Origin of the sequence: Grimontia sp. AD028 (assembly GCF_000973155.1) — a bacterium.
GTDB classification, from domain to species: domain Bacteria; phylum Pseudomonadota; class Gammaproteobacteria; order Enterobacterales; family Vibrionaceae; genus Enterovibrio; species Enterovibrio indicus.
On sequence record NZ_LASY01000049.1, the window covers coordinates 1 to 56,781 of the forward strand.

Annotated in this window: 55 protein-coding genes, 6 tRNA genes and 1 pseudogene (1 of these 62 only partly in view); 34 read left to right on the forward strand and 28 right to left on the reverse strand. The window is 50.7% G+C overall.

From position 1 onward, the window contains the following. Positions 1-412 (reverse strand): annotated as a pseudogene (locus tag RN22_RS11215) (transketolase); the annotation flags it as partial. 387 nt (positions 413-799) lie between these two features. Here RN22_RS11215 and metK point away from each other — a divergent pair. The 7 genes from metK (at position 800) to ruvX (ending at position 6,257) form a co-directional block, all read left to right on the forward strand. Beyond that, positions 800-1,954 (forward strand): methionine adenosyltransferase, encoded by a 1,155-nt coding sequence (metK, locus tag RN22_RS11220; RefSeq protein WP_046304348.1) that lies wholly within the window; start codon positions 800-802, stop codon positions 1,952-1,954. Between the two features lie 89 nt (positions 1,955-2,043). Continuing rightward, positions 2,044-2,535 (forward strand): SprT family zinc-dependent metalloprotease, encoded by a 492-nt coding sequence (locus RN22_RS11225; protein WP_046304389.1) that lies wholly within the window; start codon positions 2,044-2,046, stop codon positions 2,533-2,535. Positions 2,536-2,664: 129 nt separating this feature from the next. Further along, complete coding sequence (locus RN22_RS11230; RefSeq protein ID WP_082111397.1) at positions 2,665-3,357, forward strand: endonuclease; 693 nt, start codon at positions 2,665-2,667, stop codon at positions 3,355-3,357. Positions 3,358-3,433: 76 nt separating this feature from the next. Then, positions 3,434-4,165 carry a 16S rRNA (uracil(1498)-N(3))-methyltransferase gene (rsmE, locus tag RN22_RS11235; RefSeq protein WP_046304350.1) on the forward strand — a complete coding sequence of 244 codons (732 nt, stop codon included), beginning with the start codon at positions 3,434-3,436 and terminating at the stop codon, positions 4,163-4,165. A 29-nt stretch (positions 4,166-4,194) separates the two neighbouring features. Then, entirely contained in the window at positions 4,195-5,142 is a 948-nt protein-coding gene (gshB, locus tag RN22_RS11240; RefSeq protein ID WP_002537492.1) for a glutathione synthase, read from the forward strand. Positions 5,143-5,252: 110 nt separating this feature from the next. Continuing rightward, positions 5,253-5,816 (forward strand): YqgE/AlgH family protein, encoded by a 564-nt coding sequence (locus tag RN22_RS11245; RefSeq protein ID WP_039849759.1) that lies wholly within the window; start codon positions 5,253-5,255, stop codon positions 5,814-5,816. A gap of 9 nt (positions 5,817-5,825) precedes the next feature. Continuing rightward, on the forward strand, positions 5,826-6,257 hold the full coding sequence (gene ruvX / locus RN22_RS11250) for a Holliday junction resolvase RuvX (protein WP_002537490.1): 432 nt from the start codon (positions 5,826-5,828) through the stop codon (positions 6,255-6,257). A gap of 49 nt (positions 6,258-6,306) precedes the next feature. Here the strand turns inward: ruvX and RN22_RS11255 are convergent, their stop codons facing one another. Both RN22_RS11255 and RN22_RS11260 read right to left on the reverse strand, forming a co-directional pair. Continuing rightward, on the reverse strand, positions 6,307-7,416 hold the full coding sequence (locus RN22_RS11255) for a PilT/PilU family type 4a pilus ATPase (protein WP_002537489.1): 1,110 nt from the start codon (positions 7,414-7,416) through the stop codon (positions 6,307-6,309). A 2-nt stretch (positions 7,417-7,418) separates the two neighbouring features. Then, positions 7,419-8,456 carry a type IV pilus twitching motility protein PilT gene (locus tag RN22_RS11260; protein WP_039849741.1) on the reverse strand — a complete coding sequence of 346 codons (1,038 nt, stop codon included), beginning with the start codon at positions 8,454-8,456 and terminating at the stop codon, positions 7,419-7,421. A gap of 26 nt (positions 8,457-8,482) precedes the next feature. On the opposite strand from RN22_RS11260, the gene RN22_RS11265 reads away from it, so the two are divergent. The 8 genes from RN22_RS11265 (at position 8,483) to RN22_RS11300 (ending at position 15,303) form a co-directional block, all read left to right on the forward strand. After that, positions 8,483-9,187 carry a YggS family pyridoxal phosphate-dependent enzyme gene (locus RN22_RS11265; protein WP_046304351.1) on the forward strand — a complete coding sequence of 235 codons (705 nt, stop codon included), beginning with the start codon at positions 8,483-8,485 and terminating at the stop codon, positions 9,185-9,187. Positions 9,188-9,233: 46 nt separating this feature from the next. Further along, the gene (gene proC, locus RN22_RS11270) at positions 9,234-10,052 is read left to right on the forward strand and encodes a pyrroline-5-carboxylate reductase (RefSeq protein ID WP_046304352.1); all 819 of its coding nucleotides are present in this window, start codon (positions 9,234-9,236) and stop codon (positions 10,050-10,052) included. 9 nt (positions 10,053-10,061) lie between these two features. Further along, complete coding sequence (locus tag RN22_RS11275) at positions 10,062-10,628, forward strand: YggT family protein (protein WP_046304353.1); 567 nt, start codon at positions 10,062-10,064, stop codon at positions 10,626-10,628. Between the two features lie 3 nt (positions 10,629-10,631). Next, positions 10,632-10,943 (forward strand): DUF167 family protein YggU, encoded by a 312-nt coding sequence (gene yggU, locus RN22_RS11280; protein WP_039849739.1) that lies wholly within the window; start codon positions 10,632-10,634, stop codon positions 10,941-10,943. Between the two features lie 72 nt (positions 10,944-11,015). Then, positions 11,016-11,450: a DUF4426 domain-containing protein gene (locus tag RN22_RS11285; RefSeq protein ID WP_046304354.1), complete on the forward strand. Its 435-nt coding sequence runs from the start codon at positions 11,016-11,018 to the stop codon at positions 11,448-11,450. A gap of 89 nt (positions 11,451-11,539) precedes the next feature. After that, positions 11,540-12,139, forward strand: a complete 600-nt coding sequence (locus tag RN22_RS11290) for an XTP/dITP diphosphatase (protein ID WP_046304355.1) — start codon at positions 11,540-11,542, stop codon at positions 12,137-12,139. Positions 12,140-12,145: 6 nt separating this feature from the next. Continuing rightward, positions 12,146-13,297, forward strand: coding sequence for a radical SAM family heme chaperone HemW (gene hemW / locus RN22_RS11295; RefSeq protein ID WP_046304356.1), 1,152 nt, complete (start codon positions 12,146-12,148; stop codon positions 13,295-13,297). A 53-nt stretch (positions 13,298-13,350) separates the two neighbouring features. After that, positions 13,351-15,303 (forward strand): DUF3857 domain-containing transglutaminase family protein, encoded by a 1,953-nt coding sequence (locus RN22_RS11300; RefSeq protein WP_046304357.1) that lies wholly within the window; start codon positions 13,351-13,353, stop codon positions 15,301-15,303. Positions 15,304-15,366: 63 nt separating this feature from the next. On the opposite strand, the gene RN22_RS11305 is transcribed toward RN22_RS11300, so the two are convergent. From RN22_RS11305 to trmB, 3 genes are all read right to left on the reverse strand, one after another. Then, entirely contained in the window at positions 15,367-16,128 is a 762-nt protein-coding gene (locus tag RN22_RS11305; RefSeq protein WP_002537479.1) for a DUF2884 family protein, read from the reverse strand. 85 nt (positions 16,129-16,213) lie between these two features. Further along, positions 16,214-17,134, reverse strand: coding sequence for a glutaminase B (gene glsB, locus RN22_RS11310; protein WP_046304358.1), 921 nt, complete (start codon positions 17,132-17,134; stop codon positions 16,214-16,216). 96 nt (positions 17,135-17,230) lie between these two features. Then, positions 17,231-17,947, reverse strand: a complete 717-nt coding sequence (gene trmB, locus RN22_RS11315) for a tRNA (guanosine(46)-N7)-methyltransferase TrmB (protein WP_046304359.1) — start codon at positions 17,945-17,947, stop codon at positions 17,231-17,233. Between the two features lie 185 nt (positions 17,948-18,132). Between trmB and mutY the strand changes: the two genes are divergently transcribed. From mutY to RN22_RS11350, 7 genes are all read left to right on the forward strand, one after another. Then, positions 18,133-19,203 carry an A/G-specific adenine glycosylase gene (gene mutY, locus RN22_RS11320; protein WP_046304360.1) on the forward strand — a complete coding sequence of 357 codons (1,071 nt, stop codon included), beginning with the start codon at positions 18,133-18,135 and terminating at the stop codon, positions 19,201-19,203. 19 nt (positions 19,204-19,222) lie between these two features. Beyond that, the gene (locus RN22_RS11325; protein ID WP_046304361.1) at positions 19,223-19,495 is read left to right on the forward strand and encodes an oxidative damage protection protein; all 273 of its coding nucleotides are present in this window, start codon (positions 19,223-19,225) and stop codon (positions 19,493-19,495) included. A 123-nt stretch (positions 19,496-19,618) separates the two neighbouring features. After that, positions 19,619-20,728 carry a membrane-bound lytic murein transglycosylase MltC gene (gene mltC, locus RN22_RS11330; protein ID WP_156168197.1) on the forward strand — a complete coding sequence of 370 codons (1,110 nt, stop codon included), beginning with the start codon at positions 19,619-19,621 and terminating at the stop codon, positions 20,726-20,728. A gap of 136 nt (positions 20,729-20,864) precedes the next feature. Beyond that, a tRNA-Phe gene (locus RN22_RS11335) sits at positions 20,865-20,940 on the forward strand. A gap of 50 nt (positions 20,941-20,990) precedes the next feature. Further along, a tRNA-Thr gene (locus RN22_RS11340) sits at positions 20,991-21,066 on the forward strand. Positions 21,067-21,100: 34 nt separating this feature from the next. After that, positions 21,101-21,176, forward strand: a tRNA-Phe gene (locus RN22_RS11345). 47 nt (positions 21,177-21,223) lie between these two features. Further along, a tRNA-Asn gene (locus RN22_RS11350) sits at positions 21,224-21,299 on the forward strand. 411 nt (positions 21,300-21,710) lie between these two features. Here RN22_RS11350 and RN22_RS11355 read toward each other — a convergent pair. Genes RN22_RS11355 through RN22_RS11410 form a run of 12 tightly spaced genes read right to left on the reverse strand, consistent with a single transcriptional unit; the run spans position 21,711 to position 33,657 of the window. After that, a complete protein-coding gene (locus RN22_RS11355) occupies positions 21,711-23,402 on the reverse strand; it encodes a SpoIIE family protein phosphatase (RefSeq protein WP_046304363.1) in 1,692 nt (563 codons plus the stop codon). 21 nt (positions 23,403-23,423) lie between these two features. Next, the gene (locus RN22_RS11360) at positions 23,424-23,723 is read right to left on the reverse strand and encodes an STAS domain-containing protein (protein WP_002537468.1); all 300 of its coding nucleotides are present in this window, start codon (positions 23,721-23,723) and stop codon (positions 23,424-23,426) included. An 8-nt stretch (positions 23,724-23,731) separates the two neighbouring features. Further along, positions 23,732-24,904, reverse strand: coding sequence for a methyl-accepting chemotaxis protein (locus tag RN22_RS11365; RefSeq protein ID WP_046304364.1), 1,173 nt, complete (start codon positions 24,902-24,904; stop codon positions 23,732-23,734). After that, entirely contained in the window at positions 24,897-25,940 is a 1,044-nt protein-coding gene (locus RN22_RS11370; protein WP_046304365.1) for a chemotaxis response regulator protein-glutamate methylesterase, read from the reverse strand. Before RN22_RS11370 ends, RN22_RS11365 begins: the two co-directional genes overlap by 8 nt. Then, positions 25,940-26,587: a chemotaxis protein CheD gene (locus RN22_RS11375; protein WP_039849735.1), complete on the reverse strand. Its 648-nt coding sequence runs from the start codon at positions 26,585-26,587 to the stop codon at positions 25,940-25,942. Before RN22_RS11375 ends, RN22_RS11370 begins: the two co-directional genes overlap by 1 nt. 59 nt (positions 26,588-26,646) lie before the next feature. Beyond that, positions 26,647-27,498 (reverse strand): protein-glutamate O-methyltransferase CheR, encoded by an 852-nt coding sequence (locus RN22_RS11380; RefSeq protein WP_046304366.1) that lies wholly within the window; start codon positions 27,496-27,498, stop codon positions 26,647-26,649. Positions 27,499-27,500: 2 nt separating this feature from the next. Beyond that, on the reverse strand, positions 27,501-29,888 hold the full coding sequence (gene aer2, locus RN22_RS11385) for an aerotaxis transducer Aer2 (RefSeq protein ID WP_046304367.1): 2,388 nt from the start codon (positions 29,886-29,888) through the stop codon (positions 27,501-27,503). A gap of 5 nt (positions 29,889-29,893) precedes the next feature. Further along, positions 29,894-30,367 (reverse strand): chemotaxis protein CheW, encoded by a 474-nt coding sequence (locus RN22_RS11390; RefSeq protein WP_046304368.1) that lies wholly within the window; start codon positions 30,365-30,367, stop codon positions 29,894-29,896. 9 nt (positions 30,368-30,376) lie between these two features. Continuing rightward, positions 30,377-30,883: a chemotaxis protein CheW gene (locus tag RN22_RS11395; protein ID WP_046304369.1), complete on the reverse strand. Its 507-nt coding sequence runs from the start codon at positions 30,881-30,883 to the stop codon at positions 30,377-30,379. A gap of 9 nt (positions 30,884-30,892) precedes the next feature. Next, complete coding sequence (locus RN22_RS11400) at positions 30,893-32,965, reverse strand: chemotaxis protein CheA (protein ID WP_046304370.1); 2,073 nt, start codon at positions 32,963-32,965, stop codon at positions 30,893-30,895. Between the two features lie 22 nt (positions 32,966-32,987). Continuing rightward, positions 32,988-33,347, reverse strand: a complete 360-nt coding sequence (locus RN22_RS11405) for a response regulator (RefSeq protein WP_002537454.1) — start codon at positions 33,345-33,347, stop codon at positions 32,988-32,990. A 31-nt stretch (positions 33,348-33,378) separates the two neighbouring features. Continuing rightward, entirely contained in the window at positions 33,379-33,657 is a 279-nt protein-coding gene (locus RN22_RS11410) for a lipid asymmetry maintenance protein MlaB (protein WP_046304371.1), read from the reverse strand. 359 nt (positions 33,658-34,016) lie between these two features. Here RN22_RS11410 and RN22_RS11415 point away from each other — a divergent pair. Together RN22_RS11415 and RN22_RS11420 are read left to right on the forward strand one after the other, a co-directional pair. Beyond that, a tRNA-Phe gene (locus tag RN22_RS11415) sits at positions 34,017-34,092 on the forward strand. Positions 34,093-34,164: 72 nt separating this feature from the next. Further along, positions 34,165-34,240 (forward strand) — tRNA-Thr (locus RN22_RS11420). 101 nt (positions 34,241-34,341) lie between these two features. On the opposite strand, the gene mrcB is transcribed toward RN22_RS11420, so the two are convergent. Both mrcB and hrpB read right to left on the reverse strand, forming a co-directional pair. Beyond that, complete coding sequence (gene mrcB / locus RN22_RS11425) at positions 34,342-36,687, reverse strand: penicillin-binding protein 1B (protein WP_046304372.1); 2,346 nt, start codon at positions 36,685-36,687, stop codon at positions 34,342-34,344. 10 nt (positions 36,688-36,697) lie between these two features. Next, positions 36,698-39,154 carry an ATP-dependent helicase HrpB gene (gene hrpB / locus RN22_RS11430; RefSeq protein WP_046304373.1) on the reverse strand — a complete coding sequence of 819 codons (2,457 nt, stop codon included), beginning with the start codon at positions 39,152-39,154 and terminating at the stop codon, positions 36,698-36,700. Positions 39,155-39,167: 13 nt separating this feature from the next. Between hrpB and thpR the strand changes: the two genes are divergently transcribed. The 8 genes from thpR (at position 39,168) to panC (ending at position 45,712) form a co-directional block, all read left to right on the forward strand. Beyond that, on the forward strand, positions 39,168-39,755 hold the full coding sequence (gene thpR, locus RN22_RS11435; RefSeq protein ID WP_046304374.1) for an RNA 2',3'-cyclic phosphodiesterase: 588 nt from the start codon (positions 39,168-39,170) through the stop codon (positions 39,753-39,755). 30 nt (positions 39,756-39,785) lie between these two features. Continuing rightward, positions 39,786-40,496, forward strand: a complete 711-nt coding sequence (gene sfsA / locus RN22_RS11440; RefSeq protein WP_046304375.1) for a DNA/RNA nuclease SfsA — start codon at positions 39,786-39,788, stop codon at positions 40,494-40,496. Between the two features lie 131 nt (positions 40,497-40,627). Continuing rightward, entirely contained in the window at positions 40,628-41,077 is a 450-nt protein-coding gene (gene dksA / locus RN22_RS11445) for an RNA polymerase-binding protein DksA (protein ID WP_002537446.1), read from the forward strand. A 74-nt stretch (positions 41,078-41,151) separates the two neighbouring features. After that, on the forward strand, positions 41,152-42,024 hold the full coding sequence (gene gluQRS / locus RN22_RS11450; protein WP_046304376.1) for a tRNA glutamyl-Q(34) synthetase GluQRS: 873 nt from the start codon (positions 41,152-41,154) through the stop codon (positions 42,022-42,024). A 68-nt stretch (positions 42,025-42,092) separates the two neighbouring features. Continuing rightward, a complete protein-coding gene (gene pcnB, locus RN22_RS11455) occupies positions 42,093-43,496 on the forward strand; it encodes a polynucleotide adenylyltransferase PcnB (protein WP_082111398.1) in 1,404 nt (467 codons plus the stop codon). After that, positions 43,493-43,975, forward strand: a complete 483-nt coding sequence (folK, locus tag RN22_RS11460; protein ID WP_046304378.1) for a 2-amino-4-hydroxy-6-hydroxymethyldihydropteridine diphosphokinase — start codon at positions 43,493-43,495, stop codon at positions 43,973-43,975. The genes pcnB and folK overlap by 4 nt, the downstream gene beginning before the upstream one ends. A 50-nt stretch (positions 43,976-44,025) precedes the next feature. Continuing rightward, a complete protein-coding gene (gene panB / locus RN22_RS11465) occupies positions 44,026-44,820 on the forward strand; it encodes a 3-methyl-2-oxobutanoate hydroxymethyltransferase (protein WP_002537440.1) in 795 nt (264 codons plus the stop codon). A 13-nt stretch (positions 44,821-44,833) separates the two neighbouring features. Further along, positions 44,834-45,712: a pantoate--beta-alanine ligase gene (panC, locus tag RN22_RS11470; protein ID WP_046304379.1), complete on the forward strand. Its 879-nt coding sequence runs from the start codon at positions 44,834-44,836 to the stop codon at positions 45,710-45,712. Between the two features lie 225 nt (positions 45,713-45,937). On the opposite strand, the gene RN22_RS11475 is transcribed toward panC, so the two are convergent. From RN22_RS11475 to RN22_RS11485, 3 genes are read right to left on the reverse strand one after another with little or no spacing between them, the layout of a single operon-like run. After that, positions 45,938-46,708, reverse strand: a complete 771-nt coding sequence (locus RN22_RS11475) for an ABC transporter permease (protein ID WP_002537437.1) — start codon at positions 46,706-46,708, stop codon at positions 45,938-45,940. After that, positions 46,705-47,628 (reverse strand): ABC transporter ATP-binding protein, encoded by a 924-nt coding sequence (locus RN22_RS11480; RefSeq protein ID WP_002537436.1) that lies wholly within the window; start codon positions 47,626-47,628, stop codon positions 46,705-46,707. The genes RN22_RS11475 and RN22_RS11480 overlap by 4 nt, the downstream gene beginning before the upstream one ends. 17 nt (positions 47,629-47,645) lie before the next feature. Next, positions 47,646-49,298, reverse strand: a complete 1,653-nt coding sequence (locus RN22_RS11485; RefSeq protein WP_046304380.1) for a SulP family inorganic anion transporter — start codon at positions 49,296-49,298, stop codon at positions 47,646-47,648. A gap of 337 nt (positions 49,299-49,635) precedes the next feature. On the opposite strand from RN22_RS11485, the gene can reads away from it, so the two are divergent. Beyond that, the gene (gene can, locus RN22_RS11490; protein WP_046304381.1) at positions 49,636-50,283 is read left to right on the forward strand and encodes a carbonate dehydratase; all 648 of its coding nucleotides are present in this window, start codon (positions 49,636-49,638) and stop codon (positions 50,281-50,283) included. Positions 50,284-50,347: 64 nt separating this feature from the next. Here the strand turns inward: can and hpt are convergent, their stop codons facing one another. After that, positions 50,348-50,881 (reverse strand): hypoxanthine phosphoribosyltransferase, encoded by a 534-nt coding sequence (gene hpt / locus RN22_RS11495; RefSeq protein WP_002537431.1) that lies wholly within the window; start codon positions 50,879-50,881, stop codon positions 50,348-50,350. 246 nt (positions 50,882-51,127) lie between these two features. Between hpt and RN22_RS11500 the strand changes: the two genes are divergently transcribed. Further along, positions 51,128-51,733, forward strand: coding sequence for a TetR/AcrR family transcriptional regulator (locus tag RN22_RS11500; protein ID WP_046304382.1), 606 nt, complete (start codon positions 51,128-51,130; stop codon positions 51,731-51,733). A 68-nt stretch (positions 51,734-51,801) separates the two neighbouring features. On the opposite strand, the gene RN22_RS11505 is transcribed toward RN22_RS11500, so the two are convergent. The 4 genes from RN22_RS11505 to RN22_RS11520 form a co-directional block, all read right to left on the reverse strand. Then, positions 51,802-52,830 carry an ABC transporter ATP-binding protein gene (locus RN22_RS11505; RefSeq protein WP_002537427.1) on the reverse strand — a complete coding sequence of 343 codons (1,029 nt, stop codon included), beginning with the start codon at positions 52,828-52,830 and terminating at the stop codon, positions 51,802-51,804. Further along, positions 52,827-54,458 (reverse strand): iron ABC transporter permease, encoded by a 1,632-nt coding sequence (locus tag RN22_RS11510; RefSeq protein ID WP_046304383.1) that lies wholly within the window; start codon positions 54,456-54,458, stop codon positions 52,827-52,829. The genes RN22_RS11505 and RN22_RS11510 overlap by 4 nt, the downstream gene beginning before the upstream one ends. A gap of 59 nt (positions 54,459-54,517) precedes the next feature. Next, positions 54,518-55,534, reverse strand: a complete 1,017-nt coding sequence (locus RN22_RS11515) for a Fe(3+) ABC transporter substrate-binding protein (protein WP_002537424.1) — start codon at positions 55,532-55,534, stop codon at positions 54,518-54,520. A gap of 162 nt (positions 55,535-55,696) precedes the next feature. Then, positions 55,697-56,781: the 3' portion of an ammonium transporter gene (locus tag RN22_RS11520; RefSeq protein ID WP_002537422.1), read on the reverse strand. Its footprint extends 145 nt past the window's final position; 1,085 of the gene's 1,230 nt are visible here — the last part of the coding sequence; its start codon lies beyond the right edge, outside the window — the gene reads right to left on this strand; the stop codon is at positions 55,697-55,699.

Sequence of the window (56,781 nt, forward strand, 5' to 3'; positions counted from 1 at the left end):
TGAACTGAGCAGCCAGTGCTTTTTCTGCAATCGCCATACCGACAGCGTTGGTGATCCCCTGACCCAGTGGGCCCGTAGTGGTCTCGACCCCTGGCGCGTAGCCATACTCAGGGTGGCCTGGGGTTTTCGAGTGCAGTTGACGGAAGTTTTTCAGATCGTCGATAGACAGATCGTAACCGGCCAGGTGCAGTAGAGAGTAGATCAGCATAGAACCGTGGCCGTTCGACAGCACGAAGCGGTCGCGGTCTGCCCACTCAGGGTTTTGTGGGTTATGGTTCATGTGGTCGCGCCACAGGACTTCGGCGATGTCCGCCATGCCCATTGGGGCACCTGGGTGACCAGAGTTAGCTTGTTGTACACCGTCCATGCTGAGGGCACGGATCGCGTTTGCTAAAACCTTGCGAGAAGACATGTCTGCTCCTGAGATCATTAGAGGTTTTGAGTTATAGGCAATCCGGCACAATACTTGTAAACAAAAGCGGCCAGATTGCTGAATTCGGCGGGCAGATATTGTCGCAAGAGTCCGTCGGCTCTGCAAACGTTTTACATCGCTGATTTTGTGGGGTTCTGTCTGTTCAGAACGTGAAATCTCTGCATCTATTTGTAACTACAAGATTACAGGCGCAAACGTTTACTTATTTACGCGGACTATTTGTGAGGTTGATTTATACGGTTCTCTGCGTAGAATAGACGTCCAGATGGAAAAGCATCTATACTTTTATACGGTCAGACGACCAAAGGTGCTTTTGCAAACAAAGATTCGGTATCAACCAACATTTATTATTGCTAGGGAAAAGACATGGCTAAACACCTGTTTACTTCTGAGTCAGTATCAGAAGGCCATCCAGACAAAATCGCAGACCAGATTTCAGACGCCGTTCTTGACGCGATACTGGAACAGGATCCAAAAGCACGCGTAGCCTGTGAGACTTACGTGAAAACCGGCATGGTGATGGTTGGTGGTGAAATCACAACCTCAGCATGGGTTGATATCGAAGAGCTGACCCGCGAAACCGTTCGCGAAATCGGCTACGTTCACTCTGACATGGGTTTCGACGCAGATTCATGTGCGGTTCTGAACACCATCGGTAAACAGTCGCCAGACATTAACCAAGGCGTTGATAAAACTGACCCTAAAGAGCAGGGCGCAGGCGACCAAGGCATCATGTTCGGTTACGCATGTAACGAAACTGACGTATTGATGCCAGCACCTATCACTTACTCTCACCGTTTGGTTCAACGTCAGGCAGAAGTTCGCAAGAACGGCACGCTGCCTTGGCTGCGCCCGGATGCAAAATCTCAGGTCACCTTCCAATACGACCAAGGTAAGATTGTTGGCATCGATGCGGTTGTTCTGTCTACCCAGCACTGTGACAGCATCTCGACGCCAGACCTTCGTGAAGCAGTGATGGAAGAAATCATCAAGCCAGTACTTCCAGCAGAGTGGCTGAACAAAGACACCAACTTCTTCATCAACCCAACTGGCCGTTTCGTTATCGGTGGCCCAATGGGTGACTGTGGTCTGACTGGTCGTAAGATCATCGTTGATACCTATGGCGGCGCTGCTCGTCACGGTGGCGGTGCATTCTCGGGTAAAGATCCATCAAAAGTTGACCGTTCAGCGGCATACGCAGCGCGCTACGTAGCAAAGAACATCGTTGCTGCAGGCATGGCAGACCGCTGTGAAATCCAGCTTTCTTACGCTATCGGTGTTGCTGACCCAACGTCTATCATGGTGGAAACCTTCGGGACCGAGAAAGTGTCTCACGACATCATCATCGAAGCGGTTCGCCAACACTTCGACCTGCGCCCTTATGGCCTGCAGGAAATGCTGGACCTGCTGCAACCTATCTACAAAAAGACAGCAGCTTATGGTCACTTTGGTCGCGAAGAGTTCCCTTGGGAAAAGACCGACAAAGTGGCAGCACTTCGCGATTTCGCTCAAATCAAGTAATCGCAATCTGCATGTAAAAGGGAAGCTCAGGCTTCCCTTTTTTGTTTCTGTTCCCTACCCTGTCGGCTCTTGAATCTAAACTGCCGAACATGAACGAACTCCACTACCGTCTTACCCAACGCGTCAGCGAATGTATCACTCTGGCTAACAAACAGCTTGGGAGTGAATTTGCTGTGCCTGCCATTCGGTTTGATATTCGTGGGAAAACGGCAGGAATGGCGTTGCTTCAACGCTGGCAACTCAGGTTTAACCCCGTATTGCTGGAAGAAAACATTCAGGCGTTTTTTGACGAAGTGGTGCCGCACGAAATCAGTCACTTGGTTGTCTATGCCCGTTTTGGAAAAGTGCGGCCGCATGGCAAAGAGTGGCAGGCGGTGATGTCACAGGTGTTTGGTGTAATACCCAAAACCACCCACAGCTTTGATGTCAGTTCTGTTCAGGGAAAAACTTTTACCTATCAGTGCGGCTGTGACCATATCGAGCTCTCTATTCGTCGTCACAATAAAGTTCAACGCGAACAGGTTCAATATGTTTGCCGCCGCTGCAAACGGCCTCTTGTCTTCGTCCCATCTGTCGCATAAGCAACGCTTTACTTATCAATAAACTCTTCAATTAACACTAATTTAGTGCGATTTTGCTCGCAATAGTCTGTAATAATCAAGACACACAATTCCAACATCGAGCGCTAAATACACATGAGAACATTTCTGATGCTGCTTTCGGCACTGCTGATCCCCTCAATGGCAGCAGCGGCTGAGCATCCGCAATCCTTCAGTAAAGCCAAACGCATCGCGCAAAAAATCTATCAGGACTACCCCACTTCGTTTTACTGCGGCTGTGACATTGAGTGGCAGGGCAAGAAAGGCGTACCTGATTTTTCTGAGTGTGGTTATCAAGTCCGCAAACAGGAAAAGCGTGCCAGCCGCATTGAATGGGAGCATGTAGTTCCTGCATGGCAATTTGGCCACCAGCGTCAATGCTGGCAAGACGGAGGGCGCAAGAACTGCACCCGCAATGACGTGGCTTTCAAACTGATGGAAGCTGACCTGCACAATCTGGTTCCAGCCATTGGCGAGGTCAACGGCGACCGCTCAAACTTCCGCTTCTCGCAATGGAATGGCAACGACGGAGCTTTCTACGGTCAGTGCGCGGCGAAGGTGAACTTCAAGCAACGTGTATTTGAGCCGCCAGCACAAAGCCGCGGTGCCATTGCGCGAACCTACAAGTACATGAACCAGCAATATGATTTTCGTCTGGCATCCGCACAGAAAAAGCTGATGGATGCCTGGGATAAAACCTACCCGGTTAACGAGTGGGAGTGTGAACGCGACCGCCGCATCGCCCGCGAGCAAGGTAATCATAATCCGTTCGTGCAAGCTTCCTGCGAAAAGGCCGGTCTATAACCTTAGCGCCAGACTACTGACTACAGGCAGCAGCGTGATACACTGCTGCCTATTGTTATCCAGTCATGAAAACACCATGCGTATCCCAAGAATTTTCCATCCTGAGCCCCTGCCTGAAACTGGCCGCGTTGCCCTGAGCGATGACGCTGCCAATCACGTTGGCCGTGTGCTTCGTATGCAGGCAGGTCAGGAAGTGTTGTTATTTGATGGTCACGGCGCAGAGTTCCCTGCCGTCATTGCTGAGTCAGGTAAAAAATCTGTCAGTGTTGATATTGTTGAGCGTGTTGAACGCAGCATCGAATCTCCGCTGGATTTGCACTTGGGGCAGGTCATCAGCCGCGGCGACAAAATGGAGTTCACTATTCAAAAATCGGTGGAGCTGGGCGTCAACGTCATCACCCCACTGATCTCTGAACGTTGTGGTGTCAAACTCAATGCAGATCGCTTCGACAAGAAACTGCATCAATGGCAGAAAATCGCGGTTGCAGCTTGTGAGCAATGCGGGCGCAACGTGGTGCCAGAGATTCGCCCTGTGATGTCGCTGGATGAGTGGATGCAGGAGACATTCGACGGGCTGAAATTGAACCTTCATCCACGTGCAAAATACTCAATCAATACCCTGCCCGAGCCAGTTAGCCGTGTGCGTTTGCTGATTGGCCCTGAAGGCGGTCTGTCATCAGAAGAAATTGAACGAACCCGTGAATTCGGGTTTGAGGAAACATTATTGGGGCCACGTGTTCTGCGCACTGAAACCGCAGCACTGACGGCAATCACTGCCCTGCAGGTTCGCTTTGGCGATCTGGGTTAAAGGCGACCTCGGTTAATAAGGATAAATTAATGATCAAACTGGGCGTAGTGATGGATCCAATCGAGTCCATCAACATCAAAAAAGACTCCTCCTTTGCCATGATGCTGGAAGCGCAAAAGCGCGGCTGGGAAATTCATTACATGCAAATGAATGACCTGTCTTTAGAGCAAGGCAAAGCACTGGCACGCACCAAGATTGTCACGCTGGAAGAAAACCCGGAGAAATGGTTCGAGGTGGTCAGCGAGCAGGAAATTGCGCTGGCCGATCTCGACGCTGTGTTGATGCGTAAAGACCCGCCGTTTGATACCGAATACATCTACGCGACTTACATTCTTGAACGTGCGGAAGTAGAAGGCTGTCTTATCGTCAACAAGCCGCAGAGCCTTCGTGACTGTAACGAAAAACTCTTCACTGCTTGGTTCCCAGAACACACGCCAATCACGCTGGTGACCCGTCGTGCAGACCAAATCAAAGCGTTCCAGGAAAAACACGGCGACGTGATCCTGAAACCTTTGGATGGCATGGGTGGCTCGTCTATCTTCCGCGTGAAGCAAGGCGACCCGAACCTGTCAGTGATCATCGAAACCCTGACTGGCCTTGGCAATAACTACTGTATGGCGCAGACGTTCGTGCCAGACATCAGCAATGGCGACAAACGCATTCTGGTGGTAGATGGTGAGCCGATGCCTTACTGTTTGGCTCGTATTCCTGCCAAAGGCGAAACCCGTGGCAATCTGGCAGCAGGCGGCCGTGGTGAAGCGCGCCCACTCAGCGACACTGACTGGGCAATTGCCCGTGCAGTGGCACCAACGCTGAAAGAGAAAGGCCTGATCTTCGTGGGTCTGGACATCATTGGTGACAAGCTGACCGAAATTAACGTGACCAGCCCGACTTGTATCCGCGAAATTGAAGCCGCATTTGATATCAATATCAGTGGCAAATTAATGGATGCCATCGAAGCTCGCCTGCAAAAATAACCGCACGGCAAACCGGGCGAAACTGCTCGCCCGGATCTGACATTCTTCAGCTTACTGCTCATAATGAAAGTAGGCTCATACGCAATGAAGGGCGCAATGTGGAAGACACAGTGAATTTAAAAAATCATTTCTTGGTCGCAATGCCCAGCATGGCCGATGAACGCTTCCAGCACAGTGTCGTTTACATGTGCGAACACAATGAAGACGGGGCCATGGGGCTGGTGATCAACCAGCCTATCAATATCTCCATTGCCAAGATGCTGGATCAAATCGAAGTGGAGCGCGAGCAGGATGTTACCCATCCGGTCAGCCTTGACCAGCCCGTGCTGTTCGGCGGTCCAGTTTCGGAAGATCGCGGTTTTGTCCTGCACAAAAACCTCAAGCTGTATGGCTCCAGTATCCAGCTCTCTGATGAGCTGACCGTAACGACATCCAAAGATATTCTCAGTATTTTGGGAACCACTGAGGAGCCTGAGCAATTCATTGTTGCACTTGGCTACGCAGGTTGGGATGCCGGTCAATTGGAGCAGGAATTGGCAGAAAATAGTTGGCTGACGATTGAAGCCGATCCGAAAGTGATTTTCGACACCCCCATCAACGAGCGCTGGGAAAAAGCCCTCAAACAAATGGGCATAGACGCCTTGAACCTGTCCGCGGACATTGGACACGCATAAGAGTTTTCCATGAGTAACATTCAGACTGTGCTGGGTTTTGACTACGGCACGAAAAGCATCGGCGTGGCCATCGGTCAGGCCATTACCGGCACTGCCCGTCCGCTAAAAGCCCTCAAAGCCAAAGATGGCATCCCTAGCTGGGAAGCCATAGAAGTCATTTTGAAAGAGTGGACACCGGACCTGGTCGTCGTCGGTTTACCCTTGGATTTACACGGCGGCGAATTGGAAACCATCACGCCCCGCGCCCGTAAATTTGCCAACCGCCTGAAAGGCCGTTTTGGTGTGAACGTGGAACTGCACGACGAGCGACTGACCACAGCAGAAGCCCGTTCTTCATTGTTTGAATACGGTGGCTATAAAGCCCTGGGCAAAGGGGAAATCGATAGCCAGTCAGCGGTCATCATTGTCGAGAGCTGGTTTGAAAACCAATACGGTGAATAAAAGAAAAGCGCCCTGAGGCGCTTTTCTTATCTCTGTGAACGACAACTTTCTACTGCCCCTCAATGCTGACATTCGCCAACGACAAACTGCTGGATGACTGTTCCGCCATCTTCATCATCAGTTTGAGATCGTTGCGCGAGTCCGCATGATGAAGCGCTTCGTCTTTCGACACTTTGCCCGCCTGGAAAAGCTCAAACAGGGACTGATCAAACGTACACATTCCCGCGTTCTTGCCTTTGCGGATCGTTTCTTTCAGCTCATGCAACTCACCACGGCGAATTAAATCCGACACATGAGAGGTATTGAGCAGAAGCTCATAAGCGCCATGACGACCGATGCCACTGACATCTGGCACCAGTTGCTGAGCCAGAATACCGCGAAGGTTGAGCGACAAATCAAACAAGAACTGTTCGCGACGCTCTTTCGGCACCAGATGCAACACCCTTTCCAGTGCCTGATTGGCATTGTTGGCGTGTAAGGTTGCGATACAAAGGTGACCGGTTTCAGCAAACTGCATGGCATATTCCATGGTTTCCTGCGTTCGGATTTCACCAATCATGATCATATCCGGCGCCTGGCGCAGCGAGTTTTTCAGCGCCACTTCGTAGCTGTCAGTATCAATGCCGATTTCACGCTGGGTCACGATGCATTTGTCATGCGGATGGATAAACTCAATCGGGTCTTCCACCGTCAGGATATGGCCGCTGCGGTGTCGGTTACGGAACCCCACCATCGCTGCCATCGAGGTTGATTTACCCGAACCTGTCGCACCGACAATCAGTACCAGACCACGTTTGGCTATCGACAAATCCTGAATCACATCCGGTAAACCCAGCGAGTAAATATCAGGGATTTGGGTTTCAATGCGGCGAAGTACCATACCCGGCAAGTCACGCTGCCAGAACGCACTAACACGAAAGCGTCCATTTTCAGTGACCAAAGCAAAATTCGCTTCACGGTCGGCATAAAACTTCTGCTCGGTTTCGGCATCCATGGCCTCAGTAACCAGCGCTTTGACACCTTCTAAGTCGAGCTTTCCAGCCACTGGTTTTAGGCTACCATCGACACGCAACATACAAGGCGCATCAACCGTGATGTAACAATCCGACGCTTTCTGCGCCAGCATCTTATCCAGAAGTTCTTGGAGCGTGTTCTGCATGGTTAGAAGCCCATCCCTGCGTTATCCAGTGCTTTGTTAGCTTCTGCCGTGTCCACCAGCCCTTGCATGGTGAGGTTACGAAGTGACTGTTCCATCGTCAGCATGCCAAGACCTGAGCCGGTTTGGATCATCGAATACATCTGGGCAATCTTGTCTTCACGGATAAGGTTTCGAATCGCCGGTGTCGCAATCATCACCTCATGGGCAGCAATACGGCCACCGGAAATCTGCTTCACCAGTTTTTGCGACACCACCGCACGCAGCGATTCAGACAGCATGGAACGCACCATCGGCTTATCCGCCCCCGGGAAGACATCGATAATACGGTCGATGGTTTTTGCTGCGCTGGAGGTGTGCAGCGTACCAAATACCAAGTGACCGGTTTCAGCTGCCGTCAGCGCAAGGCTAATGGTTTCCTTGTCACGAAGCTCACCGACCAGAATCACATCCGGATCTTCACGCAACGCCGAGCGGAGCGCATTGTTGAACGAATGGGTATCGCGGTGTACTTCACGCTGGTTGATCAGACAGTTTTTCTGTTCGTGGACAAATTCAATAGGGTCTTCGATGGTCAATACGTGACGATGCTGACTGCTGTTAATTTTGTCTATCATCGCCGCCAGCGTGGTCGACTTACCTGAGCCTGTCGGTCCGGTGACCAGTACCAGACCTTTCTGATATTCGGTAAATTGTTGGAACACTGCTGGTGCGTTAATCGCATCAAGTGTCGGAATTTTCGAAGGAATGCTGCGGAACACCGCGGCACAACCGCGGGATTGATGAAACGCATTGACACGGAAGCGGCCGACAGACGCCAGCTCAAAAGAAAAATCGACTTCGAGGTTTTGTTCAAACTCGCGCTGCTGGGCATCGTTCATGATATCGAAAATAAGACGGTGCACCGCATTGTGGTCTAGCGGAGGCAGGCTAAGCTTGCGGACATCACCATCTACGCGGACCATTGGGGGAACCCCCGCTGAAAGATGTAGATCTGAAGCGTTATGCTTTACACTAAAGTCCAGTAATTCAGTAATATCCATTAACTCGTTTCCTCGCAGAATCTAACATGTGTAGTATCAAACAAAACCTAGAACAGGTCACCAGCCAAATAGACAGTGCCGCACAAAAATGCGGGAGAGACGCCTCTGGCGTGCAATTACTCGCTGTCAGCAAAACCAAACCCATTGAAGCCATCGCAGACGCCGTGGAAGCAGGTCACACCCTGTTCGGTGAAAACTATGTGCAGGAGGGTGTCGAAAAAATCACCCATTTCAGCGCCATTCACCCCAATCTTGAATGGCACTTTATTGGCCCTATCCAGTCCAATAAAACACGGCCGATTGCCGAGCACTTCGATTGGGTTCATTCGATTGACCGCAGCAAGATTGCGCAACGCCTGAGCGATCAGCGTCCGGATGAATTAGCGCCACTTCAGGTACTGATTCAGGTGAACACCAGCGGGGAAACTTCTAAATCCGGCACCGGATTTGAAGAAGTGAAAGCGCTGGCTGATGAAATCGATGCATTGCCGAACCTGGCGCTTCGCGGCCTGATGTGCATTCCACAGCCGGAAGATGATCACCAGAAACAGCTTGAAGCCTTCGCGCCACTGTCCGCGCTGTTTGAAGAAATGAAAGAGGGTCGCCCCCAATTTGATACCCTGTCGATGGGTATGAGCGGCGACATGGATGCAGCGATTGCTTCCGGCAGCACCATGGTGCGTATCGGCACCGCGATTTTCGGTGCGCGTGATTATAGCAACCGCAAATAACCAATTAATCTAGGGTCTGTTGACCTTCTCAAAGGAGATATCATTGATGGAACAACGTACAGTCGCTTTTATCGGTGCCGGCAACATGGCTCGCTCAATCATCGCCGGCCTACTTGAGTCAGGTTATCCTGCTCAAAAACTCATTGCTGTCGATAGAAGCCCTGAAGTCAGTGCGAAACACAGAGAAGCTTACGGCATCATCGCCAACGAAGATGCTGTTGCCAGCGCAAAGCAAGCCGACGTAGTTGTTCTGGCTGTAAAGCCTCAAGATATGGAAACACTGCTCCAAAATATGGAAGGTGTAGATTGGTCGAGCAAACTCGTGATTTCAATTGCTGCTGGCATTTCCAGTGCTCGCCTCAGTGAAATGGCAGGTTCACAACTTAAACTGGTTCGCGTGATGCCGAACACACCTTCACTAGTTAGTGAGGGTATGAGCGGTCTTTATGCGCCAGACTTCGTTAGTGATGCAGACAAGTTGTTCGCAGGACAACTGATGAAAGCTGTAGGCGAAATTTGCTGGGTTTCAGAAGAGTCTGGAATTAACGCTGTTATCGCCGCAGCGGGCAGTGCGCCTGCGTATTTTTTCCTGTTTATGGAAGCAATGCAGGCTGAAGCTGAGCGACAAGGCTTTGACAAGGAAACAGCTCGCTTATTAGTGCAACAGTCTGCACTGGGCGCGGCTAAAATGGTGGTTGCCAACCCAGACATTGAACTGGCAACCTTAAGAGAACAAGTCACGTCCAAAGGCGGCACCACCGCTGAGGCACTGAACGTATTTAATAACAAACAACTCACGGAAACGGTCTCTGAAGCCATGCAGGCTGCAGTGCGCCGCGCCGAAGAGATGGAATCGCTATTTTAGGGCTAATTTATGAACTCGATGAATTTTCTCGTTTCAACACTGTTCGATCTTTACATCATGGTGGTGTTGCTTCGGGTCTGGTTGCAGTGGGCACGCGCTGACTTCTATAACCCATTCAGCCAATTTGTGGTGAAAGCCACCCAGCCAGTGGTTTCACCGCTGCGCCGTATCATTCCTTCAATCGGAAGCTTGGATTTAGCGACTGTACTGTTTGCGTACCTGCTGTGTGTGGCGAAGTTCTTCACCCTGCAATTGGTCGGCTCGGGCACCCTGGTGTTTGATTCCAGCTACTTCCTGATTGGCTTGGTGGCGTTGGTGAAAGCCGCAGGTGGTCTGTTGTTCTGGGTACTGATCCTTCGCGCAATTCTGAGCTGGGTGAGCCAAGGCCGCAGCCCAATTGAATATGTGATGGTGCAGCTTACTGAGCCACTGGTCGCGCCAATTCGCCGCGTGATCCCACCTCTGGGCGGTCTGGATCTCAGCATCCTGTTCCTGTTTATCGCGCTGCAGTTCCTGAACTTCTTTATCGGCGATCTGCTGAGCCCTTACTTCGGTAATCTGTGGTTCGTGCTGTAAATCATGACCGCACCACGCCCTGCCTGGCTGGATAACGATGACCTTATCTTGAGGCTCTATATCCAGCCCAAGGCCAGCAGGGACCAATGGATGGGGCAACACGGCGAGGAAATTAAACTCGCCATCACCGCCCCGCCTGTTGATGGCAAAGCCAACGCCCACCTCACTAAATTCCTGTCGAAACAGTTCAAAGTGGCCAAAGGCCAGATTGATATCGAAAAAGGTGAGCTTGGCAGACACAAGCAGGTTCGCATTCATAGCCCTTCGCTTTGTCCCGATGCCATCAGTGATCTGATCCCCGCACTTAAGCAGTAATTAAAAGGTACGTTCTTTCTTGAGCTACTCAGCAAATGGACGCACTGGTTTCACCCGACAAGGATATCCGTCATGAAACGTTTCTTTCTCCCACTGATCAGCGCACTGATGCTGCTCTCCCCGTTTGCAAACGCAGGTCAGTCTAAAGACATCGGCACGCTGGAAGTGCATTACTCGGCGTTTAACTCCACGTTTATCACCCCAAAAGTTGCCAAGGCCTATGATCTGAAACGCAGTGGTGTGAATGCCATCCTGAACATCGCCATTTTAGATAAAGCACAGGCAGGAAAACCGGCACTCACAGCCACACTGACTGGCGAAGCGCGTAATCTTCTAGGAACCAAAAAGCCACTGACCTTCCGCGAAGTGCGTGAAGGCGATGCGATTTACTATCTGGCAGAGCTTCGGTTTGCCAACGAAGAAAATTACGCCTTCACTATTGATATCAGCGCTGAAGGAAACCGCAGCGGAAAACTGACCTTTAACCAGACGTTTTACGCTGACTGACCCCTGTTTATTCAGGTATCATGGCGCCCCATTGCGGCGCCTTTTTTTGGTTTTCGATTCGCGGCCGCCCCCAAATTCAGGAGAGAACAATGAGCAAAGTGGTTCTGGCAACAGGTAACGCTGGCAAAGTCAAAGAGATGGCTGATCTGCTACAGGATTTCGGTCTGGAAGTGTTTGCACAAAGTGAGTTCGCGGTAAAAGACGCTGACGAAACCGGCACCACCTTCATTGAAAACGCCATCATCAAAGCGCGCCATGCAGCAAAAGAAACTGGCCTGCCAGCCATCGCAGATGACTCCGGTTTGGAAGTGGATTACCTCAACGGTGCACCGGGTGTTTACAGCGCGCGTTATGCCGGCGAAGGAAAAGGCGATCAGGCGAATCTGGAAAAGCTGCTGGAAAACATGGCGGACGCACCGGATGACAAACGCACCGCGCGTTTCCACTGTGTACTGGTTTATATGCGCCACGCCAACGACCCAACGCCACTGGTTTGCCACGGCAAATTCGAAGGCACCATCGCCCGCGAAGCGTCTGGCTCACACGGCTTTGGTTACGACCCAGTGTTCTACGTCGAAGAACATGGCTGCACGCTGGCAAACATTGAGCCTGCGGTGAAAAAGCAAATCTCACACCGCGGTCAGGCGCTGAAGAAGCTGTTTGCTGCCTTGAGCGAAGAGAAGAAGTAATTCCCGATGGCGGTTCACATTCCCCTGAGCCTTTATGTTCACATCCCCTGGTGTGTGCAAAAGTGCCCGTACTGCGATTTTAACTCCCACACGCTGAAAGGCGAGGTGCCGGAGCGCGACTACATCGATGCCTTACTTGATGATTTGAGGAAAGACCTCAACCGTTTCAAAGGGGTGAGTGGCCGCGAATTGCATTCCATCTTCATTGGTGGTGGTACACCGAGCCTGATGTCACCGGAAGAGATCACCCGCTTGCTGCAAGGCATCGACGCGCAGATCCCGTTTGATGATGGCATTGAAATCACCATGGAAGCCAACCCCGGCACCGTGGAAGCCGACAAGTTCGTGGCTTACCGCAAAGCTGGCGTGAACCGCATATCGATTGGCGTGCAGAGCTTTGATAACCAAAAGCTCGCCCGTCTTGGTCGTATTCACGGCGCGGATGAAGCCAAACGCGCTGCTAATCTTGCACACGAAGCTGGGCTTAACAGCTTTAACCTCGACCTGATGCATGGTCTTCCTGATCAAACACTCGAAGGCGCGCTGGATGACCTCAAACAGGCGATTGCGCTCAATCCGCCGCACCTTTCCTGGTATCAGCTCACTATCGAGCCGAACACCCAGTATTACTCCAAGCCGCCAACACTGCCGGATGATGACGATCTTTGGGACATCTTCGAACAAGGCCACAAACTGCTGTCTGATGCCGGTTATGTACAGTACGAAACCTCTGGCTACAGCAAGCCGGGATACCAGTGCCGTCATAACCTCAACTACTGGCGATTTGGTGACTATCTGGGTATCGGTTGCGGTGCTCACGGCAAAATTACCTTGGATGACAATACTGTACAGCGCACAGTAAAAGTGAAACATCCGCGCGGATATCTCGATCCTGAGAAAGACTACCTCAGCGAATTGCATATAGTGGAAGCAGATGAACTGCCGTTCGAGTTCTTCATGAACCGATTCCGACTGGTGGAGTCCTGCCCGAAAGCCGATTATCCGGCAAGAACCGGGTTGACGCTCGACACCGTCGAAACGCCGCTTCGACATGCGATTGAGGAAGGCTTGCTGGCTGAGACTGACACCCACTGGCAAGTGACAGAGAAAGGGCGATTGTTCCTGAACGATCTACTCGCAGGGTTCATCAACGAGTAGGCAGCCAATGCGACGCTGCCTTTTGTTCTCGATAGCAATGGACAGCGTTGTAGATGAAGAAGTATCTGATTGCCCTTGGCGCTCTGGCGAGTTTCCCGCAACTCGCTTTGGCGCAGAATGCCTTATATGCCGCTTTACCCGATTGGGTAGAGCCTATCTCCCAAATGCCAGAGATCGACAAAAGCGCCCACTATTACGATCAACAATTTCTGATTGTTGATCGGCAGCTTAACCTTGTCGCGACAAATCCCATCGAATACAAACGCTACACCAGCAAAGTGGTGTCAATTGAAGGTGTTGAATCCGGCTCCCAGATCTCGATCGATTTCGATCCGTCCTATCAAAAAGTCGCTATCCACCGCCTCGAACTGGTGCGCGATGGCAAAGTGCTGGATCGAAAAGAAACTGCGGAGATCGACCGATTCAAACGGGAGGTTGATCTCGATTCACTGCTCTACAACGGCGATGAAACCCTACATATCGTCCTCAATGACGTTCAGATGGGCGATGTGATTGATGTTAGCTACACCATAACCGGCTTCAATCCCGTGTTTGGCGAGCGTCGCGAATGGTACCTCAAAACCGGCTGGGCAAGTACAGTGGCGCTGGTTAATGCGCGTATTCTGGCCCCTTCAGACAGTGGCATTTCGGTCACCAATCTAGACGGTAAAGGACAGGGCGATTTTCGCCAGACCCGCGATGATGGCATCACCACCTTCACCTATCGTGAAACGAATGGCCTGTATGATTTCGACGAGCCAGAGCAGCCACGCTGGTATAACCCCTACCCGTATCTTCATGTTTCTAGCTATACCAGTTGGAAAGATGTGGTGAGTTGGGCGTTGCCACTTTACCAAGCCACGCCGGAAGACGAAGAAGTGCAGGCATTGGTGAAAGACATCCAACAAACCTATCCGGATGCGCCGGAGAAGCAGGCTGTGGCTGCGATTCATTTTGTGCAGAACAATATCCGCTATCTGGGTATTGAAAACGGCATTGGCTCACACAAGCCACGTCCACCGGAGCAAATCCTTTCCCAAGGCTACGGCGATTGCAAAGACAAAGCCCTACTGTTGGTTTCCATGCTGGAAGCCATGGGAATTGAGGCCTATCCAGCATTGGTAGACACCTTCTGGCGCGAACAGCTACCACACCAACCGGCTGCACCTTTTAGTTTCAACCATGTGATCGTGGCACTGAAAAAGGACGGCGAATGGATTTGGGTGGATGCCACCCGTACACATCAGGGAAACCGCCTCGATACCCTTGCCCAGTCAAGACTCGGCTATGGTCTGATCCTCAAACCTGACAGCAAGGAGCTCACCCAGATGGCAACACAGGAAGTTCCTGTGACCCAAGACATCGAGCAGCGTTATGTGGTCAATCATGCCAACGCGCAGAGCTATCTGGCGGTAAAAACCACCTATCGCGGGCTGGAAGCAGAACGCTGGCGCCGGTATTTGGAATCAAAACCTTTGCGTGAACTGGGCGAGGAATACGCCAACTACTATGCAGGCTTCTTCAGTGGTCTCGATTTCTTGCGTCCGTTGTCTATCAACGACGATAAAGATCTGAACGAGCTGACACTCAATGAAGCGTACGTGATTGAAGATCTCTGGTCGAAGACCGATGACACCTATTCGTTTGTGATTTCCGGTGACATTGTCGATGACTACCTGACCAAGCCGGATCTCATCCGTCGCAAAACCCCATTCCGCTTTGGCACCGATGGGGCAGTTCGCCAAAAAATCAAATTGAGCCTTCCTGAAAACTGGGACATTGAGCAATCGGAAAACACGGTGAGCAATCCGTTTTTCGAATTCAAAAGCTCACTGAAAACCGTGGCCGAACCCGGTGAAGTGCTGCTCAATAAAACCTATGTAGAGGCAGATTATTATTACCGGGCGAAAACCCGCTATGTAGAAGCCAAAGAGCTGCGCCAGTACATGCGACATGTGGATGACGCCTGGCAAAACGTGGATTACGAGTTTACCTACAGACCGTAAAAAGACAGACAGCAGAAACAAAAACAGCGCGGAAATCCGCGCTGTTTTTCTATCATGTTTTCACTAGCGAACAGTGACAGTTTTCCAGCCCTTCAAAGCTGGGATAAGTTCAGATATTTCAGACTCCCGATCCTGCCAAACACCAAGACGAGAACACAGCTCCTGTCTGACACCCACGGTACGATTGCGCTGCACGCGGACTTCATTAGCGAGCTTATCCTGAAGCGTTGCCATCTTCTTGGAGATAAATTCCATGCGATTGTTCTGACCAGCGCTCAATGCCGCAATGTCCATCAAACCACGGCTCGAAACGGTGGCGATTAACTGCGGCAGGCTTGATTCCAGTTCGCGTACTGTGTGGGTCAGCGCTCTGTGGTTAAGCTGTGGCGAATGATCTTCAGCGTAAAACGAGGCACTGACACTGCGTTGCAGATGCTGATGGAACTGACCAAACTCACCACGAAGGCTGCTTTGTTCACCCAATTCGGCAGCCAACACGCCATCAAGCGCACGCCAGGAGGTTTGCAGCTCATCAGACAGCGATTTACTGATAAACGGTAAATCTGCACGCACTCTCTCGCTGTAAGCGGTGAGAGAAGCCTTCTGCGCGTCATTCAGACTAACGCGGTGTACATCAACATAGAGGTTGCCGTTGGGTTCGATACGGAACGTATTATTGTTCTGCTCGATAAAGATACTGTTGGACTTGATTTCGATATCGCCATGGAGCTCAGGGCGACAAGCGTCCGCCGCCGCAAGAAATGGCAACATCGCCAACAACGCACAGGATACTTTCAGCATATTTGTCAGACTCACAATTCCCATAAACCTTCTCCGCATCTCAGGCTTAGACGGTGTCACCCGGTTTTGAAGTCACACCTGTCCAGGCACTAGAGTCTGACTGCAGACCCTAGAAGATTGAACGGCCGATGCGCTCTGCCAGCAGTTCTAGTGCTGCTGTGCCCGCGAGAGAGTTGCCTGATGGATCCAGCTCCGGTGACCAGACGGCGATAGACATTTCGCCCGGCACGATTGCAATGATCCCACCACCGACGCCGGACTTACCCGGCATGCCAACTCGGTAAGCAAACTCCCCTGCGCCATCGTACAAACCGCAGGTGGCGAGAAGCGCATTCACCTGCTTACTCTGAGTCTGGCTGACAATTGTTTTTTCTGCGCCTAAAGGAAGTCCCTTATTTGCCAGATAGTTAAAGGTCTTTGCCAGATCTACACAGCTCATACGAAGCGCGCAATAATGGAAGTAGTTAGCCAGTACGGGCATCACATCGTTGTCGAAATTGCCGAAAGCCCGCATCAGATAAGCGATTGAGGCATTGCGATCGCTGTGATCCATTTCGGAAGATGCCACCACTTTGTCGTAGCAAATATGCTCGTTACCGGACAAGCGACGAACGAATTCCAGCATACGTTGGCGGGGGGCAGAAAGACGGCTGTGGAGCATGTCGCAAACCACCAGCGCGCCGGCATTGATGAATGGATTTCGGGGGATCCCCTGCTCCATTTCCAACTGGATCATCGAGTTGAATGCCTGACCGGAAGGCTCTTTACCCACACGACGCCAGATCTCCTCTGGCTGGTAATTTTGCAGGGCTAGCGTGAGACTGAGCACCTTGGAAATAGACTGAATAGAAAAGGCTTCTTCGGCATCACCCGCTTTGATGATTTCGCCGTCGTTGTAGCACACCGCGATACCCAATTTAGAGGCAGGCACTTTTTTCAGAGCCGGAATATAGTCGGCGACTTTGCCCTGTCCGATCAGCGGACGAACTTCTTCCAGGATACCGCTCAAAAGCTCTGGGGTGGGTTTCATTGCTATCTCCAGTGGTCAAAAAAGCCAACACGAGGTTGGCTTTAGGCTTTGCGACACTTTACACAGTCGTGTCGCAAGAATGGTATGAGTTTTTTATTAATCGACGCGGGCGTACTTCATATCCCAAACGCCGTGCCCAAGACGGTGGCCACGCGCTTCGAATTTAGTCAATGGACGCTCTTCAGGGCGTGGAATGTAGGGACCATCTACTGCTGTGTTTTTGTAGCCTGGTGCCACATCCATCACTTCAACCATATGTTCAGCATAGTTTTCCCAATCCGTCGCCATGTGGAAAATGCCACCGATTTTCAGCTTGTCACGCAGCATTTGAACAAATGCTGGCTGAACGATACGACGCTTGTGGTGACGTGCTTTGTGCCATGGGTCTGGGAAGAAAAGCTGAACGGTTTCAAGGCTAGCGACTGGCAGCATGTGCTCGAACACTTCAACCGCGTCGTGACACATTACGCGCAGGTTAGTAATTCCTGCATCGCGCGCTGCCATCAAACATGCACCAACACCTGGGCTGTGCACTTCGATACCGATGAAGTTTTTCTCCGGTGCATTCTTTGCCATTTCAACCAAAGATGCGCCCATGCCGAAACCGATTTCCAGCACGACGGGGTTGTCGTTGCCGAACACTTCTGTCCAATTGAGTTGCTTCTCTTCGAAGTCGATACCCATGGTCGGCCAGCAATCGTTCATTGCTTGCTCCTGACCTTTGGTCAAACGCCCTTCGCGACGTACAAAGCTTCTGATCTTACGAATAACTTTGCCGTCTTCGTTCAATTCGGTTTTGATGACTTCTGCCATGGTGTTATGCCTGCAACTCAATAATGAAGAAAAGTTAAGCGGATCGCGCATTATCCAAAGATTGCGCCTCGGTGCAAGCTCTGTACGCCTGACGTACAAATCTTTCCAGAAAACGTGGTCTTTTTTGTTTATGCCGCGTAGTAGACTATCCGCCAATCCAATAAAGATAACAAAGAGCAAGTAAAGTGAGTCAGTCTTTTTCCGATGCCATTTTGACGTGGTATGACAAATACGGCCGTAAAACCCTGCCGTGGCAGCAAGAAAAAACACCTTACAAAGTGTGGCTGTCAGAAATCATGTTGCAGCAAACACAGGTTGCGACGGTTATTCCTTATTTTGAGCGCTTTATGGCGCGCTTCCCCACTGTGGTGGCCTTGGCCAATGCAGACCTTGATGAAGTGCTCCATCTTTGGACAGGCCTTGGCTACTACGCCCGCGCCCGTAACCTGCATAAAGCCGCAAAGAAAATCGCGACAGAGTTTGGTGGTGAATTCCCAACAAACATTGAAGATGTGATGGCACTACCCGGTGTCGGCCGCTCCACCGCCGGTGCTGTGCTTTCACTGTCACTCGGTCAACATCATCCGATTTTAGATGGCAACGTAAAGCGTACCCTTTCCCGCCACTTCGCCGTTGAAGGCTGGCCAGGCAAAAAGCCCGTCGAGAACCTGCTTTGGGAACATGCGGAAGCAAACACCCCTGCCGAAGGTGTACAGCGCTACAATCAGGCAATGATGGACATGGGTGCGATGATTTGTACCCGAAGCAAACCCAAGTGCGATATCTGCCCCGTCAACTACAGCTGTGAAGCCAATGCTCAAGGACGTCAGGCAGATTTTCCCGGCAAGAAACCCAAGAAAACCATCCCAGAGAAAGAAACCTGTTTTGTTTTGTTCCAGTATCAAGACCAAATCTGGCTGGAGCAGCGACCACCAGCGGGACTTTGGGGCGGATTGTGGTGCCTGCCAGAAACCTCAGAGCAAACCGCTGAGGGTTTTATCTCCCATAAACTGGCGGCAAGCAGCCATGAGAAACCTGAACATCTGACGGCGTTTCGTCACACCTTCAGCCATTTTCACTTAGATATCGTGCCTGTTCGCGTCAAGTTACACAGTAAACCCGATAACATTGGGGAAAACGGGATCATGGAAGGCAACGGCGGGCTTTGGTATAACTTAACCCAACCAGCGAAAGTCGGGCTGGCAGCACCGGTACAAAAGCTGCTGGAAAGCCTGACCAGAGAGCTAGAAGTCTAAAATAACTAGGAGCTTAATGATGAGCCGCACTGTATTTTGTCAGCGCCTGAAAAAAGACGCAGACGGTCTGGATTTTCAACTTTATCCGGGTGAACTGGGTAAGCGCATCTTCGACAACATTTCCAAAGAAGCGTGGGCATTGTGGCAGAGCAAGCAAACCATGCTGATCAATGAGAAAAAGCTCAACATGATGGATCCAGAGCACCGCAAACTGCTCGAAGAAGAAATGGTGAAGTTCCTGTTCGAAGGTCATGACACTGTGATCGAAGGCTACACTCCTCCTTCAGAGTAAGGCTTTCTGCACACAATCTGTCTTATAGTTTTGTATTTAAAAGCATCTTGATTACGCTAATCGGGATGCTTTTTTGTTTTTACACGGGAACTGATCTTGCGCCGCTTATTCACTTTTCTTTTTATGGCAATGCTCGTCTCTGGCTGCAGCCGGGAAATGGTCGAATCGACACTTGGGGTGAGTTATGAAACCACCAACCGTTTTGCTAAAAACCTCGCTCCCCTGCCGGGTCAGTTTGAAAAAGACTTTGCCGCACTCGATAAACTGATCAACAGTTTCAGCGGAGACATTGAGGTACGCTGGGGTAAAGATGAAGTCTACATTTCCGGTAAGCGTGATTACGTAAAATACACCGACAACTACATGAGCCGTGCCCGCGTCGATTTCGCCAACGGCCTTGTTACCATCGAAACCGTCGCCACCACTGAGCCAAAACAGCACCTCAAACAGGCAATCGTCACCACCCTTTTGACGCCAAACGATCCTGCATCGGTTGATCTTTATTCTGCCGCAGATGTTCCCTTGTCCGGCGCCCCTTTCCTGCAAGGACAAATTCTGGATCAGGATGGCAAAGAGATCGCATGGGAATGGCGCGCCAATCGCTACGCCGATTATCTGGTCACCAATAAAATCAAAACCAAATCGCTGCGATTCCAGAAGGTTTTCTACGTCGAAATCCCAATGGTGAAAGATCACTCCAGTAAGCGTCGCTACCAATATGCCGATCTTATCCGTGATGCTTCACGCCGCTATGGCATCTCCGAAGAGCTGATATATGCCATCATCAAAACCGAAAGCAGCTTCAATCCCTATGCCGTCAGCTGGGCCAATGCCTATGGTTTGATGCAGGTCGTCCCCAAAACCGCAGGGCGTGATGTTTTCAAGCTGGTGAAAAAGCGCCCGGGTGAGCCTTCGCCAGAATACCTCTTCGACCCGGCAAAGAATATTGATGCGGGTACCGCGTATTTCTACATTTTGAAAACGCGATACCTGAAAGATGTTCGCGATCCGCTGTCAAAACACTACAGCATGATCTCTGCCTATAACGGTGGAACCGGTAATGTGTTGAAAACCTTCCACCGTTCTGACCGAAAACGGGCAATGAACGATTTAAACCGCTTAAATCCTAATCAAGTATATTGGGCATTAACCAATAAACACCCGTCGTCAGAGTCGAGACGTTATCTTCAAAAGGTCACTAAGTTCCAAAAAGAATTTCGTTCTATGCAATAAAAACGCGGGAAACACTGGAAAAGCTGAGGCTTTTTAAACCAAACAGGTGAAAAAGCCATCAAACGGTCTTATTTGACGTTTTTTTTAAAAAAAGGTGTTGACGGTAAGCCTCAAAATCCGTTTAATGCACCTCGTTGCCTCGATAGCTCAGTCGGTAGAGCAGGGGATTGAAAATCCCCGTGTCGGTGGTTCGATTCCGCCTCGAGGCACCATATTCAGTGAAATGGTGCAGATACAACAGCAACGTTTCCACGGTTTGTGTGCCGGCTTAGCTCAGTTGGTAGAGCAACTGACTTGTAATCAGTAGGTCACCAGTTCGACTCCGGTAGCCGGCACCACTTTTTTGATGTAGAGTCTTGCGCTTACATCATTGCCTCGATAGCTCAGTCGGTAGAGCAGGGGATTGAAAATCCCCGTGTCGGTGGTTCGATTCCGCCTCGAGGCACCATTATTAAAAATGGTGTTTGATAAGATAACTTATCGACAACATACAATTCCCCCTTAGTTCAGTCGGTAGAACGGCGGACTGTTAATCCGTATGTCGCTGGTTCAAGTCCAGCAGGGGGAGCCACTTAAGAAGCCTAGTCGAAAGACTGGGCTTTTTTTCGTCTGTATGTTGGCGCGTTGCGCCAATATGTCGCTGACGGAAGGCCGCCCCACCTGCGCGGCCCGGTTCAGTCCAGCAGGGGGAGCCACTTAAAAAGCCTAAACTAGGCGTCCCCGACGAAAGACTGGGCTTTTTTCGTCTGTACGTTGGCGAATTGCACCAAAATGTCGCTGACGGAAGGCCGCCCCACCTGCGCGGCCCAGTTCAAGTCCAGCAGGGGGAGCCACTTAAGAAGCCTAAACTAGGCGTCCCCGACGAAAGACTGGCTTTTTTAGTCTAGCTATTGGTGTTTTGTTTGCCCTCGTCAGACTGACCCAATAAAAAAGCCTGCTTGTGATAGCAGGCTTTATCGTCTCAGTTTTACCCTTCTGACGTTTAAGCGTTGTATTCCATGCCCGCTGATAAACGGAATGTGCCACGCGCGGTGCGTCCTTCATCAAGATAGGAAAAGTCTTCGCACAGCTCTGTGACCAAGGCTATTCCCCGGCCACAGCGGGCAACTGAGTCTTCGAGCGTGCTGTCACTTTCTTCGTAATAGAAGCCTTCCCCGTTGTGCGATACGTAAAAAGTAAGTTCACGCTTAACCGGATTAAACGAAATCCCCACTTCCATAAAAGCGAAGCTGTCTAACGCATCAAGACGGGACTGACGCTCGATGTAGTAATCCAGAAAACCTTCATCATCGACTTTTAGATCAGAGGCCAGTTTCAGCAGGCCATGTTCCAACGCATTATTGGCAAGCTCCGACATGATGGTACACATCAAATCCAGATCGATATTGCTTCCCAGCGTGCCTTTGAGCATGCGGCGGATTTCTCCCACCAGATTGACCTTTCTAAGCTCATTGGCACCAAAGTAAACCGTTAGCTGAGCGGGAGAGCGTCTGTCGTAAAAGTCCGGGTCGCCTGGCTGCAATTCAACGCGACTGAAAATAGGGGCTGTCATTTCAAGCATCGACATATCATCCCCGACACCACCACCTTTGGTGAAATTGCCCACATGGTCGCGCGTGACGTCGATGATGCTTGGCATGTTGTCTGAAAAGATCGCTTCCAGGCCTTCTTCGCCCAGCTCTCTACCGTCAGCATCGCGCGCTTCTATGACACCATCAGTGAAGAAAAACAGCTTATCCCCTTCATCCAAACGCAGCGCGACGAGATTGGCTTCAAACTCATCAGAGTCCATCGCCCCCAGCGCCATATGCGCAGATGGCAGCCTCGCCTTGATGTCACCATGTTTATCGAGCAGGTAGCCGTCTGGCATTCCCCCACCCCACCAATTCACCTCGAGCCCATTGGCAGACACTTCGAGCAAATTAGCGGCGACCAACATGCCGGGAGGAAGAAACTTTTTCAGCGTTTCATTCATTTCTTTCACGATGTCGCCCAGAGCGAAACCGTGTTTAGTCATGGCAAAAAACGCCTTGGTGGCAGGAATGGTCGAAATAGCGGCAGGTAGGCCATGGCCGGTCGCATCCGCGAGCATGGCATAAATGCCACCCTGAGGTCTTGGCGTGACCAGCACAACATCACCGTTGAAGTTGGTGAACGAGCTGGTATAAAACTCAACCCCTTCCGCTTCCTGATAACAGGCCTGCATCAGGTTACTGAAGATGGTTTCCGCCATGGTGTGCTCATACAGGGTATGCGCCTGAAAATGCTTGAGCTTATCACGCTGTTCAGAAACCTCGTTATACAAACGAATGTTACGGCAGTGGGCGCGAACTTTGGCCACAATGGTAGTGCGGCTGACCGGCTTGGTCAGGAAGTCATCCCCCAGCGTCATACAACGGTTGAAGGCATCGTTATCCGTAATCCCGGTCAAAAACACAATCGGCAAGTACTGGGATTTGTAACGCATGCGGATTTGCTTGGCCGCTTCAAACCCATCCATCACTGGCATCAGAACATCCATAATGACCAGATTGGGCAGCTCGTCGAGCGACTCCAGCATATCCAATGCCATCTGACCGTTATCCGCGATCAGCAACTCTTCAAATTCATCCTTGAGTACGTGCTCAAGGAAGCATTGCAGCGAGACTTCGTCTTCAACAATTAACGCTTTCACCCGCCACCTCCGAAAATCGAATTACTCGATGATAAATTTCTTTTCGAAACGGGCGATCACCAACACACGTTTTATCTGTGGCATGGTGTTGATCAGGCGGATATCGCCTTCCTTTTTATTGAGGAAGCTTTGCATATTCAGCAGCATGCCAAGTCCCGCACTGTCAATGTATTCGGTACCGCGAAAATCGACCACGATATCCTTGCCCTGACAATCGGTGTAGGCATCCCGAAACTCCTGTACAACGCTGAAGTCAAATTGCCCGTTAACATGGATTACGACTGACTTGCCGTCATTTTTTTCTTCACGACTGATGGCCATAGTGTCTCCTAAAACAATTCGATGTCGCCTTCATCTGCAGACATTTGTTTTGCCGGTGCTCGCTCCGCTGAGCCAGCCATTTCTTCGATATCGTCGACTGCTTGGTGCAGCGCGACCCAATCCACATTGCCAGACTCCAGGCTCGCCATGATGAGGGCGTTCAGGTCTTCCAGAATGTGGAGGTTGTTCAATACGTGTTGACCCTGCTGTGACACGATGTCCGCGAACTGCAGGCCCTGAATACTCTTCGATACTTCAGCACGCACCGCATCACCCTGTTCAGTCATCTTGCCAATCTCCAGCGTGACCTGGTGATTGACTTCCTGGACCCCTTTTAAGAGGGATTCAATGCGTGTTTTAGATTCAATTGATGTCGTCATATCAAGGGTGGCAATCTCACCCACAATTGCGCTGGTCTGTTTCACCGTGTCTTGCGCAAGGTTGATGTCGCGGTGGATTTGGCTGTTGAGTGACGTCGCACGGTTTGCCAAATCGCGAACCTCTGCCGCCACCACACCAAAACCTCTGCCTAACTCACCTGCACGGGCTGCCTCAATCGCCGCATTCAACGCCAGCAGGTTGGTTTGGTCAGACATCGCCTGCACCTGATCAAGTAGACCGAACACCGCCTGCAGTTTTTCCGACATGTCATGAATGCAGTGAATCGCCGTAATGGACTTCTCTGATACCTGCACCAAAAGATCAATGTACTGGTCGATAGCCTGCTCGGTTTCAGGCAACACTTTGGCTAGGTTGAATTCACTTTCCTGATTGTTCAGAAGATCTGTCACCATGTGTTTTGCCAGAGTGGATTGCTCTCCTACCGCTCGCTCCATACCAAAGAAGCTGGAGTTCAGATTGTGCACAGAGTCGTTGATCACTTCCTGCTGCCTGTCGAGTTGCTCCCGAATCGGGATCAATTCAATATTCAGGATGCTGTGAATCTTGCGCAGAATAGCCGTTGATTCATAGGAGACACTATTGTCATCCTGCGGTATCTCAACGGCAGGCTCTGCCTCAACGCGCTCCACCTTCCCACCTTGTTTGACCAACAACAACACAGCCAAAGACACAATGACCGCTGCAGATATCGTTAACGGTGTCTGTGCAATGACCAACGGATAACAACCCGCTGCAATGCCCAATAATGCGATGAACCATCTAACGCTTTTTCTACCCATATACTTTGCCTACCAGGTACGTCGCGACTTTTTCTAACGGCAGCACTTGTTGTGCTGCTTCTATTTCTACTGCTGCCTTTGGCATGCCCCAAACCACTGAGCTTTTTTCATCCTGCGCAACAGTCACCGCACCGGCATGTCGCATTTCCAACATGCCCTGAGCGCCATCTTTGCCCATGCCTGTAAGCAGAATCGACAGCGCGCGGCTACCTGCTGCTTCCGCCACAGAGGAAAACATCACATCAACAGACGGCTTATGGCGCTGCACTGGCTCACCATCATTTCTCACGCAGTAGTAGCGACCAGAGCGTTTAACGACCTGCATGTGAAAATCACCGGGTGCGACATACACCCGCCCGTTTACAAGCGGCGCTTTATCAGAGGAAAGTTCTTCAACATGGAGCTTGGAGGCACGGTTAAGCCGCTCGGCAAAAGATTTACTGAACACCGCTTTGATGTGCTGGGTGATAACAATCGGCGGCATCATTTCGGGCAAAGCTTCCAGAACATGCCGGATAGCTTCTGTCCCGCCTGTTGAAGCACCAATAGCAATAATGTCGAAGTCTGAATCGAGTTGACGGCCAGAAACACTGATCTGTCCTTGGTTGCGGTGTGTGGCGCCAGCAATGTTAGCCGTTGCCGCCATTTTCACTTTCTCAATGACCAGTTGACGGTAGTTACCCATCTCTGCGGCCACGTTTTCTGTCGGTTTGGGAAAATAATCCACTGCTCCCAAATCAAGCGCTGCCAGCGTGGCATCTGCTCCATGTTGGGTAAGTGTGGATATCATCACTACCGGCATAGGATGAAGACGCATCAGGTTACGCAAAAATTGCACGCCATCCATCTTGGGCATTTCAATGTCCAAGGTGATCACATCTGGTTTGAGTTTTTTGATTTTTTCCCGCGCTTCATAAGGGTCAACCGCGGAACCCACCACCTCAAGTTGAGGATCTGAATCGATAATTTCACTGAGCAATGCTCTAAATACGGCAGAGTCATCGACAATCAGTACTCTATGTACTTTTTTTCCCATTAGAAAAGCTCCGCACTGTCGTCATCATCTCGTTTCGCCTCATTGACCAGGCGACGTTTATAGCTGATCTCTTCTGCTTCTACCTCTGCACGATATCCACGCAATTTTTTGACCCAGGCTTTTCCAGTGATCGGATCGAAAACCACCTTTCGTGGAAACTCGCTGCCCAAATCCTCTCCTGCCAGATTCAGGCCTTCGTTTTTCACATAATTTCGGATGAACTCAATGTTCTTCTCACCCACATTGGCTTGCTTGCCCGTCCCCATTACCATGCCACCGCCAAAGAGCTTTACCCGTAGTCGGCTTTTAACAGCACCCTGCTGGATCAAGGTGTTTATCAAAAGCTCCATGGCATAGTTGCCATATCGCGCAGCATTGGAGCGCCATTGAGTCGGATCCCATCCCTCAATATTGTCGGCATCCCCAAACGGCAACATAAAGTGATTCATTCCCCCAAGTTCGATGAAGGGATCCCACACACACGCAGAGATGCAGGATCCCAGCCCGGTCGAGATCAATTCACGCTCGGTCGTGACATACACTTCACCGGGCTGAATCTTTACCATCATCATTTGCTTACCGGGGTGATAAAAACGCCTCGCCCCTGCCCCAATCGGACAACCGGTAAGCTCCAAAATCTTGTGCATAGGGAGCGCTACTCGATATTAATGCTGCTAGGGTCTATTGACCTTTGGTGATCTTGAAGTCAGGGTTTGCGAAACATGGTTTGACCCAGGTTTTCAAACCGGCTTCCCATCTGTCCGATGCTTTCTGAGTGACCGATAAATAAAATGCCGCCGCTGGCGAGCTTTTCCCAATAACGCTCTATCAGCTTCTGCTGAACATCTTTCTCAAAATAAATCATGACATTACGGCAAAATATGGCATCAAGCGGGCCTTTATGGGGCCAGTTCCCCATCAGATTCAATTGCTTGAACGTAATGGCCTGTTGCAACAAGGGCTTTACTTTCAAAAGCTCCTGTTTCTTGCCTTTACCGCGAATGAATCCATGCTTAAGCATTAGGTCGGGGATGGCTTTCATCGCCTCAATGCCGTACGTCCCGTTTCTCGCCACTTCGAGCACTTGCGTGTCGAGGTCCGTTGCCAGAATCTTGCAATCATAATTGGGCGTTAACACACCACATGCCGCTAATGTTGACGCGATGGTGTAAGGCTCTTCACCAGTTGAGCAGCCTGCCGACCAAATCCGGATACGGCGCTTTTTCTGCTGCTGCCACTCTGGCACCATGGTGTTCACTATGTAATCAAAGTGATGCTTCTCGCGAAAGAACTGGGTTTTATTGGTCGTGAGGGCGTTGATAAACGCCACCCGCTCATCAAGGTCATTTTCCACCCGGTAGAAATAATCCTTGAAGTTGTCCAACCCGGTTCGACGGAGTCTGCGCGCCAACCTACCGTAGACCATCGAAGTTTTACGCTCAGAGAGAGAAATTCCCGTCTCCCTGAGCATAAAGTCCTGAATGAACTTGAAGTCCTTATCAGTAAACTCAAACTCGCGCTGCTCTTCGATTTGGCTCAGCGCCTGAATGGCGTTCACTGTTAGAATTCCTCCCAGTCATCTTCATCTGACATTGACGATGCAGCAGGCGTTGGCGCATTCACCGCCTTTTTCACCGGTGCAGGCGCAGGTGCTCTCGGCGCCGCAGGTGCACTACCCGTGAAGCTTTTGATCGGTTCTTTGCTGACGCCGAAGCCCGTTTTGCTGCTGTCGACCTGGAAGAAACCAATAAGATTGAGAAGCTCACTGCCCTCGTCACGGAGCGACTGGCTCGCCGCAGAGGCTTCTTCCACCAATGCTGCATTTTGCTGGGTCATCTCATCCATCTTGACCACGGCTTTCGATATTTCATCGATACCCGTCGCTTGCTCCTGACTTGCGGAATTGATCTTGCCAATCAAGGTGCTGACTTCACCGACAGCGTCCACGATCTCGTTGAGCATTTCGCCGGACTCATCCACCAGCCTTGAGCCCTCGGATACTTTCTCGACGCTGTCTTTAATGAGGTCTTTGATTTCTTTCGCTGCCCCCGCGCTTCGTTGTGCGAGGTTACGAACTTCACCTGCAACTACCGCAAAGCCCCGCCCCTGTTCACCGGCTCGGGCCGCTTCTACCGCTGCGTTCAATGCCAGCAGGTTGGTCTGGAAGGCAATTTCATCAATCACGCTGATGATGTCGGAGATGCGTTTGCTTGCCTTGTTAATCTCACCCATCGCCTGCACGGTCTGTTTCACCACTTCACCGCCTTTCTGAGCTTTGGTGCTGGCATCTTGCGACAGGCGGTTAGCAGAATTGGCGCTTTCTGCATTTTGCTTCACGGTTGAGGTCATCTCTTCCATGCTGGCTGCCGTCTGCTCAAGGCTTGCAGCCTGCTCTTCAGTACGCTCGCTCAGGTCTGAGTTACCTTCTGCAATTTCACCGGAAGCCGACGCCACACGCGCTGAAGAAGCCGTGATTTTTTCCACCATGTCGCGAAGGTTAGTGATGGAGGTATTCACTGCATCACTCAGTTGGGCAAAGTCGCCTTTATAGTCTTCCGGCATGTTCACTTTGAGGTTACCGGTCGACACTTGGGACATGACGTCCTTGCAGTTATTCAGCGGCGAAGCCATAGAGTCGAGCAGGCCGTTTATGCCCTCACTGAGGTTCGCCATAAAGCCGCTGTATTTTGAAGTATCGATGCGGGAGTCAAGGCGCCCTTCAGAAGCAGCTTCAATCAGCCCCTGAACATCGCGCTGACCTGCCATTTGCTCAGTGATGTCTTCCCATTGCAGAGCAGGACCAATGTAGTTTCCTGCAGCGTCATACATCGCAATACAGGTCAGGGTGAACTCAAGCTCACCGACCTTGATGTCTGCGGTGTACGGCAAGCGATCTGGGTTACCGATAATGCCCCGTTGGTGCGCCGGGTTCTTATGGAAGATATCGATATTTTTACCCACCAAGTTGTCGGCCTGAAAACCCGGGAAAATACCGCGCAAGTCGCTTTCGCGACTGCGTAGCAGGTTCTTCAATGCAGGGTTGTAGTAGGTAATATTGCCGTCTTTGTCCGCCATCATGATGTTAGTGGTCATGCCTTCAACAGCAGAGACTAAACGGCCAACTTCCACTTCACGTTCACGCTCAGCGGTCACATCGCGCCACTCAAGGCTGTTACCGATGTAATTGCCACTGGCATCCACAATAGCTGCCACGTTCAGTTCGATGACGATGCCAGCAACCTGAATATCGGTTTTATAGGGCAGGTTATTGGGGTCAGAAAGCAGCTGGCGCTGGTGAGCCGGATTTTTGTGGAATTCGTCAATGCAGCGTCCCATTAACCAATCTCTGGTCGCCATAAAGCCAGGCCAGACTTGTTTGAATGACGCTTGATGAGTTTCGAACAACCTGACAGTTTCTTCGTTGATGTAAGTAATGGCGAAGTCTCGGTCAATAAGCACCATCGCCGTCAGTGATTGATCAATCGCCGCTTGCAATTGGGCGCGCTCATTGTCCGCTTTCAGATCCTCGGTAATATCATCCCACTCAAGCGTATTACCAATGTAATCGCCTTTGTCGTCAGTGACCGCTCCCACCACAAGGCGAAGTGTCACATCTTCTACCTGAATGTTGGTTTCATAGGGCAAGTTCGCCGGGTTCGAAAGCATCTGGCGTTGGTGAGCCGGATTGGAATGGAACATGTCGATGCAGGTTCCCTCAATCCAGTCTTTGTCCGCACGAAAGCTTGGCCATTTCGATCGGAAAAGAGCTTCATGCATTTTCAACAACTCCACCGATTTGTTGTTGACATAGAAGACCTTAAAATCACGATCAACCATCATCAGTGCGGTCTGCGCTGTATCCAGTGCGGACACGATGTGTGCCTTTAAACCCTGATCTTTTTGTGTGTTTTCAGCTGCAGCTGTTTGCTCTTTCTTCCACCACGACATAATTGTTATTCCTCGCTAACCAGATCTGGCTGCGTTACTTCATGCAACTCGTCAAAATCGAACAGTTTTTCTAAACGGATTAACACCACATGCTTACCATCAACTGAGGCGATACCTTCGATGTACCGCTCATCGATTTTCACAAAGCCGGGTGCAGACTTTATTTGGCTCGCTGAAAGCTGATAAACCTCAGCAACCGCATCCACAATGACACCAAGGGACTGGCCTTTGGCATTTCGCACAATCACCACAACGGTGGTTTTGCTGAGCACGGACGGCTCCATGCTGAAACGCTGCCTGAGATCCACAATGGGGATGTATTCCCCACGCAGTTCAAGCACGCCCAACAGATAGCTTTCGCTATTCGGGAGCTTTCGGACTTCTGACCATCCGCGCACTTCTTTCACATCAAGGATGTTCAATCCATATTCTTCTTCATCAATGAGGAAGCTGAGGTATTCCATAACGTCTTCTGACATAACCCCTCCTTAATGCACCAGGTTGTCGATATCGAGCAGCGCATCCACATCCAGGAGGCTCATCACCTGCGCATCCACATTCAGTAAGCCGCTGACAAACGGCATCACAACAGAGTCACCGATAGGTGGGATCAGGTTATTGTTTCCCATGTCGATCACGTCCGACACGGCATCAACAACAATCCCCATCATGCGATGGCCTGCGTTTTCACCCGCTTTGAGGATCAGCACCACGGTCGTGGGCAGATACTCCACTTTGCCGATATTGAAGCGCACACGGAGATCCATAATCGGCACGATCATTCCGCGAAGGTTGATCACGCCGAGAATAAATTCGGGAGCGCGTGGAATGAGTGTGGGTGATTCCCAAACGCGAATCTCTTCGACAGTTTGGATGTCAACGCCATACAACTCATGGGCGAGATCAAAGCTCAGGAAGTCAGAACCTTGCAGTCTGTCCTCACTTTCCATCACGCCTTCTTTACTCTCTGCTACAGCCAGGGCTTGCTCGCTCATTTGCTCCTCCTAAGCCGCAATATGGTTGTTGGCGTCACCGACGCGACTCAGGAACCCCGTCATCAACCCCTGCACATCCAGGATGAGGGAAACGGAACCGTCACCAAGAATCGTCGCCCCCGAGATCCCGTTGACACGGGTGTAGTTAGACTCGAGGCTCTTGATCACCACCTGTTGCTGCCCAAGCATTTCGTCGAGTAGCAGACCAATTCGGTTGCCACCCGCTTCCACCAGACACAACAATTGCTTGTCGAGCGCGCCCGACTCACCAAGGCAAAATTCTTCTTTCAGGCGAAGGATGGGAATGTTTTCGTCCCGTAGGCGATAGAGTTCAACGCCACCGGTCGCGACTTTGACGCGATCCGATTCGATCTGGATGGATTCGATAATCGAAATCAGTGGGACGACAAACACCTGATCAGCCAGTTTGACCAATTGACCATCAAGAATAGCCAGCGTCAGTGGTAGACTGATGCGGAACACGCTGCCTTCATCAGGCTTGGAATCCACTTCAATGTGGCCGCCAAGATCTTCGATATTACGTTTCACCACATCCATCCCGACACCACGGCCAGAGACATCAGAGACCACCTCTGCCGTGGAGAAGCCCGGCGCGAAGATCAGGTTGTACACTTGGTGATCGGAAAGATCGTCAATCGACGTATCGGCATGCAACAAGCCTTTCTCGATGGCTTTCTTCCACACTCTTACTTTATTCAGACCGGCACCGTCATCACGCACTTCGATGACGATGGATCCGCCCTGATGGTAGGCGTAAAGATTGACGCGCCCTGTTTCGGATTTCCCTTTAGAGGCGCGTACATCCGGCGCTTCCAAACCATGGTCAACCGCGTTACGCACCAAGTGAACTAATGGGTCTGTGATTCGCTCCAGCACGGTCTTATCGAGTTCTGTTTGCTCACCTTCGATGATCAATTCAACGTTCTTACCCAACTGGGAAGACAGATCACGGATAAGGCGTGGAAAGCGGTTAAACGCAAAGCTGATGGGCAGCATGCGGATGTTCAACACACTCTCTTGCAGCTCTTTAGTGTTTTGCAGCAGTTGATCCAACCCTGCTTGCAGACGTTCAAGTTTACTTTCAGAAAAATTCTGGCTGAGCTCAGTGAGCATGGACTGTGTGATAACAAGCTCACCAACGAGGTTGATGAGATTATCGACCTTGTCGATCTCTACACGGATGGAGGAAACTGCATCGGCTTTGGATGCTTGTGCTTTCGCAGGCGCTTTTGGTTTGGCTGCGGCCGCTGGTTCTGGCGAGTTTTCTGCTGGTGCAGCCGTAGATTCAGTGCTTGCCTGCTCAACAGCAGGCTCTTCCGCTTTAACGCCTTCCGCCTGAGTGATTTCCAAATCACATTCGTCTTCTACCCATTCAAAGATTTCTTCAATCTGATCACGGGTGATGACGCTATCGACGGTGATTTTCCAGCTGAGATAGCACATCTCAGGCTCAATTTCACCGAGGGTCGGCAACTTGTCCTGAATACACTCGATAATACAGTCAGCACCAAGGTCGAACATCTCACGAAGGATTCGAACCGGATCGTTGCCTGAGAAAAACATCTCTTTGTGAGGCTGGAAAAATACGACCCAATCGCCTGCGCCACCACACTGCTCGGTCGTTGGCTCTTCCGCTTCAGTTGCAGGGGTTGCACTACCGGAAGACGTGCCACCATTAAGCAACTCGTTCAATTGGTCGGTCAGTGCGTCTCTTAAAACGTGGTCGAAGTCTGTATCAGTTTCATAAGCCACCAGCATGCTGTTGATGCAATCGCCCCCTTTGAGGAGCAAATCAATAGTGGCAGCATCAAGACGACGTTTCCCTTCCCTGGCTTCGTCGAGCAATGTCTCCATGACATGAGTAAACTGGCTGATCTCATTGAGATTAAAGGTCGCACCACCGCCTTTTATCGAGTGAGCAGCCCGGAAAATAGTGTTGATAATATCAAGATCAACGTCTGCATCCGGGTCAAGGGCAAGCAGCTCACGCTCCAGGACTTCAAGGTTCTCACGACACTCCTCATAGAAAATCCGGCGCAGTTGGTCCATGTCCAAAGCCATAGCGATCTCCTTGGTGGAACACTTAAATAACGCGTTGTAGGGTCTTCAACAGAGTGTCAGGGTTGAACGGCTTAACAATCCAGCCAGTAGCGCCGGCAGATTTACCCATACTCTTTTTCTCTGCCGACGTTTCAGTGGTCAGCATCAGAATCGGTGTGAATTTATATTGCGGTACAGCACGTACCTGACGGACAAATTCCAGTCCATCCATGTTTGGCATGTTGACGTCGGAGATAATGACATCGTATTGGCCCGACTTGGCTTTTTGCAGCGCTTCAGCGCCGTCGTTGGCGGTTTCTACCTGATAGCCCGCTTCTTTGAGCGTGTGGCTTACCATTTGACGAATAGATACAGAATCGTCCGCAGCTAGAATTTTTCGCATACTGTCACCCTGATTGAACTACCTGAAAAACTTACTCAGCAAAATCGACCAAACCTAACGGCTCAACCAACCCTAATGTTTTTGCTGCTCCCACCAATTCACCGGACGCGCCTTCCCACTTCCAACTGATTGATTGGTTGTGGCAAAGGTTTCTGGCGGTAAGTAGGAGTTGTAATCCTGGTGCATCAACACGTGATACTTCGCTACCATCGATCAGCAAGCTGTCTGACTTCTCTAATTCGGCTTGCAGGCGATCTTTTAGGCCCATCACCTGTGTAATGTCTAGTTGTTCCCCCAATGAGAATCCCATCGCAGAATTCCCTCCCCTAACAATTGACTTACGTCGAAAAGTTTTATGTACCACTAAGTGTAGCAATAATGGGAAAAATGAAAGTTTTTTAACCAATTGGATTTATAGTGCGACATTCGGTAAGAATCCTGACACTTTGACCAGAAGTCCTGTCATTTTCAAAACCGGAGTCCCTGTTTAAGTCCACACAGACCTGCCGGATATAACTGATAAGCTCATCACAACACTGTGAAAACTGGTCAAACCTGAATCAGCCTGATTTAAATCGCATCGAATCAGGTAAAAAAGCAGCAATCGAACAATTTGGGTGAGAAATTATTTTGACAAGAACCCAGCTCTGCTATTTAATGGCGCCCGTTGCCTCGATAGCTCAGTCGGTAGAGCAGGGGATTGAAAATCCCCGTGTCGGTGGTTCGATTCCGCCTCGAGGCACCATATTTCAGCAATCGATAATTCGGTTGCAAGGAAATGTGGCTCAGTAAGAAGCAACGTTTCCACGGTTTGTGTGCCGGCTTAGCTCAGTTGGTAGAGCAACTGACTTGTAATCAGTAGGTCACCAGTTCGACTCCGGTAGCCGGCACCATCTAAAACAAAAAAGCCTCGTCATTGACGAGGCTTTTTTGTATCTGCAATTTATCACCAGTCAAAAGAAAAGGCTGAACGCTCGTCCAACCCCTTCTGGATTTAATTAAATATCGATTGCAGCCACCCAACGGGATCGGGCTTGTCACACCGCTTGCGCCAATGACCTTTCGGGTCCCACATTGGCAACTTACTCTCGCTGAAGCAATCCGTCACAAACTGCCCTTCCCTGACCTGATACGGCACGCTGGCAAGTTCAGAAGGCCAGTTAAGCGTCAAAGGCTCAGGTTGCCTTGCTTTGATGTAATCCGCGTACAAACGTAAAGCACCGGATGAGCCGGTCAGTTTGGTCGACTTGTTATCGTCGCGGCCTAGCCAGACCGTGACCACTTCCCGACCATCAATGCCGACATACCAGCTGTCACGGTTGTTGTCTGTGGTGCCTGTTTTGCCCGCAAGACCTGCCCAGCCAAAAGAAGGGTTGAGATAGCGCCCTGTGCCCGTTCTTACCACTTCCTTCATCGCGTACATGGTCAGCCAGCTTGCCTGCTCGGAGACTGTCTGGCTCGACTTTGGCCAATTGCGGTAAAGCACCTGACCATCACGGGTAACGACTGCACGCAACGCTGTTAAATCAGCTTTCCGTCCACCACTGCCGATAGTCTGGAACATTTGCGTGACTTCCATCGGCGTCAGGGTAAATGCCCCAAGAAGCAATGACGGCACACGGGTGATTTGGTCGGGGTCGACACCCAGTTCTTCGTAGGTATCAATCACCGTTCCCAAGCCCACTGCGAGACCAAGGTTAACCGTCGGAATGTTGTAGGAATGCGCCAGCGCTTTGAGCAAGGGCACCTGCCCACGGAATTTTCGGTCGTAGTTGCGTGGCTTCCACTCGCTGCCCTGATCGCCTTTCAACACAATGGGTTTATCATCCAATGGTGACGCCAGATTGTATTTGTCAGGATCAGACAATGCCGCAAGATACACAGCCGGTTTGGAAAGCGAGCCAATCTGTCGGCTGCCATTGAGTGCCCGGTTAAAACCAGCATAACCAGGGCGGCTGCCTCCGACCATGGCACGAATCTCCCCACTTTGGCGGTCTGCAATCACCACTGCCGCTTCCAGATCTTTTCCGGCAACTTTCTTCAGTTGATCCACCTTCTTAACCACGGTTTTATCGATGATCGACTGAGACAAAGGATCCAGCGTACTGAACACGCGAAGACCACTCTCCGGGTTAAATTGGCTGCCAACTCGCTCGCGGATTTCGCGGGTCAGTTGTTCAAAGTAAGCAGGCTGCCTGCTGTTAATGCTTGGTGATTTCTGAATGCCAAGCTTGCGCCCCGCAGCTTCTGCGTATTGACCAGAAGAGATAACGCCACTTTCCATCATCATGCGAAGAATAAGATCACGCCTTTCCTGCACACGCTCTGGATAACGCCAAGGGTTGTAGTACGAAGGGCCTTTAACGATACCCACCAGCAACGCCAACTGATCAATACTGAGCTCTTCAATTGGACGACCAAAGTAAAGGCGCGCTCCTAAAGGGAAACCATGGACGCCCTTGCCGCGCGCCTGACCCAGATACACTTCGTTCAGGTAGGCCTCGAGAAGCCGGTCTTTGCTGTAGCGATAGTCCAGCAGCACGGCGATATAAGCTTCCTGCGCTTTACGCCACAAGGTGCGGTCGCGGGTGAGAAACAGGTTTTTCGCCAGCTGTTGGGTGAGAGTTGAACCCCCCTGCACCGTTCGGCCTGCTTTGAGGTTGACCACCAATGCACGGGCAATCGCAAGGGGAGATACGCCATCATGGTGATAGAAGTTTCTGTCTTCCGTGGTCAGTAGCGCATCAACTAGAAACTCAGGGAATCGTTCACGAGGCAGGAAGATACGCTGCTCATCCGTGTTCGACTCCATGGTGCCCAACAGCTTGGGTTCAATTCGTAGATAACCCAGTTGCTTACCACTGTCGAGCTGCTTCAGGCTTTGCACGCCTTCCCCAGAAAAGGAGATCATCACGTGTTGCGCCTGCTCCGGCCCGTCTTCAAACTCAAAAGGACGACGAATAATCTCGACGCGGGTTTTCGATGCGGAATACTCACCCGGCCGGCTTGGATTGCGCACACGCTTATAGTTGAGGATGTCGAGCTCGCGCTTCAGGGTATCAATGGTAACGGCCTCTCCGGGTGCAAGATGCAGAATGCGTCCATATACCACGGCAGGCAGCTGCCAGATTTGTCCGTCAAAGCGCTCCTGGATTTTGCTATCCAGATAAATCCCCCAAATCGCCATGACTGCCACAAAAACCAGCGTGCATTTAAAGCCAAAGGAGAGCAGTTTTCTGCCCCAGCCCTTTTTCGCCGGAGCCGTTTTCTTCTTGCCACCACGCGGGCTCGCCGTTTTGCGTCGCGTGCGGGGTTTGGTGTTCTTAGTTTCTTTTGTCATGAAGTCTGGTTCAGGCTTCCGGTTTAAAGTGTTTTTTAGTTAATCGTGTCGGCTGATGATTTGCTGGATCATCTGGCCACACATGTTTCGGGTAGCGCCCTTTCATTTCTTTCTGCACTTCGCGGTAAGCACCTTGCCAGAACCCTGCCAAGTCTTGCGTAATTTGCAGCGGCCTCTGTGCCGGGCTCAATAGCTCCACCACCAGAGTCACTTTGCCATCGGCGATAGTCGGTGATGTCGCCTGACCATACATTTCCTGCATTCTGACCGCCAAGACCGGTTTTTGTCCCTGTTGGTAGCGAATAGCGTATCGCGAGCCTGTTGGTACTTCGTAAGTTTCCGGCAGCAGTTGGTTAAGCTGTTTGGTGATGTCCCAGCCAAACCAAGCTTCCAGTGCACTGAAGAAGTCGATTTTCTTCAAATCCTTCAAGCTACGAATACCGTTCATAAACGGTGCCAGCCAATCGTCGAGCGATCCCAACAGCGCAGATTCATCAAGCGGAGGCAGCGAAATGGCTAATTCCCAGCTTTGCGCACATCGCGCCCGGTTCAAAAGGCTTACCGCTTTGTCTGACATCGGTAATGATGTTTCGCCTTTTCGCTTAATCGCCCGAATCAGCGCGCGGGTCAGCATGTCATCACTTAATCGTGCTATCGCTTTTTTAGCGACAACGATGTCACCGCAGCAAAGGTGTTCCTCAGCGACCAACGCGCCTTTCTTTTCGTCCCAGTCTACCCATTCGCGTTCAGAAAACAGTGAAGGCAAACGGGTTTGCAACGTTGAAAAATCCGTACGCACTGCGGTAAAAATGCGGCTATCACCCTGCGCCACACTCATTAAGTCCACCGCAATTAACGCTTCTTCCCCTGAGAGTGGATGATCGGCATCGACTTGCGCCCCATGGCCATTGCTCAATAAGAATCGACCATTGTTGCCGCGGGACTTGGCAATCCGATCCGGCCACGCTGCAGCAGCAAGTATCGGCAACCAGTCACCGGATAAATCCTCCGACAGTGTGCACTTCATTCTCGCAGCCAATTGCGCGGCACGCTGGCGGCAGGTCGGCTTTTTCATTGCTATCATCAATTGAAGGTGCAAATCAGGGTCGGCTTTGCCTCGCGGTGGCTCTTCTGCCCATGCTGCCAACCAGCAGGCTGTGGAAGTGGCTTCCTCACCAAACACCTTTGCCGCTATAAGCATTGCACCAAGACGGGCATCTGTTCCCAGCTCAGTCACCTGCTTGCCTTTGTGCGTCAGCGCATTGTGTTCATCGAGAATATCCAGCTGTCGCAATAGGGTAACGGCTTGCTGCCAATGTTGGGTCGGCGGAAGGTCAAGCCATTGCAAATCTTCTGGCGCACAGCCCCACTGCACGATTTCCAGCACCAGTTGCATCAAGTCATTGGTAACGATTTCTGGATCTGGAACCGCCCGCATCCGCTGGAACGAGTCTTCACTGTAAAGACGAAGACAAAGGCCCGCTGATAAGCGACCTGCCCGCCCCATCCGTTGAATCGCAGACGAGCGCGCAATCTGCACCGTTTCGAGCTTGGTGATGCCAGTTTTGCGGTTAAAGCGCGCCACGCGTTCAAGTCCTGAATCCACCACCAAGCGAATGCCTTCAATCGTCAAACTGGTTTCAGCAATGTTGGTTGCAAGTACCACCTTACGTTGGCCTTTCGATGCTGGTGCGATCGCCGCTTGTTGTTCTTTAGCATTCATCTGACCAAACAGCGGACAAACCATCACACCATCCGGTACTTTCATTTCCAAAGTTTCTGCGACGCGGGTGATTTCTCCTGCGCCAGGCAAGAACACCAGCGCTGAGCCCTCTTCTTCCTGCATCAATTTCGCAACGGCAGACGCCACTAAACCCTCATAGCCGTATTGTTTCGCAATCGGCTGATAACGCACTTCAACCGGAAAGCTTCGGCCTTCGGACGTCAGTACCCTGGCTTCAGGTAGCAGGGTCGTTAGCGCTGCATCGTCCAGTGTCGCTGACATCACCAATAAGGTTAAATCATCACGAAGCGCGCCCTGTACATCCAAAGAGAGCGCCAGCGCAAGATCCGCATGAAGGTTGCGCTCATGGAATTCATCGAAGATCACCAAACTCACACCGTCGAGTTCTGGGTCAGATTGGATCATTCTTGTCAGTACGCCTTCAGTGACGATCTCAAGGCGGGTTTTGTCACTGACACGGGTTTCTCCACGCACACGTAAACCTATCGTCTCGCCTACTTTCTCACCGCGCTGGGAAGCAAGAAAGCGGGCAATGTTTCTTGCCGCCAGACGACGGGGTTCCAGCAGGATGATTTTTCCTTCGAAGACATTTTTCTCCAGCAGCGCCTGCGGCAATCTTGTCGATTTACCTGCCCCCGGCGGCGCTTTAAGAATCACTTGCGAAGATTGGGTCAGTGCGGAGATCACGTCATCTAAGACGCTGTCGATAGGGAGCTGTGACAATGGAAAGGCCTTTATGTCAGAATTACGCGAACAGTATACCCAAATCACGCAAGGATGCAGGACGTTGAGCAAGGAAACGCGCAGACTCTTCTTCGCTTTGGATTTGAGCGACACGCACAACGCCAACAGCCGCAGCGCCATTGTTGCGCTCAAGCAAACGCTGGCCGAGCACGGTCGGCCCGTTCCCGATGATAACCTCCATATTACCCTGGCCTTTCTCGGCGAAGTCGACAGTCCTACCTATCGCTCGCTGTGTGAGGTTGCAGACAAAATATCGCTTCCGGCTATCTCAACCCAAACCACAGAAACCGGCGAATTCCCCAAACAGGGTATCCTCTGGCTGGGAGTTGAGGAGAATGCCACGTTAAGCACATTGGCCTGCCAGCTGCATGAGGCTGCCGCCAAGATCTTAGGTCGCTCTGCAGAACATCGCTTCGTGCCGCACATCACCTTAGCGCGCCGAGCCAGACCGACAGAAAACCGACGTTCTCTCCGAACGCCAATCACTTTTTATCACTTCGGTATTTATGCATCAGTACCGGCTGAAAATGGGCACGGCGTACATTATCAATGCCTGAATCGTTGGACATTAACCCGTTGATGTTCGTCGGTATATTTATCAAGGACAACCATGAAATTTGACCCTCCACTGCAACCGGCCACCTTAATCCGTCGCTATAAACGTTTTCTTGCCGACGTGACATTGACGGATGGTTCTGAAGTCACCATGCACTGTGCGAACACAGGTGCCATGACAGGTTGCGCCACACCGGGGGATACCGTGTGGTATTCCACTTCTGACAACCCCAAGCGCAAATATGCCAACAGCTGGGAGCTGACAGAAACTCAACACGGGCACCTTATTTGCATCAATACTGCACAGGCTAATCGTCTGGTGGTGGAAGCGATCAAAGAGGCTGTGGTGGCGGAATTGCAGGGTTATGAAACCCTTCGTACCGAAGTACCGTATGGTGAAGAGAAGAGCCGTATCGACATCCTGCTTCAGTCACCGGACAAACAAGACTGCTATATAGAGGTGAAAAGTGTCACGTTGTTGGAAGAAGACGGACAAGGCTTCTTCCCGGATACTGTCACCACTCGGGGTCAGAAACACTTACGGGAATTGGGCGTGCTCGCCCAACAAGGAAAACGCGCGGTGCTGTTTTTTGCCGTGCTTCATTCTGGAATTGAGAAGGTGTCAGCGGCAAAACACATAGATGCGGTCTATAATCAGCTACTTATAGACGCTCAAGCACTTGGTGTGGAAATTCTGTGTTACCAAACGACACTTTCATCAGTCCATATGAGCATAAATAAACGGGTCCCGTTCTCCCAGAATTGAGAAAAAATGTAGACATCTTCACACTGGGATGACAAGAGGCAAAAACAAAGATTGCCTCGTTATAGGGTTTCTGATATAGATACCGCCCTCTTTTGACCGAGCAGGTCAGGGTGTATTTAGGAGAACGCTTAATGCCAGAGAGCAAAGTTAAAAAATCGCTGGGCATCCTGGCTACGGCCGGGTTAGAACCTTACCAAGAGAAGGCTGGCGAGGAGTACATGAATGATCAACAAGTTGATCATTTCCGTAAAATCCTCCAAGCGTGGCGTAATCAGCTTAGGGAAGAAGTTGACCGTACTGTACATCACATGCAAGACGAAGCGGCTAATTTCCCTGATCCTGTTGACCGTGCGGCACAGGAAGAAGAATTCAGCCTGGAATTGCGTAACCGCGACCGCGAACGCAAGCTGATCAAGAAGATCGACAAAACCCTTCAGCGTCTGGAAGACGATGATTTCGGTTTCTGTGATTCTTGTGGTGTTGAAATCGGTGTACGTCGCCTTGAAGCCCGTCCTACTGCGGATCTATGTATTGACTGCAAAACCCTTGCGGAAATCAAAGAAAAGCAAATGGCAGGCTAAGCCTACCGCTTTACCGAGATTCATGGCAAAAAGGGAGCTACGGCTCCCTTTTTCCTTTTTCAGAGAAACAGAAAATGCAATACGTCGGGCGATTCGCCCCTTCGCCATCAGGCCCTCTACACTTTGGGTCCTTAGTGGCAGCGCTGGGAAGCTACCTTCAGGCCAAAGCCCATCAAGGTAAATGGTTGGTTCGTATCGAAGATATCGATCCGCCACGGGAAGTCGCCGGGGCGGCTGATGCCATTTTCAAAACACTGGACGCCTACGGCCTTCATTGGGATGACGGCATCCTTTACCAGCATGACCGCTATGATGCCTATCAAGCGCAGATCGAGCACTGGCTAAGAAACGGTGAAGCCTACTTCTGTCAATGCACCCGACGCCAGATAAAAGACGCCGGTGGCATTTACCTTGGCACTTGCCGGCAACGGACACTGGACGCTGAGGGTTCTGCCGTTCGAGTCTGCATTGATAGCCCGGTGACAGAGTTTGTTGATATCAAACATGGCGTGATGCCACTCGACGCTGCGATGGCGGCGGAAGATTTCATTATTAAGCGCCGTGATGGGCTTTATGCCTACAATCTGGCGGTGGTAATGGACGATATTCATCAAGGTGTCACAGAGGTCGTTCGTGGCGCGGATCTTATTGAGCCGACGGGAAGACAGGTTTCTCTTTATCAAAAACTGGGCGCACCTCAGGTGAGTTATTTACACTTGCCACTTGCACTCAACGCCGACGGTAATAAGCTTTCTAAGCAAAACCATGCACCGGCCATCGACAACACCCACCCAGGTCCCGCCCTTGAAGCTGCATTGGCATTTTTAGGGCACCCTGTTCCTGCTGAATTACAGAGGGCTCCGGTGGCAGAACTGCTCCTTTGGGGCGAGAAAAACTGGCAGATAAACAAGCTGCCAAATGAGACGGAAGTGATTACAGCTTTCTAAAATACGGAGCGGTGATATATCATATGCCGTCGTTTTTATGGCCCGACCTGTCAGATACGAGGTGAGTTATCTTTAATCGAGTTACCAGCTTTTGCCGTAAGGTATTGAATCGCGATAATAAAACACGCGCGATTGATGACCTGAAGCTAGAAGTTATTCCACGCCAAGAGCACGGTATATCAAGAAAAGATATCAGCGAAAATGCGCTGAAGGTGCTCTATCGCCTGAATAAAGCAGGCTTTGAAGCATACCTCGTTGGTGGTGGTGTGCGTGATTTGCTGCTTAATAAACAGCCAAAAGATTTCGATATCGCGACCAACGCGACGCCGGAAGAAGTGCGCAAGCTGTTCAGAAACTGCCGCCTGGTTGGCCGCCGTTTCCGTCTGGCACATATTCTCTTCGGTCGTGATGTGATTGAAGTGGCGACCTTCCGTGGTCACCACGGCGCTGATAAAGGTGATAAGTCCGCCAGCCAGTCGAATGACGGCATGCTGCTGCGAGACAACGTTTACGGCACCATCGATGAAGATGCAGAGCGCCGTGACTTCACCGTCAATGCCCTTTACTACAACATTGATGACTTCTCGGTACGCGATTATGCAGGCGGCGTTGAGGACCTGAAAAACCGCGTGATCCGCCTGATTGGCGATCCGGAAACCCGTTACCGTGAAGACCCGGTTCGTATGCTGCGTGCAGTGCGCTTTGCCGCGAAGCTCGACATGCAAATTAACGAAGCTACAGCCGCACCAATTCCTGCGCTGGCTCACCTGCTTCGTGATATTCCTGCCGCCCGTCTGTTTGAAGAAAGTCTCAAGCTTTTGCAATCCGGAAACGGTTTGGATACCTATCGCCTGCTGCGTGACTACAATCTCTTTTCGCCACTGTTCCCGATCCTTGATGAGCATTTCACCGAAGATCGCAGCAGTAAATGCGAGAAGATGTTGGAGCTGGTGCTGAGATCTACCGACGATCGCGTCGCCAATGACCAGCGCATCAATCCAGCCTTTATGTATGCCGCTATGCTGTGGTATCCACTGGAAACCCGCGCAGAAGAAATCGCCTTCGAAAGTGGCCTGAGCTACTACGACGCCTTTATGGTCGCGGCCAATGACATTCTGGATGAGCAAGTGAAGAGCATCGCGATCCCGCGCCGCTTCACTGCAATGATTCGCGATATCTGGCAATTACAGCTTCGCTTGAGTCGTCGTTCAGGTAACCGCGCTTACAAACTGCTGGAACAAAACAAGTTCCGCGCTGCGTTCGATTTCCTTGAAATGCGTGGCAAGATTGAAGGCGGACAACTGGAAGAGCTCGCCACCTGGTGGGATGACTTCCAAAGAGCGAATCGTGACGATCGCCATGACATGGTACAGGTGCTGAACAAGGCCAGCGCAGCGAAAAAGACCCGACGTCGCCGCAAAACCAAGCCTCGCAGCCGAAAGCCTAAACCGAAGTCGAATACAGAATCATGATCCGCGCTTACATTGCTATAGGCAGTAACTTAGGTAATCCGGTAGAGAAAGCCCAACATGCGATTGAGGCACTGAAACATCTACCGGGTACCCGCTTTGTCTGTACATCTTCGCTCTATAGCAGTAAGCCGATGGGTCCCGCCGACCAGCCCGATTATGTGAATGCGGTTGCAGCCATTGACACTGAGCTTCAACCGTTAGATCTTCTTGATCATACACAGCGCATTGAGCTGGAGTTCGGCCGCGAGCGTAAAGATGAACGCTGGGGACCACGAACTCTGGACTTGGATATCCTGCTGTATGGGGATCTCCAGCTGGAAAGTGAACGGTTAACCGTTCCACACTACGGGATGAAAGTGCGTGAATTCGTGCTTTACCCTCTCGCCGAAATAGCCCCTGACTTGCAGCTGCCTGATGGCAGTGCTGTCGCAGAGCTGGTCGCCGTCACGGATAAAAACGGCCTGACTGCCCTCGCGTAAGCACACTCGCCTAGGCACCGAAACAAAACAAGCAGGGTTTGGGAGACAAGATGAAAAAAATTACGATTAGTACCTTAATGGCATGGAAGCAGGAAGGACGTAAATTTGCTTCGGCAACTGCTTATGACGCCAGTTTTGCCCAATTGTTTGAAGAGCAGGAAATGCCTGTGTTGCTGGTTGGCGACTCACTAGGCATGGTTTTGCAAGGAAAGAGTGACACCCTTTCAGTCACGATTGACGAAATCGCTTATCACACGCGCAGTGTGCGTGCAGGGAGCCCAAACAGCCTTCTGATGGCCGACATGCCATTTATGTCATTTGCCACGCCAGAAGAAGCCTGCAAGAACGCAGCGGTTCTAATGCAAGCAGGCGCCAACATGGTGAAAGTGGAAGGCGGCGCTTGGCTGGCTGATACCATCACCATGCTGACTCAACGCGCTGTGCCTGTTTGTGCGCACCTTGGCCTGACCCCTCAATCCATTAATATCTTCGGTGGCTTTAAAATTCAGGGCCGCGAAGAGGAAAAAGCAGAGCAAATGGTTCAGGATGCACTCGCACTCGAAAAAGCCGGTGCTCAGGTTATCTTGCTGGAATGTGTGCCAAAAGCGCTGGCTGCGCGCATCACTGATGCTGTCCGTGTACCTGTCATTGGTATCGGTGCAGGTAATGCGACGGACGGCCAGATTCTGGTGATGCACGACATGTTCGGCATCTCTGCTAACTACATCCCACGTTTTTCCAAAAACTACCTGAAAGAAACGGGCGACATGCGTCTGGCTGTGTCCCGTTACATTGAAGAAGTGGCAAGCGGCGAGTTCCCTGGCCCAGAGCAGACGTTTAACTGAGGAATGCCGATAAATGCAAGTAATCGCTGAGATTGCCCCACTCCGTGAACAGGTTCAGCAATGGCGCCGTGAAGGCCAGCGCATTGCGTTTGTCCCTACCATGGGTCACCTGCACGACGGTCACCTCACTCTGGTTCGCAGAGCCCGTGAGAATGCCGATGTAGTGGTTGTTAGCATCTTCGTTAACCCAATGCAGTTTGATAAAGCGGATGATTTGGCGGCGTATCCTCGCACGCTGGATGAAGACATTGCCAAACTGAACACTGAAGGGGTTGAGGTGGTATTCACCCCGACCGCAGACATCATGTACCCCAATGGCATGGACAATCACGCATTTGTGGATGTTCCGGGCCTTTCCGGTGTGCTTGAAGGCGCTTCCCGCCCAGGCCACTTTAAAGGCGTAGCAACCGTTGTTTCCAAGCTGTTCAATATGGTTCAGCCGGATGTGGCTTGCTTTGGTGAGAAAGACTTCCAGCAACTTGCCGTGATTAAAAAGATGGTGGACGATCTTTGCCTGCCTATCGAAATCATTCCTGTTGCCACAGTGCGTGAAATGGATGGGCTTGCCATGAGCAGCCGTAATACCCGTTTGACCGTCGATGAGCGTCAACGTGCGCCAGTGTTGGCAAAAACCCTGCGTTGGATCAGTAGCCAAATGCGTGGTGGCCGTAGCGACTACAGCGAACTGGTGCTTGACGGTAACGACCAGCTGCGCGCAGCAGGTCTGGAGCCTGACGAGATTTTCATTCGTGATGCCAACACCTTGCAACCTATCAGCGAGCACACTTCTAAAGCCGTGATTCTGGCAGCTGCCTTCCTGAGCCAGGTTAGACTTATCGATAACCTTACTGTTGATTTGACCCCGCAGGTCACTGACGACAGCGAAGAGTAATGCAGTCGCACTCAGATAGAAAAAAACCGCCGGAAGGCGGTTTTTTTCTACTTATACCAATCACAGTAGGTAGGTGCTCATAAATAGCGTAGGAAAAATGCTCAAGAACAAGGCGAAAAGTTTCGATAAGTAGCAACTCTACAATCAAACTTTTCAACGCAGTTATCGAGCATTTTAACAAGCTAGGATGAGCAGATATTTACTACGATTGGTATCGTATCGCGCTTAGCTTCGAAGGCCAATACCACGACTGATGAGATACCATGCCAGTGTATACAGTCCGACGACAAACAGACTTAATACCGCAAATGACGTCACGATATTCACATCAGACACACCAAGAAAGCCGTAACGGAAAGCATTCACCATGTAGACGATAGGGTTCAGCTTCGACACGCCCTGCCAGAATTCAGGAAGCAGAGAGAGCGAATAAAACACCCCACCCAGATACGTCAGCGGTGTGAGTACAAAGGTCGGGATGATACTGATGTCATCAAAGCTTTTTGCAAACACAGCATTGATCAATCCACCTAGTGAAAAGACCACCGATGTTAGGAACACCGTGGCCACAATCACGCCGAGATGGGCAATCTTAAGGTCGACAAAAAACAGCGACACCATGGAGACCATCACCCCAACCGCCAAGCCTCTTGCCACACCGCCGCCGACATAACCGGCGATCATGATGTAGTTCGGTACAGGTGCAACCATCAGTTCTTCAATGTTCCGGTGCATTTTGGCACTGAAAAAGGAAGAGGCCACGTTGGAGTAAGAGTTGGTGATCACCGACATCATGATAAGACCCGGTACGATGTAAGCCATGTAACTGAAGCCGCCCATTTCACCAATCCGGCTGCCAATCAGGTTACCGAAGATGATGAAATACAAGGTCATGGTAATGGCAGGTGGCACCAGCGTTTGCACCCAGATACGGGTAAAGCGGGTCACTTCCTTGATGATGAGGCTTTTAAAAGCCACCCAGTAAAGTTTATTCATGCTTTGGCCTCCGCATTTTCGCGCACCAGCGTCACGAACAACTCTTCCAATCGGTTAGCTTTATTTCTCATCGAGAGCACCTGGATACCTTGCGCGGTCAACTGTTCAAAGACAGTGTTCAGGCCTGTGTGTTTATGCACATCAACTTCCAGTGTGTGGTCATCGACTTGCACCCACTGAACGCCTTCCAGGCTTTTTACTGAGCTGTCCGGTGCGAGATCCAGAACAAAGGTTTCCACATCCAGTTTCTTTAAAAGCGCTTTCATCGAGGTGTCTTCAATCAGCTCACCACGGTTAATGATGCCGATATTACGACACAGCATTTCCGCTTCTTCGAGATAGTGAGTGGTCAGGATGATAGTGATGCCCTGCTTGTTGATTTCCTGCAGGAAAGTCCACATCGAGCGGCGCAGTTCAATATCTACACCCGCTGTAGGCTCATCCAGAATAAGCAGTTTTGGCTCGTGCATCAGGGCGCGCGCAATCATCAGACGGCGCTTCATACCACCAGACAGATTACGGGCAGATTCGTTGCGCTTCTCCCAAAGGTCGAGCTGGGTGAGGTATTTTTTAGCGCGGCGCTTCGCTTCTTCACGCTCTACGCCGTAGTACCCAGCCTGATTAACAACGATTTGTTCCACTTTCTCGAACTGATTGAAGTTAAACTCCTGAGGCACCAGTCCAATTTGTTTTTTGGCTTCAACCAGTTGGGTGTCGATGTCGTAACCGAAAATCTTCACCTTGCCAGACGTTTTGTTTACCAGTGAGCTGACGATCCCAATCGTCGTGGATTTTCCGGCACCGTTAGGACCAAGAAGGGCGTAAAAATCGCCCTCCTCAACCGATAAAGACACCCCTTTAAGCGCTTTGACATCCGTGCCATATACCTTGACCAGATTGTCGATTTCAATTGCTTTCATAAGTGTTATTTATTCTTTTATGGCATGACTTCCGTTAGCCGCTTGGCAGCATTGAGCGCATCGTAACGGGAATCGAACATGTGCGTGTCAGCGACCCAGTCGCCAACATGAAGGCGTTTTAGCTGTTCTGTGGTCTGCTCATGAGGACTGAGCAAGAACACAGTACAATTCGCTTCGCGGGCATCGGCAATGGCGTTTTCCAGCGCGAGACCCACTGTCATGTCAATCAGAGGCACATCACTCAAATCCAGGATCATGACGCGATAATCGCTGATACTGGTGTGTTGTCGGGAGATGGCTTTGGACACGCTGAAGATCATTGGGCCGGAGAGATAGAAAAACAACACCTTTCCATCAGAATTATCTAATAAATCTCGCTCTTCGTCTGTTAGAGGAACATCATCCTCATCCGCATCACTGATGGCTTTCACCTGCTTCGCCTGCTCTCGGCTAAGCCTTTCAATCACGATCACATTGGAAATGAAAACACCCAAGCCGACGGCAACAATCAAATCGACAAAGACTGTCAGTGCCATGACGCCATACATAATGGCCGTTTGGTGCTTACTTACCTTGTGGGCGCGCTGCAGGAAACTCCAATCAAGAATGTTAATACCCACATAAAGTGCGATACCGGCCAACACGGCCATCGGAATGGGTTCTGTCAGGAATCCTGCTACCAACACCACTGCCGCGAGAATAAGGGCGCGAACAATCCCTGCCAACGGTGAGCGGGCGCCAACCTGCACATTCACCACCGTACCCATGGTGGCACCGGCACCTGGCAGTGCACCGAACATACCGGAAATGATGTTTGCAATACCTTGACCACGAAGCTCTTTGTCAGAGTTATGCTCTTCACGGGTCAATGAGTCTGCAATCACTGCCGTCAGCAGCGTATCGATACAACCCAAGGTACCCAGCACCAGCGCATCAATCACCATAGTGGTGAGCTGTTCTGGGGTAAAAGTCGGGAACACAATCGACGGCAAACCTGTCGGAATTTCACCGATACGGCGAATGCTCTCGATATCAAAGAAAATGACAGATAACAGGGTTACCAGTACCAGCGCAACGAGCTGGGCTGGAATGTACTTACGGTATTTTTTCGGAAAGTAAAACAGAATGCCCAGAGTCAGAAGGCCGAGGAAGAGCTCTTTAAAACTGAGATTCGAGACGGTTTCAGGCAATGCCTGAATCGTTCCCAGCACGCCGCCAGGAGGCGCTGCCTGCCCCATTAGCGGGCTAATTTGCAACAGTATCAGTATTACACCAATACCAGACATAAAACCGGATACCACGCTATATGGCATTAAGGTGACGTACTTACCCAGCTTCAGCGTGCCCAGTAAGACCTGGAATGCGCCCGCCATCATAACGACAGTAAAGGCCATTGCCATGCCCGTTTCAGGGTACCTCGCCATCATCGAGGTGAGGACAGCGGTCATGATGACCGTCATCGGGCCGGTCGGTTCAGAAATCAGTGTGGAGGAGCCGCCAAACAGCGCAGCAAACAAACCAACGAGAATAGCGCCCCAAAGACCTGCTTCAGCACCAGCGCCAGAGGCGACACCAAATGCAAGCGCAAGGGGAAGAGAAATGATGGCAGTAGTGACACCGCCGAAAATGTCGCCTTTCAGGCTCCAGTGTTTGAATCGGTCTAAATTCACAACTTGCTCCCTTTTAATACTTCCTTTTTGGCAAGCTACAAAACTGCCTACTTGGGCAATTCGCTCCTTTTTGGTGCATTCAAGCCAGACTGAAACGCACCTTTACCCAAACCCTCCGCCGTTTCGGCGATTGGTGTACACATTTTGTTCCCAAATGGTTAGCGGGGAGGAGATAAAGCGCGCCCTAGTATACCGATCAATTACGGTAACAGGGATCTGTTATATCAACCATACTGCTGGTAGGAGGAGCTAAAATGTTGAGTAGAAAGTGTTAAATTGTATCTAAATATGATCTTTTGTGGTGTATAGTTGCTCGCAGAATTTTTTAGGGGGCGCCATGGCTCAAATTAAGCAGCTTCTTTCGAATAATGTGAAATGGTCCAAAACCATCAAAGAAGACAATCCGGCTTACTTTGCGGAATTAGCAAAATCCCAGCACCCTGAATACCTATGGATAGGTTGTGCTGACAGTCGCGTACCGGCGGAGCGTCTGACAGGTCTGGACTCGGGTGAGCTATTCGTTCACCGAAACGTGGCCAATCAAGTTGTCCATACTGACCTTAACTGCCTTTCTGTGGTTCAGTATGCTGTTGACGTGCTTCAGGTAAAACACATCATCATCTGTGGACATTACCGTTGTGGTGGCGTGCACGCCGCGATTGAAAACCCTGAACTCGGCCTTATCAACAACTGGCTTCTTCACATCCGCGATCTCTACCGAAAGCACAAACGCTACCTAAGCGGCCTCACACTAGAAGAGCAGGGTAATAAGCTCTGTGAAATCAATGTTGCCGAGCAGGTCTACAATCTTGGTAATTCCACCATACTACGTGCCGCTTGGGGGCGCGGGCAGGACGTGAAGATTCACGGTTGGTTCTATGACATCAGTGATGGTGTACTGAAGGATTTGGGAATGACAGCGAATAGTGTTGCGACATTGGAAGCGGGCTATGAGTCAGCCATGTCAGAACTCATTCCTGAATAACCCCTGACATACCCAGAAACAAAAAAGCGACCAGTTGGTCGCTTTTTTCATGGCTGTTAGGCGATTAACCTTCCAGTGGTACCACTTTACCGATGTATGGCAGGTGGCGATATTTCTGAGCATAGTCGATGCCCACACCCACGACGAATTCATCAGGGATTTTGAAGCCATACCAATCTACATGTACATCGACTTCACGACGCTCTGGTTTGTCGAGCAGCGTACAGATGCGGATAGATTTAGGCTCACGAATAGACAGGATTTCGCATACTTTGCTCAGGGTGTTACCAGTGTCGATAATATCTTCCACCAGCAACACATCTTTCCCTTTGATGTCGTCATCCAGATCTTTCAGGATACGCACATCACGGGTACTTTCCATCGCATTGCCGTAGCTTGATGCTGTCATGAAGTCGACTGAATGAGGCAGCTCAATTGCACGCGCCAGATCCGCCATGAATACAAAAGAACCACGCAACAGGCCAACCATGACCAGGTCCTGAGAATCTTTATAGTGCTCAGTGATTTCAGCACCCAACGCCTTCACACGCTGTTGGACTTCTTGCTCTGAAATCATCACTTCTACGGTATGTTTCATTTTAACCCTCGACGGCTATCCGCCAGACTACCTGTGTAAATGAGGTCGGACATTCTACCACTGCCGCTTGCTCAAGCCTACTCTCGATGCACGTCAAAATTTCGACGCTCTATAGCGTCAAGCCGTTGTTAAGCAACTTGTTGCTGTTGTACACTTCGCAAGCAGTTGTTATTTAGCGTGTTACATCAATATAAAGTTTGTCCGATATAGGCAGACTAAATTCGTTATAAGTTGGCAGGAACCAGGATGACTACATCAAGTGGACGTACAAGGACCCGTTTGTCGCCTGAGCAGAGGAAGGAACAACTGCTCGGCTATGCGCTGGAAGTGTTTTCCAAGCGTGGCATCGGGCGTGCAGGGCATGCAGATATTGCAGATATGGCGCAAGTCTCTGTGGCAACCGTATTTAATTACTTCCCAACCCGGGAAGATCTCGTCGAAGCCGTACTCAAAGAAGCAGAAAAAGAGTTTCAACAGATTATTGCCCGCCACCTTCACTTGGGAAAAAACCACGTTCGTAATTCATTGTCGTTCGTGACTTCCGCGGTGATCGACGCAGCGTTGGCAGACAAAGAGTGGCTGAAAGTCTGGTATGAGTGGAGCACATCTATCCGCGAAGACATCTGGCCAAATTTTGTGGAAGGCAAAAACGTGGTTTTGGAGCAATACACCGCCCTATTCAATCACGGCATTCAAGAAGGTGTGATCCCAGAACGTCGCTCAGCCATTGAGCTGGCACGACTCTTTGACGGTGTATGCTACATTCTTTATCTTCAAACTAACCAGCAACCGGATAAAGAAGCATTGATTCGCCAGGCGGATGGTTACATTGACATGCTTTGCGGCCACTAAGTCCCGCAAGCAACCAAGAAAAAACCGGCTTATGCCGGTTTTTTGTATTCTATGTCAACTCACTCACATTAAGAGGCTTCGAACAGCACCGGCGGGTGTGGCCTGATATCGAGTCTAACCTTGTCACCCATATCCAAAAGCTGGTTAGAGTAAACCATTAAGCTTTGTCCATTCACATCCACGAGATAGCGGCAACTGTCACCCATAAACTGCACATCACTCACGACACCATTGCCAGAATCATCTGGGGTAATTGAGAGGTTTTGTGGGCGGATAAGCCATTCCAAATCGCTGCCATTTGCGGCTTGCTCTACTGGCCACTCTCCCAATGGCGTATACATTTTACTGTCGCCATTTACAGATACCGGCACATATGAGCCGTGTCCCAGAAAATCTGCCACAAAACGGCTGCTTGGACTGTAGTAAAGATCGGTCGCACCACCATATTGCTCAATCACACCTTTATTCATCACCGCCAATTTATCGGCGAAAGCAAAGGCTTCTTCTCGACTGTGGGTGACGAAAATGGCCGTCACACCCTGCTCTTTGAAAATCTTGCGGATTTCTTTGATTAGACTGTGGCGCACTTGCGTGTCGATATTGGAAAAAGGTTCATCCAGTAACAGAAGATCTGGCTTACCAGCCAACGCGCGAGCAATCGCAACACGCTGTTGTTGACCGCCGGAAAGTTGATGCGGATAACGGCTTTCGAGACCATCCAGTTTTACCAACGCCAGCATTTCTTGGACACGTGCGTTGGTGGCCAATTTGTCCCAACCTTTCAGACCGAACGACACATTCTCTGCCACGGTTAGGTGTGGGAACAGGGCATAGTCCTGAAAAATCATGCCGATATTGCGCTGCTCAGGTGGCACATTCAGCGAGGGGCCTACAATCTGGCGGCAATTAATCATCATCTCGCCACTGTCTAAAGGCAGCAGGCCAGCGATGGCTTTCAGCAGAGTCGTTTTACCGCAGCCGCTTGCCCCGAGTAGGCAGACAATTTCGCCTTTTTCGACTCGGAACGTGAGATCATTCAGCACTGCCTGGCCGTTATAACGACAAATCAGATTGCTTACAGTCAGTGCACAACTCATGAGTGGCTTTGCTCCAAAGAACGGTTAATCATGATCAGAGGGATAAGTCCAACCAACACCAGTAATACTGCTGGTAAAGCTGCATATTCAAGGTGTTCGTCGGAAGCATAGTTAAAGACATAGGTCGCCAGCGTTTCGAAATTAAAAGGGCGAAGCAACAATGCCGCATTAAGCTCTTTCATCGATTCAATAAATACCAGCAGCATGGCAATCAAACAGCCACGGCGAATAAGAGGTAATTGCACGCGCTGAATCATGCTGCGTACATTACAGCCCATGGTGCGCGCAGCCATATCCAGCGACGGTGAAACCTTTGCAAGACTCGATTCAACACTGCCGATTGCGACCGCACTGAAACGTACCACAAATGCTGTCAACATGGCGAACATAGTGCCGGAAAGAAGGAGTCCCGGACGTCCCCAATCCATGGCTTTAGCAATATCATTGATAATGTGATCAGCACTGGTCAGGAAAATCAGCACACCAATCGCCAGCACAGTCCCTGGTACCGCATACCCCATTGAGGCGATACGGATAGGCACATTACTCGCAGCACGGCCGGAAAGACGCTTATAGAAATTCACCAATAGCGCAATAATCAATGCCACCACGGCAGCAATTGCCGACACATAAAGGCTGTTCACACTGTATTGTGCAAAATCTTCCACCGAACTGCTGGAATGGTAATCCCACGCATAGATAAGAAGTTGGCCAAGCGGCGCGATAAACGCGATGGTGAAAAGCCCCCAACACCATAATGTCGCCAACACTTTGTATTTGCCTCGAAGCGGTGATTTGGCAATGGTGTCCGGCGTGACATTCTGACTGAAAAGCTTTTGTTTGCGGCGGCTATAGCGCTCACTGCTAATCAGCACAAAAATCACCACCAGCATAATGGCAGAAATCTTCGCTGCTGCATTGAGGTTGGAATAGCCCAACCAAGTGTCGTATACCGCCGTTGTCAGCGTACTCACGGCGAAATAGGAAACGGTACCGAAATCACCGAGCGCTTCCATAGCAACCAGCGAAGCTCCCACTGCAATAGCAGGACGGGCAAGCGGCAGTGAAACACGGAAAAAGCTTTGTGTTGGGGTGCAGCCAAGCAGGCGTGCCGATTGAGTCAGCGTCAGGCTTTGTTCCATGAAAGCCGCACGGGCAAGAAGATAGATATACGGGTACAGCACTAACGCCAAGACAAAACATGCACCTGGCAAGGTGCGTAAATCAGGGAACCAGTATTGCGCGGCTGATGTCCAGCCTGTCACATCCCTCAGAAGGAGTTGAATAGGGCCAGCAAAATCAAACCAATCGGTATAGATATAACCAACAATATAGCCGGGCATTGCAAGGGGAAGTACCAAGGCCCACTGCAACCAACGATCTCCGGGAATGGCATAGTTGGCCATCAACCAGGCTGAGGGAATGCCCATTAAAAGGGAAAGAGAAACAGTGCCTAAGACCAACAACGCGGTATTGAGCGTGTAAGTACCCATCACCGTAGACATCAGGTGACCAAAGACTTCGTCGGATTCACCAAGCGAAGTGTAAAAGATTGCCAAAATAGGCAAAACCAGCAGCAGGGAAAACACCCAACTACTGGCTTTCAAAAATCGATTCTGTTCTAACATTGCCTACAACATTATGGCGTCAGAATGCAGTAAGGGGGAACCAAGTTCCCCCTTCACCATTACAGGTCGAATTTCACTTCATCAAGAAGCTTCATCGCTGTTGCGTAGTTATCCGCAATGGTTTCAAGTGGCAGATCGTCTGCGTTGTATTCACCCCAAGAGGCCACCAGCTCAGAGCTTGCAACGCCCGGCTTAACTGGCTCTTCGTAGTTCACTTCCGCGTACATCTTTTGTGCCGCATCTGACGTCAGGTACTCCATCAGTTTTTGTGCGTTTTCTTTGTTTGGCGAGTATTTCGCCATTGCCATACCGCTGATGTTCACATGTGTGCCGTCAGCTTTTTGGCCAGGGTAGTTCAGGTATACGCTCTCAGCCCAAGGAATTTGCTTCTCGTCGGCCAGCATTTTACCCAGGTAGTAGCTGTTACCCAGAGACACGTCACACAGACCTTCAGAGATCGCTTTGACTTGTGCACGGTCATTACCCTGTGGTTTACGGGCCAGATTCGCTTTCACGCCTTCCAGCCATGCTTTTGCTTCTGCTTCGCCATGGTTAGCGATGATAGAGGCAACCAGGGAAACATTGTACGGATGCTTACCAGAGCGTGTACAGATTTTTCCTTTGAATTCAGGCTTCGCCAGATCCATGTAGTCAAAATCCGCACCCAGTTGACCTACACGGTCACGAGAAGAGTATACCGCGCGAGAACGCGTAGTCAGGGCAAACCAGCGATCTTCACCATCACGGTATTGTGCAGGTACGTTTTCATCAATGATGTTGCTATCAACAGGTTGAACCAGGTCTTTATTTACCAGCTCCATCAGACGAGAGATATCAACGGTCAGCAGAACGTCAGCCGGGCTGTATTCGCCTTCCTGCTCAACTTTCTCAGCCATACCTTTCTTAGCAAACTTCACGTTTACCTTGATACCTGTCTCCTTGGTGAACTGATCAAGCATTGGCTCAATCAGAAACGGCTGACGGTAAGAGTATACGTTCACTTCTTCTGCAGCTTGCGCTACGCCTGTACCCATAACTCCAAACATCAGTGCTGATGCAGTCAACAGCTTTTTCATATCCTTGATTCCCTAAAGTGCAAATTCAAATGAGAACGTTTATCAATGCGATTAGTATACACACCAAATATGCGTATGCAATACGTTATGTAACCGATAAATAGCAAAAAGCCCCGCATCCAAAGGATGCAGGGCTTGGTAAGCACCTAGAAATGTTACATATTATTTCACGCTAACAAACTCTGGGTAAGCATCTACACCACAGTCGTGGAAGTCCATGCCTTCAAGTTCTTCTTCTTCACCTACACGGATACCCATGGTGGCTTTCAGCACTGCCCAAACCGCCAGGCTTGCACCGAATACCCAAGCAAAGATAACTGCTGCACCGAAGATTTGTGCGCCGAAAGTCGCGTCAGCGTTGCTGAAAGGTACTGCCAGCAGACCAAACAGACCACAAGTACCGTGCACAGAGATTGCACCTACTGGATCGTCAATCTTCAGTTTATCCAGACCAACGATACTGATAACAACCAGTGCACCAGACAGACCACCGATAGTCAGTGCCGCGACTGGAGATGGTGACAGTGGGTCAGCAGTAATCGCTACCAGACCAGCCAACGCGCCGTTCAATACCATTGTCAGGTCAGCTTTACCCCAAGTGGCTTTACACACTGCCAGTGCCACAATAGCACCCGCTGCTGCTGCTGCATTGGTGTTCAGGAAGATTTGGCCAACTGCTGTTGCGTTTTCAAAGTCTGAAACCATCAGCTGCGAACCACCGTTGAAGCCGAACCAACCGAACCACAGGATGAAAGTACCCAGGGTTGCCAGTGGCAGGTTTGAGCCAGGGATTGGGTAGATTTGACCGTTCTTGCCGTATTTGCCTTTACGTGCACCCAGCAGGAGAACACCTGCCAATGCCGCAGCAGCACCCGCCATGTGAACAATACCTGAACCTGCGAAGTCGCTGAAACCAGCTTCTGACAGGAAGCCACCGCCCCACGTCCAGTAACCTTCCATTGGGTAGATAAACGCTGTCAGTACAACAGAGAACGCCAGGAAAGCCCAAAGCTTCATACGTTCAGCTACTGCACCAGAAACCACAGACATTGCAGTCGCTACGAAGACAACCTGGAAGAAAAAGTCAGATTCAAGAGAGTGGTCCGCGCCTTCGCTTTGAGTACCAATCAAGGCACCGAACGATGGCAGCCAGCCGCCTTCCGTGTTGTCGACATACATGATGTTGTAGCCCACCAGCAGGTAAGTCGTACACGCAATCGCATACAGACAAACGTTCTTAGTGAGAA

What these genes read in the sequence shown, in the direction of transcription:
- metK (WP_046304348.1), top strand. Translation starts at nt 800, where the DNA reads ATGGCTAAACACCTGTTTACTTCTGAGTCAGTATCAGAAGGCCATCCA.
- RN22_RS11225 (WP_046304389.1), top strand. Translation starts at nt 2,044, where the DNA reads ATGAACGAACTCCACTACCGTCTTACCCAACGCGTCAGCGAATGTATC.
- RN22_RS11230 (WP_082111397.1), top strand. Translation starts at nt 2,665, where the DNA reads ATGCTGCTTTCGGCACTGCTGATCCCCTCAATGGCAGCAGCGGCTGAG.
- rsmE (WP_046304350.1), top strand. Translation starts at nt 3,434, where the DNA reads ATGCGTATCCCAAGAATTTTCCATCCTGAGCCCCTGCCTGAAACTGGC.
- gshB (WP_002537492.1), top strand. Translation starts at nt 4,195, where the DNA reads ATGATCAAACTGGGCGTAGTGATGGATCCAATCGAGTCCATCAACATC.
- ruvX (WP_002537490.1), top strand. Translation starts at nt 5,826, where the DNA reads ATGAGTAACATTCAGACTGTGCTGGGTTTTGACTACGGCACGAAAAGC.
- RN22_RS11255 (WP_002537489.1), bottom strand. Translation starts at nt 7,416, where the DNA reads ATGCAGAACACGCTCCAAGAACTTCTGGATAAGATGCTGGCGCAGAAA.
- RN22_RS11260 (WP_039849741.1), bottom strand. Translation starts at nt 8,456, where the DNA reads ATGGATATTACTGAATTACTGGACTTTAGTGTAAAGCATAACGCTTCA.
- RN22_RS11265 (WP_046304351.1), top strand. Translation starts at nt 8,483, where the DNA reads ATGTGTAGTATCAAACAAAACCTAGAACAGGTCACCAGCCAAATAGAC.
- proC (WP_046304352.1), top strand. Translation starts at nt 9,234, where the DNA reads ATGGAACAACGTACAGTCGCTTTTATCGGTGCCGGCAACATGGCTCGC.
- RN22_RS11275 (WP_046304353.1), top strand. Translation starts at nt 10,062, where the DNA reads ATGAACTCGATGAATTTTCTCGTTTCAACACTGTTCGATCTTTACATC.
- yggU (WP_039849739.1), top strand. Translation starts at nt 10,632, where the DNA reads ATGACCGCACCACGCCCTGCCTGGCTGGATAACGATGACCTTATCTTG.
- RN22_RS11285 (WP_046304354.1), top strand. Translation starts at nt 11,016, where the DNA reads ATGAAACGTTTCTTTCTCCCACTGATCAGCGCACTGATGCTGCTCTCC.
- RN22_RS11290 (WP_046304355.1), top strand. Translation starts at nt 11,540, where the DNA reads ATGAGCAAAGTGGTTCTGGCAACAGGTAACGCTGGCAAAGTCAAAGAG.
- hemW (WP_046304356.1), top strand. Translation starts at nt 12,146, where the DNA reads ATGGCGGTTCACATTCCCCTGAGCCTTTATGTTCACATCCCCTGGTGT.
- RN22_RS11300 (WP_046304357.1), top strand. Translation starts at nt 13,351, where the DNA reads ATGAAGAAGTATCTGATTGCCCTTGGCGCTCTGGCGAGTTTCCCGCAA.
- RN22_RS11305 (WP_002537479.1), bottom strand. Translation starts at nt 16,128, where the DNA reads ATGGGAATTGTGAGTCTGACAAATATGCTGAAAGTATCCTGTGCGTTG.
- glsB (WP_046304358.1), bottom strand. Translation starts at nt 17,134, where the DNA reads ATGAAACCCACCCCAGAGCTTTTGAGCGGTATCCTGGAAGAAGTTCGT.
- trmB (WP_046304359.1), bottom strand. Translation starts at nt 17,947, where the DNA reads ATGGCAGAAGTCATCAAAACCGAATTGAACGAAGACGGCAAAGTTATT.
- RN22_RS11325 (WP_046304361.1), top strand. Translation starts at nt 19,223, where the DNA reads ATGAGCCGCACTGTATTTTGTCAGCGCCTGAAAAAAGACGCAGACGGT.
- mltC (WP_156168197.1), top strand. Translation starts at nt 19,619, where the DNA reads ATGGCAATGCTCGTCTCTGGCTGCAGCCGGGAAATGGTCGAATCGACA.
- RN22_RS11360 (WP_002537468.1), bottom strand. Translation starts at nt 23,723, where the DNA reads ATGGCCATCAGTCGTGAAGAAAAAAATGACGGCAAGTCAGTCGTAATC.
- RN22_RS11365 (WP_046304364.1), bottom strand. Translation starts at nt 24,904, where the DNA reads ATGGGTAGAAAAAGCGTTAGATGGTTCATCGCATTATTGGGCATTGCA.
- RN22_RS11370 (WP_046304365.1), bottom strand. Translation starts at nt 25,940, where the DNA reads ATGGGAAAAAAAGTACATAGAGTACTGATTGTCGATGACTCTGCCGTA.
- RN22_RS11375 (WP_039849735.1), bottom strand. Translation starts at nt 26,587, where the DNA reads ATGCACAAGATTTTGGAGCTTACCGGTTGTCCGATTGGGGCAGGGGCG.
- aer2 (WP_046304367.1), bottom strand. Translation starts at nt 29,888, where the DNA reads ATGTCGTGGTGGAAGAAAGAGCAAACAGCTGCAGCTGAAAACACACAA.
- RN22_RS11390 (WP_046304368.1), bottom strand. Translation starts at nt 30,367, where the DNA reads ATGTCAGAAGACGTTATGGAATACCTCAGCTTCCTCATTGATGAAGAA.
- RN22_RS11395 (WP_046304369.1), bottom strand. Translation starts at nt 30,883, where the DNA reads ATGAGCGAGCAAGCCCTGGCTGTAGCAGAGAGTAAAGAAGGCGTGATG.
- RN22_RS11400 (WP_046304370.1), bottom strand. Translation starts at nt 32,965, where the DNA reads ATGGCTTTGGACATGGACCAACTGCGCCGGATTTTCTATGAGGAGTGT.
- RN22_RS11405 (WP_002537454.1), bottom strand. Translation starts at nt 33,347, where the DNA reads ATGCGAAAAATTCTAGCTGCGGACGATTCTGTATCTATTCGTCAAATG.
- RN22_RS11410 (WP_046304371.1), bottom strand. Translation starts at nt 33,657, where the DNA reads ATGGGATTCTCATTGGGGGAACAACTAGACATTACACAGGTGATGGGC.
- mrcB (WP_046304372.1), bottom strand. Translation starts at nt 36,687, where the DNA reads ATGACAAAAGAAACTAAGAACACCAAACCCCGCACGCGACGCAAAACG.
- thpR (WP_046304374.1), top strand. Translation starts at nt 39,168, where the DNA reads ATGTCAGAATTACGCGAACAGTATACCCAAATCACGCAAGGATGCAGG.
- sfsA (WP_046304375.1), top strand. Translation starts at nt 39,786, where the DNA reads ATGAAATTTGACCCTCCACTGCAACCGGCCACCTTAATCCGTCGCTAT.
- dksA (WP_002537446.1), top strand. Translation starts at nt 40,628, where the DNA reads ATGCCAGAGAGCAAAGTTAAAAAATCGCTGGGCATCCTGGCTACGGCC.
- gluQRS (WP_046304376.1), top strand. Translation starts at nt 41,152, where the DNA reads ATGCAATACGTCGGGCGATTCGCCCCTTCGCCATCAGGCCCTCTACAC.
- folK (WP_046304378.1), top strand. Translation starts at nt 43,493, where the DNA reads ATGATCCGCGCTTACATTGCTATAGGCAGTAACTTAGGTAATCCGGTA.
- panB (WP_002537440.1), top strand. Translation starts at nt 44,026, where the DNA reads ATGAAAAAAATTACGATTAGTACCTTAATGGCATGGAAGCAGGAAGGA.
- panC (WP_046304379.1), top strand. Translation starts at nt 44,834, where the DNA reads ATGCAAGTAATCGCTGAGATTGCCCCACTCCGTGAACAGGTTCAGCAA.
- RN22_RS11475 (WP_002537437.1), bottom strand. Translation starts at nt 46,708, where the DNA reads ATGAATAAACTTTACTGGGTGGCTTTTAAAAGCCTCATCATCAAGGAA.
- RN22_RS11480 (WP_002537436.1), bottom strand. Translation starts at nt 47,628, where the DNA reads ATGAAAGCAATTGAAATCGACAATCTGGTCAAGGTATATGGCACGGAT.
- can (WP_046304381.1), top strand. Translation starts at nt 49,636, where the DNA reads ATGGCTCAAATTAAGCAGCTTCTTTCGAATAATGTGAAATGGTCCAAA.
- hpt (WP_002537431.1), bottom strand. Translation starts at nt 50,881, where the DNA reads ATGAAACATACCGTAGAAGTGATGATTTCAGAGCAAGAAGTCCAACAG.
- RN22_RS11500 (WP_046304382.1), top strand. Translation starts at nt 51,128, where the DNA reads ATGACTACATCAAGTGGACGTACAAGGACCCGTTTGTCGCCTGAGCAG.
- RN22_RS11505 (WP_002537427.1), bottom strand. Translation starts at nt 52,830, where the DNA reads ATGAGTTGTGCACTGACTGTAAGCAATCTGATTTGTCGTTATAACGGC.
- RN22_RS11510 (WP_046304383.1), bottom strand. Translation starts at nt 54,458, where the DNA reads ATGTTAGAACAGAATCGATTTTTGAAAGCCAGTAGTTGGGTGTTTTCC.
- RN22_RS11515 (WP_002537424.1), bottom strand. Translation starts at nt 55,534, where the DNA reads ATGAAAAAGCTGTTGACTGCATCAGCACTGATGTTTGGAGTTATGGGT.